Origin of the sequence: Nocardia sp. NPDC006982 (assembly GCF_042869435.1) — a bacterium.
Lineage (GTDB): Bacteria > Actinomycetota > Actinomycetes > Mycobacteriales > Mycobacteriaceae > Nocardia.
The window spans coordinates 1,604,182-1,661,852 of the sequence record NZ_JBIAFV010000001.1; the positions used below are offsets into that span (position 1 = coordinate 1,604,182).

General features: G+C 66.0%; 47 protein-coding genes and 3 pseudogenes (1 of these 50 running past the window's edge). 20 read left to right on the forward strand and 30 right to left on the reverse strand.

From position 1 onward, the window contains the following. The 4 genes from ACFYOW_RS07255 to ACFYOW_RS07270 all read right to left on the reverse strand — a co-directional run. Positions 1-738 carry the 5' portion of an enoyl-CoA hydratase gene (locus ACFYOW_RS07255; RefSeq protein WP_387285356.1) on the reverse strand. Its footprint begins 171 nt before the window's first position, so only the first 738 of its 909 coding nucleotides appear in the window; it begins with the start codon at positions 736-738; its stop codon lies beyond the left edge, outside the window. 71 nt (positions 739-809) lie between these two features. Next, positions 810-1,934, reverse strand: a complete 1,125-nt coding sequence (locus ACFYOW_RS07260; RefSeq protein WP_387285357.1) for a serine hydrolase domain-containing protein — start codon at positions 1,932-1,934, stop codon at positions 810-812. Between the two features lie 51 nt (positions 1,935-1,985). Then, entirely contained in the window at positions 1,986-3,191 is a 1,206-nt protein-coding gene (locus ACFYOW_RS07265) for an amidohydrolase family protein (RefSeq protein ID WP_387285359.1), read from the reverse strand. Between the two features lie 145 nt (positions 3,192-3,336). After that, positions 3,337-4,476 (reverse strand): acyl-CoA dehydrogenase family protein, encoded by a 1,140-nt coding sequence (locus ACFYOW_RS07270; protein ID WP_387285361.1) that lies wholly within the window; start codon positions 4,474-4,476, stop codon positions 3,337-3,339. Between the two features lie 807 nt (positions 4,477-5,283). Here ACFYOW_RS07270 and ACFYOW_RS07275 point away from each other — a divergent pair. Next, the gene (locus tag ACFYOW_RS07275; RefSeq protein WP_387285363.1) at positions 5,284-6,114 is read left to right on the forward strand and encodes an HpcH/HpaI aldolase/citrate lyase family protein; all 831 of its coding nucleotides are present in this window, start codon (positions 5,284-5,286) and stop codon (positions 6,112-6,114) included. Between the two features lie 110 nt (positions 6,115-6,224). On the opposite strand, the gene ACFYOW_RS07280 is transcribed toward ACFYOW_RS07275, so the two are convergent. Both ACFYOW_RS07280 and ACFYOW_RS07285 read right to left on the reverse strand, forming a co-directional pair. Further along, the gene (locus ACFYOW_RS07280; RefSeq protein WP_387285365.1) at positions 6,225-6,926 is read right to left on the reverse strand and encodes a hypothetical protein; all 702 of its coding nucleotides are present in this window, start codon (positions 6,924-6,926) and stop codon (positions 6,225-6,227) included. Continuing rightward, positions 6,923-8,266, reverse strand: coding sequence for a phenylacetate--CoA ligase family protein (locus tag ACFYOW_RS07285; protein WP_387285367.1), 1,344 nt, complete (start codon positions 8,264-8,266; stop codon positions 6,923-6,925). The genes ACFYOW_RS07280 and ACFYOW_RS07285 overlap by 4 nt, the downstream gene beginning before the upstream one ends. A 260-nt stretch (positions 8,267-8,526) precedes the next feature. Between ACFYOW_RS07285 and ACFYOW_RS07290 the strand changes: the two genes are divergently transcribed. Continuing rightward, positions 8,527-9,342, forward strand: coding sequence for an SDR family NAD(P)-dependent oxidoreductase (locus ACFYOW_RS07290; protein WP_387285369.1), 816 nt, complete (start codon positions 8,527-8,529; stop codon positions 9,340-9,342). Positions 9,343-9,399: 57 nt separating this feature from the next. Here the strand turns inward: ACFYOW_RS07290 and ACFYOW_RS07295 are convergent, their stop codons facing one another. Further along, positions 9,400-10,122: a FadR/GntR family transcriptional regulator gene (locus tag ACFYOW_RS07295; RefSeq protein ID WP_387285371.1), complete on the reverse strand. Its 723-nt coding sequence runs from the start codon at positions 10,120-10,122 to the stop codon at positions 9,400-9,402. A 297-nt stretch (positions 10,123-10,419) separates the two neighbouring features. On the opposite strand from ACFYOW_RS07295, the gene ACFYOW_RS07300 reads away from it, so the two are divergent. After that, positions 10,420-11,607, forward strand: a complete 1,188-nt coding sequence (locus tag ACFYOW_RS07300) for a CaiB/BaiF CoA transferase family protein (RefSeq protein WP_387285373.1) — start codon at positions 10,420-10,422, stop codon at positions 11,605-11,607. A 67-nt stretch (positions 11,608-11,674) separates the two neighbouring features. On the opposite strand, the gene ACFYOW_RS07305 is transcribed toward ACFYOW_RS07300, so the two are convergent. Together ACFYOW_RS07305 and ACFYOW_RS07310 are read right to left on the reverse strand one after the other, a co-directional pair. Continuing rightward, on the reverse strand, positions 11,675-12,787 hold the full coding sequence (locus ACFYOW_RS07305; RefSeq protein ID WP_387285375.1) for an acyl-CoA dehydrogenase family protein: 1,113 nt from the start codon (positions 12,785-12,787) through the stop codon (positions 11,675-11,677). 6 nt (positions 12,788-12,793) lie between these two features. Beyond that, positions 12,794-13,561 carry an enoyl-CoA hydratase/isomerase family protein gene (locus ACFYOW_RS07310; RefSeq protein ID WP_387285377.1) on the reverse strand — a complete coding sequence of 256 codons (768 nt, stop codon included), beginning with the start codon at positions 13,559-13,561 and terminating at the stop codon, positions 12,794-12,796. Between the two features lie 202 nt (positions 13,562-13,763). Between ACFYOW_RS07310 and ACFYOW_RS07315 the strand changes: the two genes are divergently transcribed. Beyond that, complete coding sequence (locus ACFYOW_RS07315; RefSeq protein ID WP_387285379.1) at positions 13,764-14,987, forward strand: CaiB/BaiF CoA transferase family protein; 1,224 nt, start codon at positions 13,764-13,766, stop codon at positions 14,985-14,987. 22 nt (positions 14,988-15,009) lie between these two features. Here ACFYOW_RS07315 and ACFYOW_RS07320 read toward each other — a convergent pair whose 3' ends face one another. The 3 genes from ACFYOW_RS07320 to ACFYOW_RS07330 are packed head-to-tail and all read right to left on the reverse strand — an operon-like array spanning position 15,010 to position 17,873. Then, on the reverse strand, positions 15,010-16,194 hold the full coding sequence (locus ACFYOW_RS07320) for an acyl-CoA dehydrogenase family protein (RefSeq protein ID WP_387285381.1): 1,185 nt from the start codon (positions 16,192-16,194) through the stop codon (positions 15,010-15,012). A gap of 34 nt (positions 16,195-16,228) precedes the next feature. Then, on the reverse strand, positions 16,229-17,404 hold the full coding sequence (locus tag ACFYOW_RS07325) for an acetyl-CoA C-acyltransferase (protein WP_387285383.1): 1,176 nt from the start codon (positions 17,402-17,404) through the stop codon (positions 16,229-16,231). A gap of 22 nt (positions 17,405-17,426) precedes the next feature. After that, positions 17,427-17,873, reverse strand: coding sequence for a MaoC family dehydratase (locus ACFYOW_RS07330; protein ID WP_387286057.1), 447 nt, complete (start codon positions 17,871-17,873; stop codon positions 17,427-17,429). Positions 17,874-18,078: 205 nt separating this feature from the next. Here ACFYOW_RS07330 and ACFYOW_RS07335 point away from each other — a divergent pair, with 205 nt between their 5' ends. The 7 genes from ACFYOW_RS07335 (at position 18,079) to ACFYOW_RS07365 (ending at position 24,927) form a co-directional block, all read left to right on the forward strand. Then, positions 18,079-18,894: an enoyl-CoA hydratase/isomerase family protein gene (locus ACFYOW_RS07335; RefSeq protein ID WP_387285385.1), complete on the forward strand. Its 816-nt coding sequence runs from the start codon at positions 18,079-18,081 to the stop codon at positions 18,892-18,894. A 1-nt stretch (position 18,895) separates the two neighbouring features. Next, complete coding sequence (locus ACFYOW_RS07340) at positions 18,896-19,636, forward strand: SDR family NAD(P)-dependent oxidoreductase (protein WP_387285387.1); 741 nt, start codon at positions 18,896-18,898, stop codon at positions 19,634-19,636. Further along, positions 19,633-20,427: an enoyl-CoA hydratase/isomerase family protein gene (locus ACFYOW_RS07345; RefSeq protein WP_387285389.1), complete on the forward strand. Its 795-nt coding sequence runs from the start codon at positions 19,633-19,635 to the stop codon at positions 20,425-20,427. The genes ACFYOW_RS07340 and ACFYOW_RS07345 overlap by 4 nt, the downstream gene beginning before the upstream one ends. Then, positions 20,424-21,644 (forward strand): acyl-CoA dehydrogenase family protein, encoded by a 1,221-nt coding sequence (locus tag ACFYOW_RS07350; RefSeq protein WP_387285391.1) that lies wholly within the window; start codon positions 20,424-20,426, stop codon positions 21,642-21,644. Before ACFYOW_RS07345 ends, ACFYOW_RS07350 begins: the two co-directional genes overlap by 4 nt. Positions 21,645-21,696: 52 nt before the next feature. Beyond that, entirely contained in the window at positions 21,697-22,539 is an 843-nt protein-coding gene (locus ACFYOW_RS07355; protein ID WP_387285393.1) for an enoyl-CoA hydratase-related protein, read from the forward strand. Positions 22,540-22,857: 318 nt separating this feature from the next. Further along, a complete protein-coding gene (locus ACFYOW_RS07360) occupies positions 22,858-23,754 on the forward strand; it encodes an oxidoreductase (protein ID WP_387285395.1) in 897 nt (298 codons plus the stop codon). 132 nt (positions 23,755-23,886) lie between these two features. Then, a complete protein-coding gene (locus tag ACFYOW_RS07365; protein WP_387285397.1) occupies positions 23,887-24,927 on the forward strand; it encodes a hypothetical protein in 1,041 nt (346 codons plus the stop codon). An 83-nt stretch (positions 24,928-25,010) separates the two neighbouring features. Here ACFYOW_RS07365 and ACFYOW_RS07370 read toward each other — a convergent pair whose 3' ends face one another. From ACFYOW_RS07370 to ACFYOW_RS07410, 9 genes are read right to left on the reverse strand one after another with little or no spacing between them, the layout of a single operon-like run. Continuing rightward, the gene (locus ACFYOW_RS07370) at positions 25,011-26,336 is read right to left on the reverse strand and encodes an MmgE/PrpD family protein (RefSeq protein ID WP_387285399.1); all 1,326 of its coding nucleotides are present in this window, start codon (positions 26,334-26,336) and stop codon (positions 25,011-25,013) included. Beyond that, positions 26,336-28,405, reverse strand: a complete 2,070-nt coding sequence (locus tag ACFYOW_RS07375; protein WP_387285401.1) for an acetate--CoA ligase family protein — start codon at positions 28,403-28,405, stop codon at positions 26,336-26,338. Before ACFYOW_RS07375 ends, ACFYOW_RS07370 begins: the two co-directional genes overlap by 1 nt. Positions 28,406-28,409: 4 nt before the next feature. Further along, positions 28,410-29,558 (reverse strand): acyl-CoA dehydrogenase family protein, encoded by a 1,149-nt coding sequence (locus ACFYOW_RS07380; protein WP_387285403.1) that lies wholly within the window; start codon positions 29,556-29,558, stop codon positions 28,410-28,412. After that, on the reverse strand, positions 29,555-30,382 hold the full coding sequence (locus ACFYOW_RS07385) for an N-acyl homoserine lactonase family protein (protein WP_387285405.1): 828 nt from the start codon (positions 30,380-30,382) through the stop codon (positions 29,555-29,557). The genes ACFYOW_RS07380 and ACFYOW_RS07385 overlap by 4 nt, the downstream gene beginning before the upstream one ends. Continuing rightward, positions 30,375-31,385, reverse strand: coding sequence for an NAD(P)-dependent oxidoreductase (locus ACFYOW_RS07390; RefSeq protein WP_387286059.1), 1,011 nt, complete (start codon positions 31,383-31,385; stop codon positions 30,375-30,377). The genes ACFYOW_RS07385 and ACFYOW_RS07390 overlap by 8 nt, the downstream gene beginning before the upstream one ends. Continuing rightward, entirely contained in the window at positions 31,342-32,820 is a 1,479-nt protein-coding gene (locus ACFYOW_RS07395; protein ID WP_387285407.1) for an aldehyde dehydrogenase family protein, read from the reverse strand. The genes ACFYOW_RS07390 and ACFYOW_RS07395 overlap by 44 nt, the downstream gene beginning before the upstream one ends. Position 32,821: 1 nt before the next feature. Continuing rightward, entirely contained in the window at positions 32,822-33,292 is a 471-nt protein-coding gene (locus tag ACFYOW_RS07400) for a PaaI family thioesterase (protein ID WP_387285409.1), read from the reverse strand. A gap of 29 nt (positions 33,293-33,321) precedes the next feature. Beyond that, entirely contained in the window at positions 33,322-34,299 is a 978-nt protein-coding gene (locus tag ACFYOW_RS07405; protein WP_387285411.1) for an NAD(P)H-dependent flavin oxidoreductase, read from the reverse strand. Positions 34,300-34,354: 55 nt separating this feature from the next. Continuing rightward, positions 34,355-35,263 (reverse strand): SDR family NAD(P)-dependent oxidoreductase, encoded by a 909-nt coding sequence (locus ACFYOW_RS07410; RefSeq protein WP_387285412.1) that lies wholly within the window; start codon positions 35,261-35,263, stop codon positions 34,355-34,357. A gap of 520 nt (positions 35,264-35,783) precedes the next feature. On the opposite strand from ACFYOW_RS07410, the gene car reads away from it, so the two are divergent. The 4 genes from car to ACFYOW_RS07430 are packed head-to-tail and all read left to right on the forward strand — an operon-like array spanning position 35,784 to position 42,130. After that, on the forward strand, positions 35,784-39,245 hold the full coding sequence (gene car / locus ACFYOW_RS07415) for a carboxylic acid reductase (RefSeq protein ID WP_387285414.1): 3,462 nt from the start codon (positions 35,784-35,786) through the stop codon (positions 39,243-39,245). Between the two features lie 37 nt (positions 39,246-39,282). Beyond that, positions 39,283-40,452 carry an acyl-CoA dehydrogenase family protein gene (locus ACFYOW_RS07420; RefSeq protein ID WP_387285416.1) on the forward strand — a complete coding sequence of 390 codons (1,170 nt, stop codon included), beginning with the start codon at positions 39,283-39,285 and terminating at the stop codon, positions 40,450-40,452. Further along, positions 40,449-41,231 (forward strand): SDR family NAD(P)-dependent oxidoreductase, encoded by a 783-nt coding sequence (locus ACFYOW_RS07425; protein ID WP_387285418.1) that lies wholly within the window; start codon positions 40,449-40,451, stop codon positions 41,229-41,231. The genes ACFYOW_RS07420 and ACFYOW_RS07425 overlap by 4 nt, the downstream gene beginning before the upstream one ends. Further along, positions 41,231-42,130 carry an LLM class flavin-dependent oxidoreductase gene (locus tag ACFYOW_RS07430; protein WP_387285420.1) on the forward strand — a complete coding sequence of 300 codons (900 nt, stop codon included), beginning with the start codon at positions 41,231-41,233 and terminating at the stop codon, positions 42,128-42,130. Before ACFYOW_RS07425 ends, ACFYOW_RS07430 begins: the two co-directional genes overlap by 1 nt. A gap of 184 nt (positions 42,131-42,314) precedes the next feature. Here ACFYOW_RS07430 and ACFYOW_RS07435 read toward each other — a convergent pair whose 3' ends face one another. From ACFYOW_RS07435 to ACFYOW_RS07450, 4 genes are all read right to left on the reverse strand, one after another. Then, positions 42,315-43,505, reverse strand: coding sequence for an acyl-CoA dehydrogenase family protein (locus tag ACFYOW_RS07435; RefSeq protein WP_387285422.1), 1,191 nt, complete (start codon positions 43,503-43,505; stop codon positions 42,315-42,317). Between the two features lie 49 nt (positions 43,506-43,554). Further along, a complete protein-coding gene (locus ACFYOW_RS07440; RefSeq protein WP_387285424.1) occupies positions 43,555-44,766 on the reverse strand; it encodes an acyl-CoA dehydrogenase family protein in 1,212 nt (403 codons plus the stop codon). Positions 44,767-44,849: 83 nt separating this feature from the next. Further along, the gene (locus tag ACFYOW_RS07445; RefSeq protein WP_387285426.1) at positions 44,850-46,070 is read right to left on the reverse strand and encodes a CoA transferase; all 1,221 of its coding nucleotides are present in this window, start codon (positions 46,068-46,070) and stop codon (positions 44,850-44,852) included. After that, positions 46,067-47,065 (reverse strand): MaoC family dehydratase, encoded by a 999-nt coding sequence (locus tag ACFYOW_RS07450; RefSeq protein WP_387286061.1) that lies wholly within the window; start codon positions 47,063-47,065, stop codon positions 46,067-46,069. The genes ACFYOW_RS07445 and ACFYOW_RS07450 overlap by 4 nt, the downstream gene beginning before the upstream one ends. A 201-nt stretch (positions 47,066-47,266) precedes the next feature. Here ACFYOW_RS07450 and ACFYOW_RS07455 point away from each other — a divergent pair, with 201 nt between their 5' ends. From ACFYOW_RS07455 to ACFYOW_RS07465, 3 genes are all read left to right on the forward strand, one after another. After that, a complete protein-coding gene (locus ACFYOW_RS07455) occupies positions 47,267-48,004 on the forward strand; it encodes a GntR family transcriptional regulator (RefSeq protein WP_387285427.1) in 738 nt (245 codons plus the stop codon). Between the two features lie 822 nt (positions 48,005-48,826). Continuing rightward, positions 48,827-49,765: an NmrA family NAD(P)-binding protein gene (locus tag ACFYOW_RS07460; RefSeq protein WP_387285429.1), complete on the forward strand. Its 939-nt coding sequence runs from the start codon at positions 48,827-48,829 to the stop codon at positions 49,763-49,765. 139 nt (positions 49,766-49,904) lie between these two features. Beyond that, positions 49,905-51,188: an MFS transporter gene (locus ACFYOW_RS07465; RefSeq protein WP_387285431.1), complete on the forward strand. Its 1,284-nt coding sequence runs from the start codon at positions 49,905-49,907 to the stop codon at positions 51,186-51,188. 706 nt (positions 51,189-51,894) lie between these two features. Here ACFYOW_RS07465 and ACFYOW_RS07470 read toward each other — a convergent pair. Then, positions 51,895-51,981, reverse strand: a pseudogene (locus ACFYOW_RS07470) (transposase); the annotation flags it as partial. 186 nt (positions 51,982-52,167) lie between these two features. Between ACFYOW_RS07470 and ACFYOW_RS07475 the strand changes: the two are divergent. After that, positions 52,168-52,293, forward strand: a pseudogene (locus tag ACFYOW_RS07475) (transposase family protein); the annotation flags it as partial. Between the two features lie 162 nt (positions 52,294-52,455). Here the strand turns inward: ACFYOW_RS07475 and ACFYOW_RS07480 are convergent. Then, positions 52,456-52,683: an NAD(P)-binding protein gene (locus ACFYOW_RS07480; RefSeq protein ID WP_387285433.1), complete on the reverse strand. Its 228-nt coding sequence runs from the start codon at positions 52,681-52,683 to the stop codon at positions 52,456-52,458. 151 nt (positions 52,684-52,834) lie between these two features. Next, positions 52,835-53,533, reverse strand: a complete 699-nt coding sequence (locus tag ACFYOW_RS07485; protein WP_387285435.1) for a ferritin-like domain-containing protein — start codon at positions 53,531-53,533, stop codon at positions 52,835-52,837. 25 nt (positions 53,534-53,558) lie between these two features. On the opposite strand from ACFYOW_RS07485, the gene ACFYOW_RS07490 reads away from it, so the two are divergent. Beyond that, complete coding sequence (locus ACFYOW_RS07490; RefSeq protein ID WP_387285437.1) at positions 53,559-53,702, forward strand: alpha/beta hydrolase fold domain-containing protein; 144 nt, start codon at positions 53,559-53,561, stop codon at positions 53,700-53,702. Positions 53,703-53,935: 233 nt separating this feature from the next. Here ACFYOW_RS07490 and ACFYOW_RS07495 read toward each other — a convergent pair. Next, positions 53,936-54,293 (reverse strand): annotated as a pseudogene (locus ACFYOW_RS07495) (protein kinase); the annotation flags it as partial. 72 nt (positions 54,294-54,365) lie between these two features. Next, entirely contained in the window at positions 54,366-56,687 is a 2,322-nt protein-coding gene (locus tag ACFYOW_RS07500; protein ID WP_387285439.1) for an FdhF/YdeP family oxidoreductase, read from the reverse strand. Positions 56,688-57,671: the final 984 nt, after the last annotated feature.

The following is a 57,671-nucleotide window of genomic DNA, read 5'->3' on the forward strand; positions in this document are numbered from 1 at the left end:
GTCGAGTGTCTGGTTCACCGAATCCTTGATCAGCAGCGCTGTCATCGTGGGACGCTCGGCGATCCGGCGGGCAAATTCGACGGTCCGGCGCTCGAGCTCCTCCAGCGGGAAGACCTTGCTGACCATACCCAGGCGATACGCGTCCTCGGCATCCAGCGCATCCCCGGTGAGCAGCAGTTCTTTCGTCTTGCGGGGACCGAACTCCCAGGGGTGTGCGAAATATTCCACGCCGCACATCCCCAACCGGGTTCCGACGACATCGGCGAAGATGGCGTCCTCGGCCGCGACGATGAGATCGCAGGCCCACATCAGCATCAGACCGGCAGAGAGGACGTTGCCCTGGACCTGCGCGATGGTGATCTTGCGAAGGTTTCGCCAGTTGCGCGTGTTGGCGAAGAAATGCTCCCACTCCTGCAACATCTGCTGTTCGACCGCACCTGTGCGGCTACCACCGTGGACGCGCGTGGAGGGGTGGGCTCCGGGCCCCGGTTCGGTCTCGCGCCGCTGTACCGCCGAACCCATATCGTGTCCTGCGGAGAAGGCCGTGCCCGCACCAGCGAGTATCACGACTCGGACGGTGTCGTCGGCCTCGGCGAGACCGAACGCCTCGTCCAACTCCACCAGCAGCCCCCGATTCTGCGCATTGCGGGCTTGCGGCCTGTTCAGCGTTATCCGGACGATCTGCCCCTCGTCGAGCGCCTCATAACGAACGAACTCGAACTTGTCCACGGCTGTCATAGCTGCGCGGCCATTCCTCTCGGTCGGCGCCGGCCACGTCCGACCGCGCGTCCTCGGACGGTCTGTTTCGGTCAGGTCAGATCCGCCGCGAGATTCGACCAGTTGATCAGCATGGACGAACCGCGTGGCGTCAGGTCGTATCCGGTCTGCGGATAGCCGTTGCTGAGCACGCAGAACGACACCCCGCTCTCCGGATCACAGAAACCGATCTGGTAGGCGGAGCCGGCGTGGCCGAATGTGGCGGGTGAGCCGGTCGCCGGCATCCAGCCATCCGGGTTGTCACCTCGGACGTTCACGAAGAGGCCCACCGAAGCCGGTTTCACCCCGCCCCCGTAGAGCTTGTCACCCGCCGGGACCGCGGTCACCTGCGGCCGGGTCGCCTCCGCGATGACTTCACGCGACCACAACCGTGAGTGGAGCAACGCCTGATAGTGCAGCGCGACATCGGCGGCGCCGGCGCAGACGGAATGCGCCGGCTCGCCGGCTGCCACCACGCGGCGGTCCCGGAAGAACCAGGGTCCCCACGGGTCGACGTCGGAGCCGTCGCCGTCCGTGCAGACCATCGGTGCGACGGTGGCGATCTGCTCCTCCTCGGTCAGTCCGAGGGCGAAGTCGAGACCGAGCGGCTCGGCGATCCCCCGGCGAAGGTAATCGGCCAGGCACAACCCGGACCGCCGTTCGACCACCTCCGCGATGATCCACGCGGTGGACGTCAAGTGATACTGCAGGACCTCGCCCGGCGTGCCGTCGAGGCGCCATTTGGCAAAGGCGGCCAGGCGCGCATCCCGGTCGGTCATTTTCGGAAACCCGAGCGGGGCGAAAGCCAGACCCGCGGTATGCGTCAGCATATGTGCGAGCGTGACGACTTCTTTTCCGTTGGAACCGAATTCGGGAATGATGTCCGCGACGTGTTCGGATACGTCGAGCTTGCCGTCACCGACGAGTTTCCAGATCGCGCTCGCCACGATGGTCCGGCCCACCGACTGCAAGAGGTAGCGGGGCGCTCCGGCACCCCATGTCTCGTTCGCAACCAGCCGACCGGCCCGGGCGACGGCCACCTGAGCGGATGGGAGCGCCCCGTGTTCCACCTCGAGTCGGATCCGGCGGAGCAGCACGTCGAGTCGATACGGATCGACACCGACTTCCTCGGCCGCGACGACCTCTCGACTCGATGGGACGACTTCACTGCCCGTCATGCGCGTTCGCGCCCTTTCCTCGGCCGGCCGGTTGCGTAGGAACCATGATCGTTACGAGGCGCCGAAAAGCGCGAGCCCGTTGTCACGCAGGAAGCGCTTGCGCGCCTCCTCACCGAGACCCTCCACCTTGGCGTAGAAGTCCGCGGGTTCGCGCAGGCCCTCGGCGTGCGGCCAGTCCGAACCCATGACGAGGGCATCGACGCCGCCCAGCCGAGCGGCGAGATCGACGGTGTCGTCCTCCGGGTAGGGCACGACGCGCACATGCCGCTTGAAAATGGCGCTCGGCCGCTCATCCAGCTGACCGCCCAGCCAGCGGCCGTTGCGGGCCATCCCGCGGCTCTTGTCCATGTGCCGGATGAAGTGCGGGACCCATTCCGCGCCGTACTCACTGACCAGAACCTTGATGTTCGGATAACGCCCGAAGAGGTTGTCGAAGATCAGGGCCGACAACGTGTCGGTGATCGGCCGCTCACCGTAGGTGTTCTGCCACTGCCACGCGGAGAACTGGAACGGCGGGACCAGGCCCCAACCCCAGTGTGACGCAACGTTTTCCTGATAGTGGTATTCGGTGATGTGGAAGGACACCACCGCCCGCGCCTCGTTGACCCGGGCCCAGAACGGGTCGAAGTAGGGGTCGCCGGGCGACCGGCCGTTGACCGGCCCGGGGGGAAGCATGATGAATCGGGCGCCGGCCGCCAACACCCGGTCGAGCTCTTCGCAGGCCCGGTCGAGGTTGTCCAGCGACAGCAGGGCCGGGGCGTAGATCCGGTTCTGGGTGTTGAAACCCCAGTCCTCGTCGATCCAGCGGTTGAAGGAGGTGAGGTTGTCGAACAGTACGTCACCCCGGAGGTAGGCCCACACGAACAGGCCCCAGCCGCCCGGGTACATGATGGACCGCTCGATCTGCTGCTCGGTCAACTGGACCAGGCGCGCGTCCTTGTCCCGGTATTCCTTCTGGATCGGCTCGTAGAACCGCTCGGCGTCGGTGGCGTTACCGGATGAGCGCGCTTTGAGCATCTCTACCAGCGAGCCGGGCACGTACGCCTGGTCGAGGTCGGCTTCGAGGGCGGTGACGATCCGGTCGTTCGCCAGCAGGAGCTTGCTCTTGCCGTCGGCCGACATGATCGGCCGCACCGCGGTGTCCAGCTTGTCCTTGGGCATGAACCGGGTGAAGCAGTCCTCCGCCTCGACAGAGTGCTGATCGAAATCCAGCAACTTGTAGGGGAGCACCCCTACCGAGTTGGTGATCAGTGCCATTCGTGAAGTCCCTTCGCACAGTCGGTCGCGTCGACGGCGACCCAGAAAGATAACTGAATTGTGAGAGATTCTATCATATTGATAGATCCAATCACAAGGCTTCGTTAGGGCCGAACCGAACAGGACCCCTTCCGGATACGGAGAATCAGTAGGTTCGCAGGCCCATACTCCGGGCGATCCCGTTGCGCTGAATCTGGCTCGTCCCCCCGGAGATGGTGGTCACGATGGATTCGCGATAGCGGAAACTCATCACGCTCTCCGTCGAGAACCCGTGACCGGCCATCACCTGCATGCCCAGGCGAGCGGCGTTGGCATACGTCTCCGAGCCCTTGAGCTTGGCCATCGCGCCCTCACGAGTACATGGCATCCCCTGCTTGAGCATCCATGCAGCTCGCCGCGTCAGCAGGCGTGCCGAGTCGATTTCCACCTGCAGGTCCGCCATCGCGTGAGCGAGCGCCTGGAATTCACCGATCGGGCGGCCGAACGCATGCCGGACCTTCGAATACTCGAGCATCTCGTCGAGCGTCGCCTGCGCGGCTCCGACGTAACCGCCGCTGAGCAGAACGCGTTCCAGCTCGAGATTCGAGAGCATCACCTTCCATGCCTCCCCCTCCGGCCCCACCAGACTTTCCTTGGGCACCTTGACGTTCGACAGCGTGATTTCGGTGGTGCCCAGGATGTGACGAGCCAATGTCGGGGTGCGGCGAATCTCCACCCCATCGGCGTTCGGATCGACCAGCAGCAGGGTCAAACCCTTGTGTTTGGGCTCCCGCGCGCCGGTCCGCACGTACATCGCGATCGTCGTGTTGGGCTGACTCCCGCCCGTGCACCACATCTTCTGACCGTTGACCACATAGTGGTCGCCGGTGTCGACGGCACTGGTCCGCAAAGAGGCGGCATCGGATCCGGCTTCCGGCTCGGACATCGCCACCGCGAGCCGATGTTTGCCCGTCATGATCTGTTCGCGCACCCAACGTTTCTGCTCCGGGTTCGCCCACCGGTTCACGGTCATGGCGGGAATCAGAACCCCGATGAAGCACATGGCCACATCGAAACTCGCGCGCCCGAGCTCCTCGGCGATCAGCGCGAGCTCCAGCGGGCCACCGCCTTCACCACCGTCCTGCTCGGAAAACGGCAGCGAGAACCAGCCGAGACCGGCGAAACCGTCCAAGAGTTCAGCTGGAAGCACCCCTTCCTCGTCCCACCGCTTCGCCGTCTCCGGCGGGCACACCTTCGTCACGAAATCCCGGGCGGTCTTCCGGAGCATCTCCTGCTCATCGGTCATCCCAAAATCCACGAGTGCATCCTTCCCACACTGAGCCGCGCGGGCATACATAACCCTGCATTATCTAACTTATTATACTATACGAGTGTTCGCGACTTCGCTGGCGAGCTCCATCACGATGCGCGCGCCACCGAAGGCCCGATCCGGTGCACCGTGCGCGATACGCGAGATAGCCGCGAACAACACCCATACGATCTCCCGAACGAGAGCCCGGCCCGGCCCGCGTCAGCCGATCGACGCGGGCCGGGCCGGGCCGGTACGCCTGCGCCGGAATCGATGCCGACGCCACACGAGTGATCAAACTGCACGGTGGCGCCGCAAACTTGGGCGCTGCCCACTACCGCGCAGAATGAAGCGGGCCGGGCGAGGCGCCATGTCGAGCCCTCATTACCCCAACGAACTCACGGGCTCGCCGCAGCTGGAAATATAGTTTGATAATATGCTTATTACTCCGGCCCTGGGCATCCGATCGGTGGCCCGATCGAAGCATCAGCCGCCTACCACACAGAGCATGAACACTGATCTGGATGTGACCGCTGTGCCATCGATTCCCCCTCTGCTCGATCCTCACCGTCGCCGCGTGTGCGTCACATTCCCGTCGATGGGGATCCGCCTCGACTATCAGTGCGATCTCGCCGCGGCGGAGGCGTTCGCGCGACGCATGCGGGGACATCCATACGCGCGCGTGGCGGTCGACTGCAATCTCCGGCCCGAACTGCCGCTACTACCCTGCATCCGGCTCTGGTCCGACCACCGTTCCCACCCGGTTCGACCGAACGGACATCCGTGCACGCTCGGTGATCCCTCATGATCGAAATATCGTCGTCCACATGGTTATTCGTGCCCGGCGACCGGCCCGACCGATTTTCGAAAGCAGCGGAAAGCGGCGCCGATGAGGTCATCATCGACCTCGAAGATGCCGTCGCCGACAACCACAAGGCACTCGCCCGCGCCGACGCCGCGAAGTGGCTAACGAACCGCGGCCAGGCATGGGTCAGGATCAACGCCGTGAGCACTCCCTGGGCCGACGCCGACATCGAGACGATCGCGACCTGTCCCAGGCTGCGCGGGGTTCTCGTACCGAAAGCGGAAAGAGCCGCGAACCTCTCGATGATCGGCGAGCGTCTCGGCAGCGACCGAGGGGTTGTCGCCTTGGTCGAAACCGCGCTCGGGATACACAATGCGCACGAACTCGCCGCCTGCCCCGCGGTCGGGCGGCTGGCCTTCGGCTCGGTCGATTTCGCACACGATATCGATGCGACCGAAGACGACCGCTCGCTGCTTCTGGCCCGGTCCACGCTGGTCCTGGCATCGAAAGTTGCCGATTTACCGTCGCCGATCGATGGCGTCAGTGTCCGGATTCGAGACAGCGAAGCCGTCGCCGAGGCGGCTAGGCAGGCTCGCGCGCTGGGGTTCGGTGGGAAACTCTGCATCCATCCGGCGCAAATCGCGGCTACGGCAGCGGAGTTCCGGCCCAGCGGGGAAGACATCGCGTGGGCTCAGCGCATTGTCGCATCGTTCACCGGACAAGCTGGAGCGGTTCATACGGACGGGGAGATGGTCGACAAGCCCGTTTTCGAACGAGCGCGGCGAATCCTTGCGCGATCTTCGATCGCACACCCCAGGACTGTGGACTGAAAGAGCGGGGCGCGGCGAACGCCGCGCCCCGCGAACGCTCGGACCGGCGCCGATGCGAAGTCCCTCGTGCACCGACTCCGCCATCGGTGGCCGACCGTTCCGTGTCCGCGCTATTCGGTGCGAATCCGGGGCCCGGGCAAACCGCAGGCACACGGCGCTTCATCGATCGTCCCGTTCATGTTCAATTCGATTTCCCGTCCCCGGTACCGGCGGTCCCCGGCTACCGTGAGGCGTGGCCGCGCCGCGACGGCGGTGACCTGCCACTCCTCCGGATCGAGATGCAGCCCGGTACCTTCCCGGCACGAAAGGCCGAGCGCGGGTCCCAGCATTGCCATCTCCGCGGGCCGCAGCCCGGCGGCGCGCAGCGGTTCGAGCGCATCGTGCCGCGCCCAGATCGCCGGCGCCTTGTCCACGATGCCCGCGGCCGCCCGGTCATCGGCAAGCAGCGGCGCGACCATCTCCCCCGGCAGCCCGATGATCGCTTTGACGGGCAGCAAACTCACTATGGTCGCGGCGCGCCGGGCGTCCCAGGCATAGGGTTCGGCATTGCTGAACACCACGCCCAACTCACGAATGGCGCGAACCACCGGGCCGAGCCACGGGCCTTCGGAATTGCGGCCGATCAGCAGCGCGTGCTGTCCTGGCTCCAGACCCCAGACCTCCAAGAGCCGCCTGGCCCAGGCGGTATCTCGGTCGTATTCCGGCCAACCGATCTCGAAAGCGCGGTTACCATCCGAACGGGAGAAATGCCCGATCCCCGCCAGCGACGGGTGCCGCCCGGCCATGGCTGCCGTCATAGATTCACGGCTCATGCCTTCACCACCCTCGCGAACTTGGCCACACTGGAGTTGCGGGCCACCAAATCGTCAACCGGAACTAGTTCTATCTCCGGTTCGACGCCCACCTGCGCGGTGATCACACGGTGCAGTTGGTGGCGCAGACCATCCAGCTCCAAGCCCTCGGCCGGCTGGTAGCCGACCCGCAGGCGCAGGCGGTCGACCTCCCGCGACTCACGAATGATCTGGAACATCCCGTCATGAGTCGCTTCCAGCGTTTCGATCGCTTGCCACAACTCGCTGATCACTACCGGCCGACCCTGGACGATCGTCTCGTCACCCAGGCGGCCGATGATCCACGCCCGTCGATGGGTACGGCCGCAACCGCAGGTTCCTGAATCGAGCCGAACGAGGTCGCCGCTGCGATACCGGATGAGCGGGGCTGCCCGATTGTCCAGATCAGTGGCGACAAGCTCGCCGACCTCGCCCACCGGAACAGCCCGAAGACTGTCGGTTTCCAGTGTTTCGGCGACGACCAGGTCCTCCCAGAGGTGGTAGCCGTTGTGCTCACGACACTCCCAGGCGGTTCCCGTATCACCGGCGCTGCCGTAGGTGAACAGCTCGAGACCCCACTCGTCCCGCACCTTGGCAGCCAAGGCCGCCCCGAGCGGCTGCCCGGCGAACGCGGCGCCCTTGAGCGAAGACAACGCTTCTCGCAGGTCGTAGGTATCCGCGACCCGTTCCAGATCGAGCAGCGTTGGCATCAGCAACTGCATATAGGTCGGCCGGAATCGCCGCAGGGCCGCGACCACCTCCGAAGCGTGGCCGATCCAGGAGTCGAGATAGATCGGGACGAGGCCCATCTGCTGGTAGAACGTGTCATAGAAGCCGCGCATCACGCCCGCTGGTACCAGCACACGATCCCCGGGCCGGACGCCGATCTCCCACAGGTCGCGGGCCGAGCAAGCCGGCAGCGGGGGCACGGTCTCCCACATCTCCGGTAGCAGTTCCGGCATCCCGGTCGTGCCCGATGTGGTCATGATCGAGGTCAGTCGGCTGGTCGGTACTTGCAGCAGGCCGCCGAAGGGATCACCGGTCCGGTCCCGGTAGGCACGCACGTCGTCCTTCGTGAAGGTCGGCACCAACTCGAAGAAGTCATCGAGCGAACGCACCTGAACCGGATCCACGCCGGCGGCCGACCAAAGCTCGCGGTAGAACGGTGAGTTCTCATATGCAACGGGCAGCAACTCGAGCACCCGTTCTTCTTGCAGAGCGCGCAGTTGCTCACGCGGCATCGTTTCGATGTCCGGCTGTAGGAACCGCCGGTTCGGATCGTCCACGCCCGATTCGAGCGTACTGGACCTGGTTGCGTCCACGTCGTCTTCCTTCATAGGTCATACATCAGCAAGCGATGTCGGTGACACCGTAGGACGAGATAGGCCCTGCGGCGGCGGGAACGCTGTTCCCTCCGAAACTCGTTCGAACGCGACATCACATAGTGAAATAATCTATATGATTATCGATCAAGTTCTGACAGGTTCAGCAACTATACGACCGGAACTCACGCGGGGACGCCTCTCTGTCGGGCAAAGACCTGAATGAGATACCTGTTGGATTTCGCAAGGAAGGAAGCCCCTTGGACACAGCGACCGTTCCCGAACCGGGCGGCTTTGCCGACGGCCGGGGCACCCGATTGGCCGGTCTGGCCGCGCTGGTTGCCGGCGCCGGAAGCTCGGGGGACTTCCTCGGCACCGGTGCTGCCAGCGCCTCGTTGTTCGCTGCGCAGGGCGCGGTGACCGGGGTGCTGGACGCGTCGCCCGGACGTGCCGCGGCCACCTGTGACCTGATCACACGCCAGGGTGGTGCGGCCATCGCATTGACCGCCGACATCACCGACGAGAATGCGGTACATAGGGCGGTGGAGCGGTTCACCGCGGAAACCGGTCGCATCGACGTGGTCATGAACAACACCGGCATTGCCGTCGGCGAGTGGGACCGAGTGTTCGCGGTAAACGCCAAGGGCACCGCGCTGGTCAGCGAGGCCGCACACCGTTATCTGGCGAAAAGCCCGATGGCCTCCGTCATCAACGTTTCCTCGATCGCGGCGCTGCGCGGATTCGGCGGGGGCGCATACGCGGCGAGCAAAGGCGCGGTGGTGTCGATGACCACCGACTACGCATACCGCTGGGGACCGGACGGCATCCGGGTCAACTGCCTGGTGCCCGGCCATCTCTACACACCCATGGGCAACCAGGGCAGTGACACCGGTGCACGGGATGTGCGCCGCAAAGCGAATCTGCTCGGCACCGAAGGGGACGCATGGGACCTCGCCTGGGCGGCACTGTTCCTGGCCAGCCCCGAATCCCGATGGATCACCGGCACAGTTCTGCCCGTCGATGCCGGCACCACCACCGCAACCGGCCTCGGCATGCTCAGCCGCCTCACCTCATAACAGCAGGCCGACCGGCGCAATCAGCACCGGCCGGCCATGGCGAGAATTTCGGCGGAATCAGCCCATCAGATCGAGCACCGTGGTTACGTCCGGACGCAAGAGGTAGTCGCGCGCTTCGGTCAGGTGTTTGCGCCACACCTCCTCGGCGCCGGACTCCACACCTGCTTCGATGAGATCGACTACCCGATGGTGGGCCTTGAGTCCCAGGCCGATACCCGTCTCTTCGGCCATCGCGACCTTCGCCTCCACCCAGTCGATATTGGCCCGGTCGATGATGTGCTGAACCATGCCGGTCAGGACCCGCAGAGTCTGGTTGCCGGTCAACTCAACCAACAGGGCGTGGAATGCGGTATGCGTCCTGATCGCCAGCAGAGGACTATCCGCTGCGGCGTCGTGTTCGGCGAGCGCGGCGCGCAACCGCTCGACATCCGCGGGGGTCCGGCGCGCCGCCAGCAGGCCGATGATGGGCGGTTCGATCAAAATCCGCGCCTCATATACATCAGCCAGCGTCGTTCCGCGGAACTCGAGGACGAAGCCAGCGTATCGAGCGGCCACGTCGATATTCGGCACCTGCACTCGGGCACCGCCATGGGCACCGCGACGCACAGTGATCAGCGATTCGGACTCGAGCACCCGGAAAGCTTCGCGCAGCGTCGGCCGGGATACATTGAACCGTTCCAGAAGTTCGGCCTCCGACGGCAGGGCCGCCCCCTCGGCGAGGTCGCCGCGGATGATCTGCCGACGAAGCTGATCGGCGATCAGTTCCGCAGTCTTAGGCAAGCGGGGCGGCTGAAGCCTTTCGACGGACACCGTATCGAGCTGAGTCACTGCCTTCCTCTCGGTTCTCTGTCGCAGTCGATTGTGCTTCGTCGCACGCTCATCTAGTTATTTAACTATACCGTATAGCGCACCGACGCCCCGCCTGACCGACGCCGGTGTGTCACGAACGACACGGCCACTGGGCCGTCACCGTCAATTTCACAGGGCCCCGAGGGAACACCCCAGGCTTGCCCAGCTGGCAATACCCTTGCAATAATAGGTTAATGATTTATCTATCAAATCCTCGGTTGGACCTCCATGACAGCTAATGACAGCGACCGCGGGGCCGCTGCCCGGCATGGGCCGCTCCGGGGAGTCAAGGTAATCGAGATCGCCGGTCTGGGCCCTGGCCCATATGCTGCGATGCTGCTCTCCGATATGGGAGCCGACGTGGTCCGGGTGGACCGCCCGGGACCGGTGTCGGGCCGGCCGGAGGTCTATGCCCTGGCCCGTGGACGACGCTCCGTGGCGATCGATATGAAACAGGACGAGGGTCTGGCAACGCTGCTGGATCTGGTCGGCGTCGCCGATGTCCTCATCGAGGGGTTCCGGCCCGGTGTCGCCGAGCGGCTCGGCTTCGGCCCCGACACCTGCCACAGTCACAACCCGCGACTCGTCTACGCCCGGATGACGGGCTGGGGGCAGGACGGACCGTTCAGCCGGATGGCCGGACACGACCTCAACTACCTCGGGCTCACCGGGGCCCTGACACTGCTGCAGCACTCGGCCGACTCTCCTCCCCCCTCACCCCCAGGGTTCATTGCCGATTTCGGCGGCGGCGGGCTCATGATGGCCTTCGGTATCGTCAGCGCACTGCACGAGGCACAGCGTTCCGGATCCGGCCAGGTCATCGACGCGGCCATGGTCGACGGCGTGGCTTCGCTAACGACGCTGATCTATTCGATGACGGCGCAGGGGCGCTGGAATCTGGATCAACCCGGCACAAACTTCTGTGACGGGGGCGCCCCCTACTACGCGATATACGAGGCCGCGGACGGGAAATACCTCGCGGTCGCTCCGATCGAACCGCAGTTCTACGCGACCATGGTCGATCTGCTGGGATTGTCGCTCGACGAACTGCCCGATCGTGAGGATCCGACCCACTGGGATGAGCTGAAGGAACTGTTCGCAGGAATCTTCCGCACGAAACCCCGCGAGCACTGGACAACATTGTTCGACGGGACCGACGCGTGCGTCACCCCGGTGCTCAACTTCGCCGAGGCGAGGCAACATCCGCACAACCTGGCCCGACACACCTTCGTCGAGGAATTCGGCGTAGTCCAGCCCGCGCCGGCACCACGGCTGGGCGCCACGCCTGCCACCATTGCCCGACCACCCGCGGTTCCCGGTGCCCACTCGCGGGAAGTACTGCTCGACTGGGGCATCGCCGCCGAGCGGGTCGGCACACTGATCGACTCGGGCGTGGTGGTCGAGTCACCCGCTTGAGAGCCACATTCGGCGCAAACGGTCGGGCCCGGTCGCGATGTGGCGACCGGGCCCGAGTCGTTTTCGCTCAGATGCCGAGTCGGTCGGCGAGCAACTGCCGGTGAAAATCGGAGCCGCCGAGCAGAGCCTGGGAGCTTTTCGCCCGCTTCAGATAGAGGTGCGCCGGATGTTCCCAGGTGAACCCGATCCCACCGTGGATTTGGATGTTGTCACCCGCCGCCTGCAGATAGGCGTCGACGCAGTGCGCCTTCACCATCGGGGCCACCACGGGCACATCCGGCTGCCCGGTAGCGGCGGCCCACAGCGCGTAATAGACCGCAGACCGCGACGACTCGAGTTCGACCAGCATCGAGGCACACATGTGCTTGATCGCTTGAAACGACCCGATCGGCCGGCCGAACTGCTCGCGCACCTTGGCGTACTCGACTGCCATATCGAGCACCCGCGTGGTACCACCGAGCGCGTCGGCGGCGAGCGCGATTGATGTCAGGTCGAGCATTCGGACGACCGCAGCTGCCGGATCAGCCCCGGCGAGCCGCTCAGCGGGAGTCTCGGAAAAGGTCAGCCGGGCCAGTTTGCGGGTTTGATCCATCGTGGGCAGCGGCGTCCGCTCGAGCCCGGGCGCGGTCGCTTCGACCGCGAAGACAGCCAGTTCGCCGCCTGCACGCGCAACCACCAGGACGAGGTCGGCACCGGCGCCGTCGACGACATAGGACTTGTGTCCGTCGAGCCGCCAACCGCCTTCCACGGGGCGAGCAGCCAGGTTTACCGAATCCGGCTGCCACGAGCCCTCATCCTCGGCGAGGGCCACAGTGGCCACGAGGTCCCCGCTTGCGATACCTGGCAGCCACTGAGCGCAGGCCGCCTCGTCGCCGAGTGCCAGCAGCAGTTGCGCGGCCATGACGCCGGAAGCCAGGAACGGGGACACCGTCAGCGCCCGGCCGAGTTCCTCGAGCGCGATCCCGAGTTCGACGAAGGTGAAGCCGGCGCCGCCGTACTCCTCGGGGATGGCAATACCTTGCAGCCCGATTTCCGCGCCCATCTGCTTCCACAATTGCCGGTCGAATCCGGCGGGCTCGGCCATCCGAGTTCGGACGGCTTGCTCACCAGCTCGTTCGGTCAGGAACTCCCGCACGACTTGCTGCAGCGTGGTCTGTTCGTCGTTGAGTGCGAACTCCACCGCGACTCACCCCTTCCGGGCGGAAAACTTGTCCGGGACCGAGCGGTACTCGGAGGTGTCGTGTGACTGGCTTTCAGCGGCCATGCCGTATCCCAGCATCGAGACCGAGGCTTGCCGCAGGTGCTGATTGAGGACCATTTTGGTGTCCTGGACCGCCTGCGGGGGCAGGTCCGCGAGCTGGCGGGCACTGGCCATCGCCTTCTCGAACAACTGGTCGGCGGGATCGGCGTAGGTCGCGAGTCCCAGGGAAACCGCCTCGGTAGCGGGAATGCGCTCGCCGGTCAGCAGGTAGCGCTTGGCCCGAAGCAGGCCGATGCTCAGCGGCATCGCGACCGCCCCACCGTCACCGGCTACCAAGGCCACCTGCACATGCGGATCGGCCATATACGTCGAATCGGCGATGTGCACGATGTCGCACGCGGCTGCCAGGGTGCAGCCCAATCCCACCGCGGGTCCGTTCACCGCGGCCACCACGGGTAGATGCACGTTGATGAGGTCTTCGAAGAGCTGCCGGCCCTCACGCAGCCGGGCCCGGCGAAGAGCGAGATCATCTGCCAGGACGGCGAAGTCCTCGATGTCGCCGCCCGCGCTGAACGCGCGGCCGGCCCCGGTCAGAACAATCGCGCGCGCGTCCGGGTCGGCGCACACCGCGCGCAGCGCCGCCAGGAGGGCCAGGTGCATATCCGAACTGAAGGCGTTGCGGGCGTCGGGACGGTTGAGGGTGATGACCCTGACGGGACCGTCCGTGGCGACGAGTACGGGCTCGTCTGTCATGTTCACACTCCTCGTGCGAGTTGGTTGCCGAATTCGGGTCTCCACGCCGCACAGCGGTGACGTTGACGAGCCGAACAGTAGAAAGATACAACTATTTATACCTAAACCCGTTCATGTTGTCACAATCGCCCGGCGATGTGCGAGCACGAGCACACCCCAGGGCCGGACCGACCGGCCGGCCAATCGGAAAGAGGTAGCGACGATGTCACCGAAGGCACTCGACGGCGTCAGAGTATTGGATCTGAGCAGGATTCTGGCCGCGCCGTTCGCGACGCAACAGCTGGCAGATCTGGGTGCCGACGTGATCAAGATCGAGCAACCCGGGCGTGGCGACGACGCCCGCGAGTACGGTCCGCCCTTCCTGGGCGAGGACGCGAACGCCGGTATGGCGGCCTTCTTCCTCAGCTGTAACCGCAACAAGCGGTCGGTGACGGTCGATTTCACCACCGCCCGCGGACAGGAAATCCTGCGCGAGCTGATGTCTTGCTCCGATGTGGTGGTGGAGAACTTCCGCCCCGGCGTACTCGACAAGTACGGCCTCGGCTGGCAGGACGTGCACACCCAGTTCCCGCATGTCGTGATGTGTTCGGTGACCGGATTCGGGCAGGACGGGCCATACCGCTCCCGGCCGGGCTACGACGGTATCTTCCAGGCGGTCAGCGGGATGATGAGCGTCTCCGGAGTGCCCGACGGGCAGCCGGGTGCCGGGCCGATGAAATCCGGGTTGTCGCTGGTGGACATCCTCACCGGGCTCTACACATCGTCGGCGATCCTGGCCGGTCTGCGCTACCGCGACCGTACCGGTGAGGGACAGCATCTCGACGTCTCGCTGCTCGACTGCGGTATCGCGAGCATGTCGCACTACGTCGAGAACTACCTCGTCTCGGGAACGGTTCCCGAACGCCGCGGCAACGGCGGGTTCGGTGGAATCCCTTCGCAGGCGTTCCGCTGTGCCGACGACCGGATGATCTTCCTGGTGGCCTCTTCCAATGCCCAGTTCGGTCGCGCGTGTGGCGCCCTCGGGCATCCGGAACTCGCGTCGGATCCCCGGTTCGACTCGATCGCCGCGCGGATCGGCCACCGGCTCGAGCTGCTGGAGATTTTGGAGAAGATCTTCCGGAGCAAGCCCGCCGCGCACTGGCTCGCCGAACTGGAAGCCGTCGATGTGCCGGTCGGCCCGGTCAACGATATCGCCGAGGCGCTGGCAGACCCCCACGTCCGCTTCCGCGAGCTGCAGATCACCATGCAGCATGCGCAGAAGGGAGCGATTCCGAGCCTGCGATATCCGATCAGGATGTCGGGCACTCCGGTCGCGGAATACACCGCGCCGCCCTTGCTGGGCGCGGACCGGGACGCGGTGCTGAGTGGTCTGCTCGGCTACGACGCCGAGAAGATCGCCGCCCTTGCCGCGGACGGGGTGATCTGACCGGTCCCGGTCCGTGCCCGGCTCACGCCGGGCGCGGCTCCCGCGGCAAGCCGAGGGTGCGTTCGGCAAGCACGTTCAGCTGGATCTGGGTGGTCCCACCGAAGATCGTCTCCGACCGACTGCCCAGGAACACCTGTTGTAACCGGTTGAGCTGGTACTCGTCACCGACGACTTCGGCGGCCATGTCGAGCGCACGCATGGCGGTCTCCCCCATGCGGATATGAGCGCTGCTCGCGAACACTTTGCTCAGGGATGCCTGCACAGTGGCGTCGATACCGCGGCCCTTGATGGCCGTCATGAGCCGCCGACCGTTCCATTCCATGATGCGTGCCTCGGTCCAGGCCCGGACCAGGTCGCGGCGCAGCGCGGCGCTCGGCGTGCGACCGTGCGACCGGGCCGCTTCGATCATCGCGTCGACCTCGTGCTGGATCCGCAAGTGGTCGCCGAGCAGCGTGGTGCCACGCTCGGTGCCGAGGGCACCCATCGCCACACCCCACCCCTGATTCACCTCGCCGACGACAAGGTCCTGGGAGGTGGTGGCCCCATTGAAGAACACCTCGCAGAAGTCGTCACCACCGAGCATGTTGCGGATCGGGCGGATTTCGACACCCGGCTGGTCGGCGGGTACGAGCAGCATGGAGATACCGCGGTGACGCGGGGCGTCCGGATCGGTGCGGCACAACACGTAGAGCCAGTCGGCGAATCCTCCGTGCGACGTCCAGACCTTCTGACCGTCGATGACCCATCGGTCACCGTCGCGCCGGGCCCGGGTGCGCAGACCGGCGAGATCGGATCCGTTGCCCGGCTCGCTGAACCCCTGCCCCCACAGTTCCTCGACCCGAGTGATCGGCGGCAGGAAGCGGGCCTTCTGCTCCCGGGTGCCGAACGCCAGCAAGGTCGGCCCGAAGAGGTCCTGCCCCTGCGTCGTGGCGCGGAACGGCGGATCGGCCCGCGCGTATTCGAGTTGGTAGATGAGCTGCTCGTCGACGGAGGCGTTACGGCCGCCGTACTCCTGCGGCCAGCCCATGCACAACCAGCCGCCGGCGGCGAGTTCTCGATCCCATGCCAGCCGCACGTCGAACGCTTCGGCGTCCCATGAGACCCCGACACCGCGATGCCGGGCGAACTCGCCGACGACGTGCTCGTCGAACCAGGTGCGCACCTCCTGCTGGAAGTCCGCGAGTTCCGGGGTGAGTGTCAAATCCACTGTGAGGGTCCTCCAGTCGGTGGGGTGAGCGGCCCTACAGTCGCTCGATGATCGTGCCGGTGCCCATGCCGCCGCCGACGCACATCGTGACCAGGGCGTAGCGCCCGCCGACGCGCTCGAGTTCGTTCAGCGCCTTGGTCAGCAGTACGCCACCGGTGGCTCCGAGCGGATGTCCGAGCGCGATGGCTCCGCCGTTGATATTGACGCGGCTCATATCGGCCTTGGTCTCGTGCGCCCACGCCAGGACGACCGACGCGAACGCCTCGTTGATCTCGACGACGTCCATATCCTCGAGAGTCAGTCCGGTGCGCTCCAGCAGTGCCTGAGTGGCGGGGATCGGCCCGGTCAGCATCATCACCGGGTCGTTGCCGATCAGAAGGGTGTCGACCACCCGGGCCCGCGGGCGCACGCCGAGTTCCCCGGCCCGCGCCTCGGTCATCAGCAACAACGCCGACGCCCCGTCGGAAATCTGGGACGACGTGCCTGCCGTGTGCTGGGCACCGGACCGGTCCGGCAGGTTGAGCCGCAGTCCGGCGAGGGTTTCCGCGGTGGTGGGCCGCGGGCCCTCGTCCACCGCGATGATCCGCGTTCCGGTGACCGCGCCGGTCTCGTCCACCACCGGTGCCGTCACGGGGACGATCTGCGAGGCGAAGCGCTGTTCGGCGATCGCACGAGCCGCTCGTTCCTGTGAGGTCACAGCGAACTGCTCGAGCTGGGAGCGAGACAGTCCCCACTTCTCGGCGATCCGCTCGGCCGCCTCGAACTGAGTGGTGATCTCGTAGTGCTGTTCATAGCGCTCGGTCTTCGAACGCCCCAGTTCGGGCAGCACCGACGCGGTCATCGGCACTTGGTTCATCGACTCCACACCACCGGCGATCGCGACATCGGTGACACCGCCGGCGACGAGCCCGTAGGCGAGCGTGAACGCCTGCTGCGACGAGCCGCACTGGGTGTGCACGGTGAACGCCGCGGTCCGCTCGTCGAGCCCCGCGGCCAGCCAGGCGCTGCGGGTCACGTTGCCGGACTGCTGGCCGACCTGGCTCACGCAGCCACCGGCCACCTGGCCGACAACGGCCGAATCGATCCCGGCCCGTTCCACGGTCGCCGCGAGAATATCGCTGAACAAATCCGGTGCTAGGTAGTGGGCGAGGCCACCGCGTTTCTTGCCGACCGCGGACCGGACGGCTTCGACGATCATCACGTCGGACATATGTCTCCTCATGAACTGGTGATCACAGGTAGTAGCGGCCGAGCGACTCGACGACCAGCGCCGGCTTGTCGCCACCGGCGATTTCGACCTCGGTCTGCACGGTGAGTTGCACAGCCGGACCGTGCTCGGTGACCTCGACGAGGGTCGAGGAAGCGCGAACTTCCGAGCCGACCTTCACCGGCGAGACGAAGCGCAGCCGGTTGGCGCCGTAGTTGATCGCCATCTTGGCCTGCACACGATAGATTTGGCTGGTCAACACGGGTAGCAAGGAAGCACTGAGCCAACCGTGCGCGATCGTCGCCCCGAACGGGCCCGTCGCGGCGCGCTCGGCGTCGACGTGAATCCACTGGTGGTCACCGGTGGCCTCGGCGAACTGGTCGATTCGTGACTGTTCGATCGTCAACCACGCACTGTGACCGAGGTGTTTGCCCACCGAATCCCGAATCTGTTCGAGATCGGTGAAGACCAAGGGCCCGCCCGCATCATCGGTGTTGTGCTCGGTCACGAAGTACTTCCTCTCGCCGGGGCCGGCACCCGGAGCAGGGGCAGGCGTCACTAACAGGCTTACTATTTCAATGATAGAACTATATAGTCCCAAGATAAGTGAACACCAGGGCGCTCGGGCGGTCGGATGCGACCGGCGAGGAGCCCCAGGTCGACCGAAGGAAGTTTCCATGGGCGAGCGATACGCCGATTTCCCCAGCCTCAGACTCGAACTCGGCAAGCACGGAGTGATGCACCTGATCCTGGACGGACCGGCGCTCAACTCGGTAAGCCCTCGGATGCACCGCGACCTCGCCGACGTCTGGCCGATTCTCGGACAGGATCCGGAAGTGCGTTCGGTCCTGATCTACGGCGCCGGAAAGGCCTTCTCCTCGGGTGGCAATTTCGACCACATCGAGCAGATGACCAACGACTACGACACCCGGCTGCAAACCATGCGCGAGGCGCGCGATCTCGTGCTGAACCTCGTCGCGTTCGACAAGCCGGTGGTCTCGGGCATCCGCGGCCCCGCCGTCGGCGCGGGCCTGGTGGTGGGCATGCTGGCCGACGTCTCGGTAGCGGGCAAGAAGGCCAAGATCATCGACGGTCACACCCGCCTCGGCGTCGCCGCCGGCGATCATGCCGCCATCTGCTGGCCGCTGATGATGGGCATGGCCAAGGCCAAGTACTACCTGCTCACCTGCGATCCGCTGAGCGGCGAGGAGGCCGAGCGCATCGGCCTGGTCTCACTCTGCGTCGATGACGACGAGGTGATCACCAAGGCCGAGGACATCGCGACCCGGCTGGCTCAGGGCGCGCCCACCGCGGTCCAGTGGACCAAACACAGCCTCAATCACTGGTACCGCTCGGCGATCCCAGCGTTCGAGGCCTCGCTCGGCATGGAGTTCATCGGATTCGGCGGTCCCGAGGTGCGCGAAGGCCTGGCCTCGCACCGCGAGAAGCGGGCACCGCAGTTCGTGACGGAGCCCGCACAGGAGATGAACTGATATGGGAACCATCAAAGTCGCGCTGGTGACCGGCGCGTGCGGCGGGATCGGCGGCGCCATCGCCCGCCACCTGGCCGAGGCCGGATACTCGATCGCCGCCTGCGATCTCGATAAGGCGGCGGCGGCCGAACTCGCGACCACGCTGCCCACACGCAGCATCGGGGTCGGGGTCGATATCACCGACAGTTCCGCTGTGGCGGCCGCGGTCGCGACAACGGAAGCCGATCTCGGCCCGATCGACGTCCTGGTGAACAACGCGGGCATCGACAAGATCGAACCGTTCGTCCAGTCCACCGAGGACACCTGGAAGAAGATCGTGTCGGTCAACTATCTGGGCACCGTCACCGTCACCCGCGCCGTACTCGACGGCATGATCGAGCGCCGGTCCGGGCGGATCATCAACATCTCCTCCGACGCCGGTCGGGTCGGATCGTCCGGTGAAGTCGTCTACTCGGGCACGAAGGGCGCGGTCATCTCCTTCGGCAAGGCCTTGGCCCGGGAAGTGGCGACCAAGGGCATCACCGTGAATACGGTGTGTCCCGGACCGACCGATACCGCACTGCTCCAACAGGTCGCCGACTACAGCGAGAAGATGTTCGAGGCGACGCGCCGGGCGGTTCCGATGAAGCGCATCGGGCAGCCCGACGATGTCGCCCCCGCCGTCGTCTTCTTCGCAAGCGAAGGCGCCGCCTACATCACCGGCCAGACGCTGTCCGTCAGCGGCGGCCTCACGATGGCATGAGCGCGGCCACCAGCGTCACGGTCGAGCGCGGCGGCAGCGTCGCGACCCTGACCCTCGACGGGGCCGCGCGGCTCAACCCGATCGGCACCTCGACCTGCATCGCGCTCGCCGCGGCCGTCCGCGAAGTGGAGGGCGATCCCCGGGTGCGGGCGGTCGTTGTGCACGGCGCCGGGCGCGCGTTCTCGGCCGGAGCCGATATCGACGAGATCGCCGGATTGGGCCACCGTGACCAGTTCGAGCAGTTCATCCACACGTTCACCGACGCCCTCGAGCTGATCGAAGCGAGCCCACTGCCCTTCGTCGCCGCGATCGACGGCGCCGCCATGGGTGGCGGACTCGAACTCGCGCTGGCTTGCGACCTGCGAGTGGTGTACGGATCCGGGAAGCTCGCGCTGCCCGAGGCCAAACTCGGTGTGTTGCCGGGCGCGGGCGGAACCCAGCGGCTGCCACGACTGCTCCCGCGCGGTATCGCCATGGAGATGATCATGCTCGGCCGGACGATCACCGGAACCCGCGCTTACGAACTCGGTCTCGCGAATCATCTCAGCGACTCGCCGGAGTCGGTGTTGTCCGACGCACGAGCGCTCGCCGACGAACTCGCGGCCGGGGCGGCCCTGGTCCCTCAGATGACCAAATCCCTGCTCCGCGAGACCGCGACCGGCACCGTCGCCGACGGTATCGTCCGGGAGCGGGCCGTGGCCACCGACCTGCACGACAGCGCGGACGGACGCGAGGGATTCCGCGCCTTCGTCGAGAAGCGGTCCCCCCGATTCACGGCGGAGCGCCGATGAATATCGACTACCCTCCCGAGGCCGAGACACTGCGCGCGGAAGTCCGCGAATTCCTCGCCCGCGAACTCCCGTCCGACTGGGCGGGCCTGGGCGCTCTCGACAGCGACGAATCCCGCCGGTTCACTGCCTGGTGGCGCGGCAAGCTCGCCGAGACCGGGTATATCGCACCCAGCTGGCCGACCGAATACGGCGGCGCGGGGTTGAGCAAACTCGGGCGAGTGATCCTGGCCGAGGAGTTCGCGAAGGCGGGTGTCCCGCCCTACGGTCTCAATGACAATTTTTCGATCAAGATGATCGGCAATCTGCTGCTGCGCTACGGCACCGACGAACAGAAGCAGCACTTCCTGCCGCGGATCGTGCGCGGCGAGGACACCTGGTGCCAGGGCTTCTCCGAGCCGGGCGCCGGATCGGATCTGGCGGGGCTGCGCACCCGGGCCCGCTTGGTCGACGGCGAATGGATTATCGACGGCCAGAAGATCTGGACCTCCGATGCGCGCAGCGCGAACTGGATCTTCCTGCTCGTGCGGACCGAGCCCGAAGCGCCCCGCCATCGGGGTATCACCATGCTGCTGGTTCCGATGGATCAGCCCGGCATCACGATTCGGCCGATCACCATGATGACCGGCGGGAGCAACTTCAACGAGGTGTTCTTCGACGGCGCCCGCACGGCCGAAGCGAATGTCGTGATCGGCCCGGAACAGGGGTGGACAGCCGCCATGGCGCTGCTGGGCCTCGAGCGCGGCGACGAGGCGGCCACCAACCCGATCTCCTTCCGCGCCGAGGTCGACCGGCTCATCGACCTGGCCCGCGAACGCGGTCTCACATCCGACGAGCTGGTCCGAGACCAGCTGGCCCGCGCCTACACGCGAGTCGAAATCATGCGCTATCTCGGACTGCGGACACTCACCGGCTGGCTCAAGGGCGAAGCACCGGGCCGCGATGCCTCGATCTCGAAGCTCTACTGGAGCGAGCATCACCGCGAGACCACCGATCTGGCGGTGAGTCTGCTCGGAGCGGACGCGCTCGCGCCGACGGGCCGCGCACCGATCCGGCACTATCGGGCCGACGATCCCGGCGCACCGAATTCCTCGGCGTCCTGGACCGAGACCTGGATGGCCGCGATCTCCGGCACCATCTACGCGGGCACCTCGCAGGTGCAGCGCAACATCCTCGCCGAGTCGGTGCTCGGCCTGCCCAAAGAACCCCGCCCGCAATGAATTCCGATCGGTGCGCCCCGTTCGATCGCACCGGATCCGCCAGGAGGCACTCATGACCGATTCCAGTACTTCGGACCAACCCATACTGCGCGAGGACACCGACGGCGTCGCGATCCTGAGCTTCAACCGCCCCGACCGCAACAACTCGTGGTCTGTGCCCATGGAGCTGGAGTACTACCGGCTGCTGCACGAATGCGAAAACGACCCCGAGGTCCGGGTCATCGTGGTCACCGGCGCGGGCCGCAGCTTCTGCCCGGGCATGGATACCGCGGCACTGGCCGCTCAGACCGCCGACCCGACCCTGACCACGGAGCCGCACAAACGGGCACCGATCACCACACCGCGTTCGATCCGCAAGCCCGTGATCGCGGCCATCAACGGCGCCTGCGCCGGTATCGGCCTGATCGCCGCGTTGAACTGCGATATCCGCTTTCTGTCGTCGAAAGCCAAGGTCACCTGCGCTTTCTCGCAGCGCGGAATCATGGCCGAGCACGGTCTGGCCTTCACGCTGCCCCGCGAGATCGGCACCTCCCGCGCCTTGGACCTCCTGTTCTCCTCGCGCATCGTGATGGGGCAGGAAGCCCTGGACCTCGGCCTGGTCGATCGGGTCTTCGAGCCCGAGGAGCTGATGCCCCGCACGCTCGAATACGCGCGTGGGCTCGCCGCCAACAGCTCCCCCGTGGCGATGGGTGTCATGAAGCAGCAGGTCTACGAAGCATGGGAAACCACCCACGAGGAAGCCCGCACCATGGCGATCCGCTGGTGGTATGACACGCTGCGGGGCCACAGCGACTTCAAGGAGGGCGTCACCTCCTACCTGGAGAAGCGCCCGCCCGCCTTCTCGCCGTGGGACCCGGCCACGCCGACGGTGCCGGCCCCGTTGCCGAAAGACTGAATCACAACACGTCGAAGGAATAGTCATGGGACAGATGGGGCCGTCCCAGGTTTTTCCACGGCGTCCCTGCGGATCGGCGCCAGCGGGGAACTGGTATCAACTCGACGTAGGGGCTCCCAGAATTGACCGCTGAATAGATAAATAATTCACCTTAAATAAAGCTGGAGTTGATCGCCTTTCCCAGGTTCTGTGAGGTGTCCGCTGCGAAGCGGAGATCGCCTGCGCGACGATTTCGCGTAGCGAACCATCGATCACAAATCGTTATCGTTCACGGGCGAGCAATTGCCGGCGATCGTGTAGCTCTATCAGGAGGAGCCGATGTCCGATCGCACCCGCCGCTGGCTGATCTCAGGGGTATCCTCCGGATTGGGACGCGCGTTACTCGAGAAGCTCGCTGCCGACGGCGAGCAGGTTATCGGAACAGTGCGCAAGACCGCTGACCGAGACCGGCTCGCGCAGTTCGGCTCCAATGTCATCCCTGTTCAAATTGATCTCACCGACAGTGCCGATAATGTCTCAGCAGTGGTACAGCAGGCAATCGAGCAGCTCGGCGGCCTGGATATCCTCGTCAATTGTGCAGGCTACGGACTAATCGGAGCCGTCGAGGAGACAACGGAGGACGAGGCGCGTCATCAGGTCGAAACCAATTTCTGGGGTCCGTGGAAACTGACGCGTGCGGCGCTTCCGTTCCTGCGCGCCTCCTCGGCTGCGCATATCGTCAACGTATCGTCGATCGCCGGTTTCAGCGGTGCGCCGGCCATGGGGTTATACGATGCGTCGAAGTTCGCGCTCGAGGGTATGAGTGAGGCATTACGGCTGGAACTCGAACCGCTCGGGGTACGAGTGACCATCGTCGAGCCGGGCGGGTTCCGGACGAATTGGGCAGGCCCCGGTCTCGTCATGTCCGAAAACGAAATTCCCGAATACGCGCCCTCGACCGAGTGGATCCGAAAGCGGCTGCCATCGCAGAGCGGATCGCAGCCGGGTGATCCGGAACGCGCTGCGGTGGCGATTGCCACGCTGATCGACTCCCCGAAACCGCCGCTGCGTTTACCGCTCGGCAGCGATGCGTCCAAGGCTCTTCGCGCAAAGAGCACCTCGATCCTCAGCGAACTGGACGAGTGGTCGGCTGTGTCGGCCAGTACAGATTTCCCTGTCGAAGAACAAGGTCCAACTCCGGATTCCGGCCGAATCGCGAGTAGACCGCGCCCATAGCGACCCCATGGTTCGACCCGCAGAATTCGGGCCTCGATGAGTGAATGACGCCGACTGCCGACTACTTCAGTCGGTTCGACGACCGCCGTCGAACCGCCGAAACCGTCCAGCATTCTATGTATAGGAGAGAATATGGTGACTTCGTCCGACTCGATTGAGGAGAACAAGGTTTTTCCACCGCGCGGGAACTTCGGCGGCCACGCCCTTGTCTCACCGTTCGAGCCCGACGCAGCCTCGATGGATTCCGACGAACCATTGTTCGGTATGCCACCCGAGGCGCTCTATCTATGGGGGACACTTCGCGACGAGGAGGGGGATCTCCACACCATTATGCGGCGGATCCCCCATACGCAGCCCGCGACCACCCGGCGAACCCTGGTAGTCCAGACCACTATGGGCGGCGCCTCCGCCCTGAAGATGCACCCGTGCGGACGTTCGGCAGCGCCGCACACAAACTTCGTACGAGAACTCGTCGGCGATAACGCTGTCGAATGGCGCAGTACACCCGATGCCGAGGGCGCCCCGTTCCGGGTGCAATGGCGACCCGATGGATGTACATGGATCGAAGAGGGCACCTTCGAACTCGAGGGAAAAATGATCCGGCCCGGGATGCAATGGTACGTTCCGGGACCCAATGCGAGCCTGGCCTATATCGCGACGATCTTCGAATTGGAAGGGACGATCTTCGGCCGAAAGTGTCGCGGCCTGATCGGCTTCGACCAAATCTATATGTACGAAGGTGGCGAAGTCTACAAGACGAAAGACCCCCTCATCGAAGAGGGCCTCGAAATGCTTTGGTACACCTGGGCGACCCGCTACAAAGACGGCAGCGTCGACGCCGGGCACTTCATGCTGGGCAACGACAAGTTCGGCTTCGCGATCTTGACCGACGAAAACGAAAACATCCGCATCACCTATGACACCGACGGCGAGATCACCTACGACGAGGACGGGTACTGGCAAACCGGCGCGCGGTTCTCGATGGCGGGAGAGGAGTTCGAGTTCCTCCCGGATCCTCGCGGCCGTATGCCCGACCTCGGCAATATCCCAAACCCGCAGGTGGACGGTCGATGGCGCCGAGTAGGGGATACTCGGGAACCGGATGTGTGGTTCGCCTGGGGAGAAGCGGTCCCATCGCACGGGGGTAAGCAGCAGAACAGGTACAGCTACTGACCAGACCTGACAACAGCGCCACCCGAGATTGTCTCGGGTGGCGCTGTTGTCAGGTGCGATCGGCAGTGAACGCTGTTTTTTCGTCAGCCGAGGTCGAGCGCCCCCACCGGCACGCTGGATTCCGTCTCCTCGAGCCGGGCGAGGAGACTCCACGCCCGCGCACTCCCGAGGCCGCTGGCCGTGACGAATTTGATCCCCAACTGTTCGTCGTCGAGAGGTTTCTCCGGACTTCCGGAGCGGTCCGGGACCTCGGCGCTGTAGCGGTCGCCGTTCACCGAGACGGTCACCCGCGCACCACGCCGGGACGGGAACCGTTCGTCGAACTCGCGATCCACCACTAGGCGGACACGCCGCGTCAGCGTGCGCAGCCCCGCGTCGGGTTCGACGCCCGGGTCGAAGGGTTGTGCCGGGTCGCGGGTGAGCGCGGCGGACACCAGGTGCGCGATACTGAACCGCCGCTCGGCCGGACTGACCGGTTCTGCGATACCCGCCACCGCGACCGCCGCGGAGTAGGTTTCGACCACGACCTCGTCCACCGTGTGCCCGCGGACGCGGCCGCGCAGCGACAGCGCCGCATCTATCGGCGCGAAGGCGTGGCCGCAGCACTGATAGGGCTTGACGGTGATGCGCGCAATGGCCGGCGCCTCGTCCCACGCCGCGCGTGAGATCTGCCAGTTCGTATCGGTCCCGGTCGCGACGGCCAGCCCGGCGGGGCCCTCCAGCACGTTGCGCGCGCCGCTCAGGCCGCCGGCCGCGGCGGCCGCGGCGACGACACCGGCCTGCGCGGCGGCGCCGGCGTGCATCGGTTTGCCCTCGGCGTCGCTGCGGAATGTCTGCTGCAGGCCACCGCACATCGTCGCTGCCAGCGACAGCGCGTTCACGAACGTGGGGATGTCCGCATCGTGCAGGTCTGCCACGGCGGCCGAGGAGCCGAGAGCTCCCGCCGTGCCGGTCGTATGCCAGTGCCCATAGTGGGTGGGCCCCAGATCGGCCGCGACACGGCACCCGACCTCGTAACCGATGGCGATCGCCCGCAACAGCCGTCCGATGCTCGTATCGATCCGGTCGGCTTCCGCCAGGGCGGCGGCCACTGTCGGGGCGCCCGGGTGATAAAGCCCGGGTGCGTAGATGTCGTCCAGTTCTTGGGTATGTGCCGCAGCGCCGTTCACCATCGCTGCCACCGAGGGGGCTACCCGTTCGGTGCTACCCATGATGCGGCTGGGTCCGGTGGCCGGCAGCAACCCTGCGAGCAAGGCTTGGGCCGGCAGACCGGCCGAGCCGCCCAGGCTCACCCCCAGCCAGTCCACGAACGCCCGGCGCGACCAGCGCTCGACGTCCGGTTCCGTCATCCGCTTGCGATGCTCGATTGCCTGCGCAGCCAGCGCCTCCACCACCGTGTCGACTGCCATCACAGCTCCTGCGAGTACACCGAGACCACCGCGTCGACCGCGACGACACCGTCGGCACGGACCAGGACGGGGTTGAGTTCGGCCTCGGCGACGACCGGATTGCGCAGTGCGAGCCGGGATACCGCGCTCACCGCGTGCGCCAGCGCGTCCAGGTCTCCGCGCGGCAGGTCGCGGTATCCGTCGGCGGCGCGAAACGCGGTCACCTCATCGATCAACGCGCGAGCCTCGGCCGGGTCGACGGGCGCCGGGCGCACGCTGCTGTCGCGATACAGCTCGGTCAGCACGCCACCGGCCGCGACCACCACCACCGGGCCCACGTCCGGGTCGCGCCGGAAACCGATCAGGGCTTCGACGACACCGTCCGTCATCTGCTGTACGAGCAGGCGGTCCACGGTCAGGCCTGGCCGGCGCTGTCCGACCGTATCGCGGATCCGCGCGGCCGCCGCGGCGAGTCCCGGACCGGTCGTGACGCCGAGCACCACCCCGCCGAGTTCGGATTTATGGGCCACCGAAGCGTCGAGAAGTTTGACCGCCACCGGGCCGCCTATCGGCAGTTCGGCGGGCAGATCGTCGAGGCGCACCACCGCGCGCGGCGCGACCCGCACCCCCATCTCCTCGAGAAGAGTGTAGGAATCGTTCTCGTCCAACGGTTTCGGCGCGACCCCTACGGGCGGTACGGCCACCTCCGTCCGGACCGGCGCGCGCCGCGCGAACACGGCCGCGATCGCATCCGCGCACGATTCGGGGGTGCGGAAGGCGCTGACGCCCTTGGCCCGCAGCATCGCGAGCGCTTCCGGGGCGGCGGGCACCACGAAGGCCGCCAGCGGAGTGCCGCGGTCGGCGCACTCGATGATCGGCGCCACGCTGACCTCGGGGGTGAACCGCGCCGAACTGCCGGGCACGGCAACGACGGCATCGAACTCCGGTGCGTCGACCAGGACCTCGAGGACGGCCTTGATCGTGGCGTACTTCGTCCCCGCCAGCGTGAGGTCGATCAGGGCGGCACCGTGGGTGTGCACTCCCAGATCCGCTAGGCGCGCTGCCGTTTCGGCAGACGGGCCGGTCAGAATCGCGCCGCGGTCGGCCAGGGCGTCGACGATCATCGCGCCGCCGCCGCCGGTGGTCGAGACGACGCCGACCCGTGGCCGCGACGGCGTCGCAGACAGCGGGATCCGGCGGGCCAGATGCTGGGATTCGAGCAGCGCCTCGAATGTCCGCACCCGGGCGATGCCGAGCGAGATGAGGAACGCTTCGGCGACCGCGTCGTCGCCGGCCAACGCGCCGGTGTGCGAAACCGACAGCCGGGCACCGGCATCCGAGCGCCCCAGCTTGTAGGCGACGACCGGCTTGCCCCGCTCGGCGGCCAGCCGGGCGAAATCGGCGAGATCCGTTGCGTGGGTGAGGTTTTCCAGAAACAGCGCGAAGCCGGCAACCTGTGGGTCGTCCACCGCGCCGCGGCAGATCTCCCCCAATGAAAGGTCCAATTCGTTCCCGGTCGAGACCATCGAGGCGAATCCGAGGCCCATTTCCGCACCCCGTGACAGCAGAGCGCCCAGCGCGCTGCCCGACTGCGAGGCCACGAAGATATCGCCACTGGGCAGGGTGTCATCGGCGAACGCCGCGTTACCTGTCAACGCCATTCGCCGAGGCAGGTTCGCGATACCGAGGCTGCTCGGCCCGAGCAGCCGCAGCGAGGAGCCGGCGACGATCTCGGTGAGTTCCGCGCGTCGGCGCCTGCCCTCGGCGTCGGTGGGCAGGAACCCGTCGGCGATCACGGTCGCGACCCGGACTCCGAGTGCCGCGCATTCGCGGACCGCCGCGACGGCGGCATCGGCTCCGGTGAGGATGAGCACGTGATCGGGGACGGTGGGCAGAGCGCTCAGCGAGGGCCAGGCCCGCTCACCCAGCACCATCTCCCAGGTGGGGTTCACCGGGTAGACCTCGCCGTCCCAGCCCTGCGCCCGGAGGTAGCCGAGCGGGCGGGCGGTGGTCTTTCCCGGCGTGTTCGAGGCACCGACGATGGCGACCGTTCGCGGGTCGGTCAACGCCCGGTAGAAGTCGGGTTCCATTTCGTCACCGCGCCCGCTGCGAGAACCGGCGACCGAAGACGTCCTCGGCGATGCGATTCTTCAGCACCTCCACCGAACCACCCGCGATCATCCAGCCGCGGGTGCGGCGGAAGCAGTACTCGACGAGGGTTTCCTCGCCGAATCCGGTCGCGCCCATCGCCTGCACCGCCACATCCGCGGCGAAGAATCCGGCCTGATTCGCGGCCAGCTTGGCCATCGCGGTCTCACCAGCGGTCGGCAGGCCGTTGCGGTCGCCGTTGCGCGCGGCGCGTTCCAGCAGCAACTGCGCGGACTCCAGTTTGACCGCGGCGTCGGCGAACATCCACTGCAACCCCTGGAATTCCGCCAGCGGCCGGCCGAACTGTTCCCGGGTCAGGACGTACTCCTTGGCTCGGTCGAAGGCGTAGCGGCCGACCGCGATCGAGCGGGCGCTGTTGCCGAGCCGTTCCACGTTGAATCCGCTGATCTGCTTTTTGAAACCGCCCTCCCCCAACAGAACCTGGGAGTCCGGGATGAAGCAGTCCTCGAAGTACAGCGGGCACCAGTGCTCGCCGTTCATGTACCGCGACGGAGGGCCGACGGTCAGACCAGGGGTGCCGCGGTCGATCAGCACGGATCCGATACCGCCGGTGCCCGGACCGAATCGCAGGTAGACGAGATAGACATCCGCGTCGGCGCTGTGGGTGGAGAAAACCTTGGTGCCGTTGACAACCCAGCCGCCCCCTTTGCGCGTCGCGCTGGTGGTCATCTCGGTAGCGGCCGAACCCGCTTCCGGTTCACTCATTCCCAGTGCGATCAGCAAGTCGCCGGAGAGAAGTCCGGGCAGGTACTTCGCCCGCTGGCCCTCGGAGGCGTACTGGGCGAACGTGCGGATCGGACCGAAGTTGCCCGCCTGCACCACATCCGCGCTGCGCGGGCAGCCGCTCGCCACGGCCTGGATAGCGGTGACCGCGGCGAGCAGACCGGCGCCCTGACCGCCCAGCTCTTCGGGAATGCTCAGTCCGAGCAGTCCCTGCTTGGCGAGCAGTCGCGCGGTATCGCGTTCGTAGTCCGGCGAGTGCGCACGGGCGAGGGCTCCGGGTGCGAGCTGATCGGCCGCGAATGCTTCGGTGGCCGTACGGAATTCGGCGAGCACCTCCGGGTCGTCGATCACTGGATATCCTCCTGGCTGGATACGAGCGGGGGCTCGTGCAGTACGGCGATGCGGCCGGCCGCATCGGGGTCGAGCAGCCGATACTGCTCGAAGAGCTTCGGGTCGTGGCCCGGGATCACGTGAGCCGGCGAGTCGGCCAGCCTGCTGATCGTTGCGAACCCGTCGAGCGTGCCCTCGACGTCGACCATGGCCGGAAAGGGATTCGAGTCGTACAGGTTCTCCGCGAAGTGGATGGCGTCGCCGGCCAGCACGACCCGCCCGCGGTCGGTGTCGACCGTGACGATCTGCGAACCCCGGGTGTGCCCGCCCACCAGCTCCACCTGAATGCCCGGCAGCACCTCATGGCGACCGTCGACCACATCGACGCGTCCGGCGAACAGCAGATGGACGAGTTCGGCGACATCGTCGGGTTCGTAGAAATGGCTGAGCCGGTGGTGCCGCATCGCGGAGCCGGTCACATACGCCATCTCAGCGCCTTGCACCACGATCCGCGCATCCGGAAAGTCGCCGAGATTACCTGCATGGTCGAAGTGCAGGTGGGTCAGCACAACCGCACGAACATCGCGGCGCCGGAACCCGAGCAGCTCGACCGCCTCCCCCGGGCCGAGGTCGAGTTCGCGACCGCGTCGCCGACCGGCCTCGAGGCTGAACCCGGTGTCGACGACCACCACGTCGTCGCCCCGGGCAGCGACCCAGACGATGAAGTCGATGTCGCTGTGGCCGCACCGGTCGCCCGGAACCAGGAAATTGTCGCGGGTCTGTCGTTCGCCCCGGCCCATCCGGATACCCCAGAGCCGCCAGCGTGCGGCGACCGGCTCAGGCATCGCCTTCGACCAGTTTGATCATCACCGGGTAGTAGTTCGCGCCGTACCCGGCATCGCGGGTGCGCTGCAACAGGTCCATGGTCTGGAGCCCGGCGGCGGCCGGAATATCGGATTCCTGCGCGAGTTTCAATGCGAGGGCAAGATCCTTGATCGCGTACTCGACGGGGAACGCTCGCTCCGGGAACTCGTCGACCAGCATGGTCGCCGACGCGGTCCGGCGCAGGGCGAAACTGTCGGCCGAGCCGAGCTTCAACGTGGAGAACAGCGTGTCCGGCCTGACACCGGCCGCCCGGCCGATCGCCAGCGCCTCGGCCAAGGCGTTCATATTGAGGAACAGCACCATGTTGTTCAGGATCTTCAGAACCTGGCCATTGCCGATCTTCCCGGCGTGCACGATATCGCTGCCCATACAGGACAGCAGTGGCCGCAGCTCCTGGAAGATCTCGTCGTCCGCCCCGACCGTGATCAGCAGCGTGCCGTCCTCCGCGGCCTGGCGTAGCCGGGCGACCGGCGCGTCGACCAGCGTGATTCCGTTCTCGGCGAGACGGGTGGCCAGTGCGCGGGTGCCCGCGACATCGCTCGTACTCATATCCACGACGACCCGCGGTTTCTGCGCCGCGGCGGCGAGTTCGGCACACACGGATTCGACCTGCACGATCGAAGGCAGCGACAGGAAAACGATGTCCGCAGCCTGGGCGACTTCATCGACGCTCGCGGCGGCCTGCGCGCCCAGTTCCGCGGCGTCGGCCACCGCCGCGGTTACCGGATCGTAGACGACGACCGGATGGTTGCTGCGCCTGATCAGGTTCGCGCACATCCGCGACCCCATGACGCCGAGCCCGATGAAGCCGAGCGTCGCCGCCTCCGGCCCTTGCCCGCTCATGCCTCCGCCTCGCTGGCGCTCGGCTCCAGCACGGGCGGGAGCCCGGCTGTGTCCATCGTCCGCTCGCTGCGCTCGCTCATGCGATGTCCATGATGACGCTCTTGACCTGGGTGTAGTGATGCACCGCCTCGGTCCCTTTCTCTCGTCCGAGCCCGCTGTTCTTGTAACCTCCGAACGGCACCTCGACGCCGGCGCCGATGTACCGGTTCACCTGAACCTGACCGGCCTCCAGGCGCTCGGCCACCTGATGCGCCGTCGCGAGGTCGCGGGTGAAAACCCCGGCAGAAAGCCCGTATTCGGTGTCGTTGGCGATCGCGATCGCCTGTTCGAGTGTCTCGAACTCGAGCACGGACTGAACCGGCCCGAAGATTTCCTCGCGGGCGATACGCATCTCGTTGGTGACGTCCTGGACGAGCGTCGGATTGATGAACCGGCCGCCGACCGACGGCTGGTCACCACCGATCACCACCTGGGCGCCCTCCACACGCGCCGAATCGATGAAGGACGCGACCCGCTGCAACTGCCGGTCCGAGATCAGCGGACCGACATCGGGATCGTCGAGCCCGTGCCCCACCGACAGTCCCGCCATCCGCTCGGCGAGCAGTTCCACGAACTGCGGCCGTACCGCGCGGTCCACGAGCAATCGAGTGGTCGCAAAGCAGGATTGGCCGGAATTGCGCACCACAGCCTGGGCGCCGGCCGCGGCCGCCGCCGCCAGATCCGCGTCGGCACAGACGATCGTCGGCGATTTACCCCCGAGTTCGAGGTTGACACCGATGATCCGGCGGGCGGCCACCTCGCCGACCGCACGCCCACCGGCGACCGAACCGGTGAACGTGATGTGCCGGACGAGTTCATGCTCGGTGAGCGCTTTCCCCGTCGGATCCGCAGCGCCCAGAACGACATTGCACAATCCGGGCGGGAGACCTGCCTCGACAAGTAGTCGAGCGAGATACACCGAAGTGAGCGGGGTCATCTCGGACGGCTTCACCACCACGGCGTTACCGGCGGCGAGGCACGGCGCAACGCCCCTGGCCAGTTGGGTAAGCGGCGCGTTCCACGGCGTGATGTGGGCGACGACGCCCAGCGGCTCACGGCGGGTGAACGCGAAGGTGCCCGAAGCCTGCGGCAATGTCTCGCCGTGGATTTTGTCGGCGAGCCCGGCGTAGTACTCGAAATAGCGGGCGCTGCCGGCGATATCGGCCCGTGCCTGTGACAGGGGCTTGCCCGAATCGATGCATTCGAGCCGGGCCAGCAGATCGGCGTCGCGACGGATGGCAGTGGCGGCACCGGCCAGCAACCTGCCGCGCTCGGCGGGCGATATCGCGCGCCACCGCCGGTAAGCCTCGTCCGCGTTGCGCACCGCGTCGTCGACGACCTCCGCCGAACTCGTTTCGAAGCCGGCCACCACCGCACCGGTGGCCGGGTCGTCGACGTCGACCCAGCCACCGCGTCCGAGCCCGGTGAACTCACCGCCGATATGTGCGGTGAGCACGTCGGTCAGTCGGGCTCGGCCGAGCACATCGGCAACCTCGGGCCGGAATGTCGTTGTCATCTCACGCACCCTCCCGATCCCCTACTCGCGGGCGTTCACCCGACGCGCTGACGGTCAGCACTGCCTCGGCGAGAACCTTGCCGTCCGGGGTCGACACCGAGGACCGCGAGAAGTTCAGCCGGCGCCCACGTTTGGTGCAGACGCCCTCCACGATCACCTCGGGCTCCCCGGGCGCGACACCGAGGTACTGCACCGTCATACTCACCGTGGTGAAACGGCTGCCGAGGTTGTAGTCGTGCCCCGCCGCGACTGCTCCCCCGCCGACGGCGTCGAGGACTGTCGCCAGTACACCGCCGTGAAAGATGCCGTCGTGCGCGGAAAGTCGTGGCTGATACTTCAGCCGGGCACGGACCACGCCCGGTTCCCAGTCGGTGATCTCCAGCCCGATATCCGTGTTGAACGGCACATGATGACTCCAGTGCTCCCGGAACCACGAATCGCGGGCGCTGATCTCTTCGGGAGTCAACGACATGGGAACTCCTTTCCACACAATGTCGTGAGTCAGACCGTGACGCTGACCATCGCGCCCGCACGAGCAATCAACTGCTCGGCTTCGGCAACCATCCTGGTGACGAGCTCGCGGACGGTCGGGATGTCTTTGATGAGCCCGACGACCTGGCCCGCCGTCCAGATCCCGGCCTCCACATCACCGGTCTCGTACACGGTGCGCCCACGCGCGCCGGCGACGAGTTCACGGACATCCTCGAACTGACCACCCTCCGCGAGGATCCGGACAACATCTCGGCTGACGCTGTTCTTCGCGACGCGGGCGGTGTTGTTCAGTGTGCGCAGAATCAGGTCAGTGTCGCGTTCGGTGGCATCCACCATGGCTTGCTTGACGTTCTCATGGATGGGTGCCTCGGCGGTGCACATGAACCTGGTGCCCATGTTGACTCCTTCGGCACCGAGCATGAGCGCCGCGGCGAGCCCGCGGCCGTCGCTGATGCCGCCGGAGGCGATGATCGGAATGTCGAGGGCGTCCCGGGCAGCCGGGAGCAGCACGAGGTTCGTCACATCGTCTTCACCCGGATGGCCCGCGCATTCGAAGCCGTCCACGCTCACCGCGGCGACACCTACCTGCTGGGCCTTCACCGCGTGGCGCACGCTCGTGCACTTGTGGATGACCTTGACGCCGGCTTCGTTGAACAGGTCCATGAAGGGCTCCGGATTGGAGCCGGCCGTCTCCACGACCTTGATCCCGCACTCTACGATCGTTTCCGCGTATTCGCGGTGGGGCATGGGGCGGATCGACGGCAGCACCGTGAGGTTCACGCCGAACGGCTTGTCGGTCATCTCGCGACACCGAGCGATCTCCTTGCGGAGGTCCTCCGGCGTCGGCTGGGTGAGGGCAGTGATCATGCCCAGCGCACCGGCTTCGGCAATGGGGGCGACGAGTTCCGCGCGGCCCACCCATTGCATACCGCCCTGCACGATGGGGTGATCGACACCGAACAGCTCGGTAATACGGTTCGAAATCATCGGTCTAACCTCTCCTGGCCTACCGGCCTGACTGCTCTGCTGGATCTCGTCGAATTCACGAACGGTGAAAGGCCCGTCCCCGCGGTGCCGCGCCGTAGATGCGCGGCACGGCGGTGACCAGTTCTTCCGGCACCAGCGCGCGGCCGTCGCTGCTGGAGTACTCGCCCTCGATCGCCCATCCGGTCAGCCGCTGGAACTTGTCGCCGTCCACACGCACCACCTGCCCGGTGAGCCATGCCGCTTCGTCGGACGCGAGGTAGGCGACGACACCCGAAGTGTTCGCGGGATCCCGCGGATCGAAGCCGTCCGCTCGCACATCGGCCTGCACCGAACCGACACCTTCGGTCATCCGGGTGGCGGCGATAGGTGATACGGCGTTGGCGGTCACTCCATAGCGAGCCATCTCCAGCGCGGTGATCGTGGTCAGCGAGACGATGCCGGCCTTGGCCGCACCGTAGTTTCCTTGACCGACGTTGCCGAACAAGCCGGTTCCGGAAGTGGTGTTGATAATCCGGCCGCTGACCGCCTTGCCGGCCTTGCTCGCCTCACGCCAATAGGCGCACGCGTGCCGGGTGAGGACGAAGGTGCCCTTGAGGTGCACATCGATGACTGCGTCGAAGTCCTCCTCCGACATGGAGAAGAGCATCCGGTCGCGCACGATCCCGGCATTGTTGACCACGATGTCGAGGTGGCCGAACTGCTCGACCGTCGAACGCACGAGATCTTCGACGCCGGCCCAGTCCGTCACCGAGGTCCCGTTGGCCGTGGCGCTGCCGCCGGCGGCGGTGATCTCTCGGACGACGTCGTCAGCCGGGCTTTCCTTGCCGGGTTCACCATGCAGCCCGGCACCGATGTCGTTGACGACGACGGTGGCGCCGACGGCCGCCAGGGCGAGGCAATGGGCGCGGCCGAGACCGCGCCCTCCACCGGTCACGATGGCGACCTTTCCTTCGAGCATGCCCATTGGTCGAGTACTCCTCAGCGAGTCGGAACAGTTCAGGGGCGGTCCCCGTTCAAGGGACCAAGGTATCAACTAAAGGACCCAAATAGCCATAATATCTATCTATATATTACCGCCCCCGCCGTGGCACTGTCGCCCCGAGGGTCGGCTCCCGCCTCAGCCCGTTGACATCGGCCATGCAAGTCGACCGGCATGCACCTTCGATGCGCGCCGTCCAGCACTCTCGCTAACAGGAAAAAGTATACAGTTAACTAATCAACCTGTTATCCTCGACTGCGGCGGAGCTAACACCGGTTGCTTCGCAAGGACAAAGACGTCGACAGCGAGCACAGCCGCGTCACAAGGGCCGCCATTTCGAACCGGCCCGACGGCAGCAAGCGGCACACTCCCCACCCGGGTGCGCCCAGAACGTATCCGCCGAGGCAGAGCCGCCCACCGGACTACACCCTCGTAGTGCTCCCGCGCCGGCTGGACGGACGCGCAGTCGACGTCGGTACAGAAATGCAGACGGGAGTTTGTGAGCATGAGTACTGGGCAACCTGAGGCGCGCCACGATCGTATGAACACCGATGGGGAGCGCCTGGGGAGTGAGGGCCGCCCGCTCCTCGGGCTAGCCCAGACCGTCGACGCGGTCATGACCCGATACGCGGATCGTCCCGCCCTAGCCCGTCGTGCCGCCGAGATCGTCGAGGACCCCACATCCGGTCGACGGTCCCGGCGTCTACTCCCGAAGTTCACCGCCCTGACCTACAGCGAACTCTGGGCACGAGCCCGGACGATCGCCACGGCGTGGTCCGCCCAGGGAGTGCGGCCCGGCGACCGCATCGTCACGATCGGGTTCGCCAGCATCGATTACGTCACGGTCCATCTGGCTACCACCGCTGTGGGTGCGGTTTTCGTCCCGCTGCAGGCCGGCGCTCTGGTCGAACAGTTGCGCACGATCGTCGCCGAGACCGAGCCCAAGGTCATCGCGGCGAGTGCGGAACATCTGGCGAAGGCCGCCGAACTGGCGTCGGCGGTCGACCCTCGACCGTCGGTGGTCGTCTTCGACTACCACCCCGACGTCGACGACGAACGCAAGTCGTTCGAAGCGACGAACCGGCAATTCGGCGATGTCACGATCGCCCCTCTAGGGGAGGTCGAATCGTTCGGCCGGACCTTGCCCATCGCACCGCTGTTCGTCCCCGACCCCGGTGCGGACCCGCTGGCGCTGCTGATATACACCTCGGGCAGCACCGGCGCACCCAAGGGCGCGATGTATCCCGAACACCTCCTACTGAATTACTGGACGGGCAAGGTTCCCCAGGTAGCTCGCGGCGAGGCGCCGGTCAACGTGGGTTATATGCCGATGGGTCATACGTTCGGCCTCGCGACTCTCTGGCGCACCTTCCAGCGCGGCGGCACTACTCATTTCACCGCATACTCGAACCTGTCGACCCTGTTCGAGGACATCGCACTGGCCAAGCCGACCGAGTTCTACGCGGTGCCACGAGTACTGGACATGATCTACCAGATCTATCAGAGCGAAAGGGCCGCCCGGCGAGGCGAATTCAGCGATCCGGACAGTTTGGACGCGGCTGTGAAAGCCCATATCCGCGACAACGTTCTGGGCGGGCGGATCCAGCAGGTGAGCGCCGGCAGCGCACCGATCTCCGCGGAAATCAAGGCATTCGTGCGGTCCTGTCTCGACGTGCCGATCCATGACTCCTACGGGGCAACGGAGGTCGGCAATGTGATGCACAACGGCAGGGTGTCGAGCCCACCGGTACTCGAGTACAAACTCACCGACGTGCCGGAACTCGGCTATCACCGCACCGACCGGCCGCATCCTCGGGGTGAGCTGCTGGTCAAGAGCGAGAACATCATTGCGGGCTACTATCGCCGGCCCGAACTGACCGCGTCGATGTTCGATGCCGACGGCTTCTATCGGACCGGCGACATCATGGCCGAAGTCGGCCCGGGCCAGCTGGTATATATCGACCGCCGCAACAATGTGCAGAAGCTGTCCCAGGGCGAATTCGTCACCATTTCGCAGGTCGAAGAGGTATTCACCGACGACCCGGCGATCCGGCAGATCTATGTGTACGGCAACAGCGCCCAGGCGTACCTGCTGGCGGTGATCGTGCCGACCGAGACGCTCCTGCAGACCAGCGGCGACACCGAGACCCTGCGAACCCGACTGACCGAGGCACTGCAGTCGAGCGCGAAACGGGCCGGTCTGGAATCGTACGAGATCCCGCGCGGCTTCCTCATCGAGGAGCAACCCTTCAGCACCGCCAATGGGCTGCTGTCGGAGGTCGGAAAACTGTTGCGGCCACGCCTGCGCGAACGGTATGGCGAACAGCTCGAGGAACTCTACGCCACGCTCGCGCGCGGCGAAGCCGACGAGCTCGAGGCACTGCGGACCGGCGGTCCCGATCAGCCGGTATACGAGACGGTTACCCGCGCCGCGCGGGCCTTGCTCGGCTGCGCGAACACCGATCTGCACACCGATGCGCACTTCTCCGATCTGGGCGGGGACTCGTTGTCTGCGCTGACGTTCTCGAACCTGCTGCAGGACATCTTCGGTGTCGAGGTACCCGTCTCAGTGGTCATCAGTCCGGCCGGCAGCCTGCAAACCCTCGCCGGCTACATAGAGACCAGGCGCACCGTGACCGACACACGACCCACCTTCGCCGCCGTACACGGTGCAGGAGCTACCGAGATCCGGGCGAGCGATCTACGGCTGGACCGATTCATCGATGCGGCCACCCTCGATGCGGCCGCCAAGCTGCCCGAACCGGTCGATGCCGAGCCGACAACGGTCCTGCTGTCCGGCGCGACCGGCTATCTCGGCCGGTTCCTGTGCCTGGACTGGCTCGAACGTCTTGCCGCACTCGGCGGAAGACTCATCTGCATCGTGCGCGCGGCCGACGAAGCAGCAGCGCGCCGGCGACTCGCCGATACCTTCGACACCGGCGACGAGTACCTGCTCCGGCATTACCGGGAACTGGCCGCGAACCACCTCGAAGTACTCGTCGCCGACCTCGGCGAATACCGCCTGGGACTCGACGACGACACCTGGCAGCGCCTGGTGGACCAGGTCGACGCCATCGTGCATCCCGGCGCCTTGGTCAACCACATGCTGCCCTACGACCAGCTGTTCGGCCCCAATGTCACTGGCACGGCCGAACTGATCCGGCTGGCGATCACCGGCCGTATCAAGCCGTTCACGAACCTGTCGACCATCGCCGTCTCACATCAGATCGAACCGGGCCGGTTCGACGAGGTCGCCGACATCCGAGAGGTGAGCCCGGTCCGCACGTGCCACGCCGGCTACGCCAACGGGTACGGGAACAGCAAATGGGCCGGTGAGGTTCTGTTGCGCGAGGCATACGACATCTGCGGCCTCCCGGTGACGGTATTCCGGTCCGACATGATTCTCACCCACAGTCGCTACACCGGACAGCTCAATGTGCCCGATATGTTCACCCGGCTGCTGTTCAGTATCGTCGCTACCGGCCTCGCGCCGGATTCGTTCTACCAGCGCACCGAGGCCGGCGGCCCGGCGCGAGCCCACTACGACGGGCTGCCCGCCGATTTCAGCACCGCCGCGGTCAACACCCTTGGCAGTGGCCACACCGAGGGCTACCGCACCTACCACCTGATCAACCCACACGACGACGGCATCTCCCTGGACACTTTTGTCGACTGGCTCATCGACGCCGGCCACAAGATCGAACGGTTGGACCACGGCGTCTGGTTGAAACGGGCCGAAGCCGCCATGCGCAACCTCCCCGAGCAGCAACGGCAACGCTCCCTCCTGCCCTTGCTGAAGGCCTACGAGCGCCCGCTGGCGCCGACCCTCGACACCGCCGCGCGGGCCCCACGACTGGAGGAGGCCTTGGCAGCCACACCGGTCGCCGGAAGCACAGAGATCCCGCATCTCACCCGTGAGCTGATCGTCAAATACGTCGCCGACCTGCGTGCGCTCGACCTCCTGTAAACGCAAGAAGATAGTGTAATAATATTACTATTCTTGTGTGAGGGAGCTGTTCATGAAGTTGCGGTTGGAGCAGGACCTGGAAGATCTGCGGACTGCCGTGGACGGTCAGGCCGCCCGGACCGTCGGCCCGCTCGCCGCGGAGGTCGACCGGGCACAGGGCTTTTCCCGAGAACTGTGGGACGCGGTGTGCGAGATCGGGTTGACCAGGCTGCCGTTCGCCGAGGAGTACGGCGGTGATGGCGGAACGGTCCGCGCCTACGTCGTCGCCACCAGGGAAATCGCCCGGCACTGCCCGGTCGCTGCGCTCTATCCCGGTACCTCGATCCAAGTGGCGATGACACTGCTGAAGCACGGAACGCCCGCACAGGTCGAGCGCTACGTACCCGGCCTCGTCGCCGGCAAATCCATGGCTTCGTGGGCATTCACCGAACCTGCAACGGGTTCCGATCCGCGCCAGATCACTACGCGGGCGGAACCCGACGGCACGGGATGGCGCTTGAGCGGCACCAAGCAGTTCATCTCCTTCGCCGGCCAGGCCGACGTCGCGCTGGTGTTCGCACGGACATCGGAAACCGCGCTGGGCGCATTCCTGGTCGACACCACCGATCCGGGCTGGCAGACCGGCCCGCCGAGCGAAGTGCTGTCGATGGGCGGCACCGAGGCGAGGCCGGTGACACTCGACGGCATCCGGCTCGCCGAGGATGCCCTGGTGGGCACGATCGACGGCGGTTTCGAAGTCATGATCGCCGGCGAAGCCTTCGGCAAGGTGCGGGCAGCCACCATCAGCGCCGGAATCGCCGCCCGAGCCCTCGAAGAAGCAAGTGCCTACGCGTTGACCCGCGAACACCGGGGCGCGCCGATCGGCCGGAAGTTCCCGACCATCCAAGCCGTGCTCGGCAGGGCCGCGGCGTCGACCCTGGCCGCGGAGTCGCTCGTCCTCACCTGCGCGGACCTGCTCGACCGTGGTCTTGCCGTGGCCGCGGAGGCCGCCTCCGCCCGGCTGGTCGCCGGGCGTGCCGCGCGCGAGTCCGCCGAGGCCGCCCTGCACGTCTGTGGCGCATATGGCCTCACCCGAGAGATGGTCGTCGAACGCCTCTACCGCGAGGCGGTGTTCTTCGATGTCTCCCAAGGTGTTTCAGAGATTCAGCAGATCATCGTCGGCCGCGAACTGCTGGCCGGCACGACTCGGCAAGGAGCGTCCTCGTGACCGGCTCCACTCATCCGCTCGACCTCACCGGGCACGTCGCCCTCGTCACCGGCGGTAACTCCGGAGTCGGCCTCGGCATGGCCGACGGCCTCGCCCGCGCCGGGGCCGACGTGTGTATCTGGGGCCGTAACGCCGCCAAGAACAAAGCAGCTGTCGACCAACTACTTGCGCACGGTCACCGTGCCGTGGCTTACGAGGTGGATATCGCCGACGAAGCCGCCGTCGTCGGCGGATTCAGCAGGCTCGTCGATGAATTCGGCCGCCTGGACTCCTGCTTCGCCAACGCCGCACTCGCCAACTCCATGACCAACCCGCCTTATCTGGATTCGACGCTCGACGAGTGGCGCAACCTCATGCGGGTGGACCTCGACGGCGCCTACCTCACCACCCGTGAGGCCGCCCGGCATATGAAAGCCCTCGGCAACGGCGGCAGCATCGTTCTCACCTCCAGCATCGCCGCGCTGTTCGGTTCACCACGGGAGGAGGCCTACGCGGCGGCCAAAGCCGGCCTGCTCGCACTGGCCCGCTCGCTCGCCGTGGAGTTCGGACGCCACCGCATCCGGGCCAACGCGGTACTCCCCGGATGGACCCGCTCCCCCGTCTTCGAGGGCTGGCTCGAAAACCCGGCCGTCAGCGAGAAGATCCTCTCGCGTATCCCGCTGCGCCGCTGGGGCACTCCGGAGGATTGGGCCGGCATCGCCATCTACTTGGCAAGCCCGGCATCGTCGTTCCACACCGGCGACACCTTCCGGCTCGACGGGGGGTTCGGAATCTTCTGATGCTCCCCGCAGTCGCGATGCTTTCCGTGCCGGGACGGCTCGCCGAGACCGTCGCGCTGGGCGCGGAGTTCGACGCCGCTGGGTTCCCCGGGCTGTACCTGCCATCGGCGGGTGATCCTGTTTCGCTGTGCCTGTCGCTGGCGCACGCCACCAAGTCCATTACGCTCGCCACCTCGGTGCTCCCGATCTATCGGCGGCACCCGAGTGATCTCGCCGCCGCCGCAAACCACGTCGCCGAGATCAGCGACGGCCGCTTCGTGCTCGGTCTCGGCATCAGCCACGCGCCGCAACGCGACCGGCTCGGCGTGCGACCGTCCTCGTTGCTCGGCGATCTGCGGGACTACCTCGACGAACTGACCGACGAGCTGTCGACGGCCGGCGGTACACCCCGGGTCGCGCTCGCGGCGCTCGGCCCGAAGATGGTGGATCTCGCGCTGACGCGAGCAGACGGGCTCATTCAGGCGAACGCGGCCCGCAGTCGGCTGCCCGAACTGATGGCCGAACTGCGTGACCGCGGTCGTCCGCCGGGATTCGAGGTCGCCGACATGATCCCGACCGTCGTCGGCGCGGACATCACGGCCGCACGAGAGCGCTGCCGCGACATCCTGCTCCCCTACGTGGCCCGTAGCCGGCCTCTCGCCTACTGGCGAGAGGCCGGCTACACCGAGGAGATGGACGTGGCCGACGCAGCGCGCCGTGACGGAGACAGCGCACGTTTGCGTGCCGCGATGACCGACCGGTGGATCGACGACATCTGCCTCTGCGGACCCGCGTCCCGCATCCGCGAAGGGCTGGCGGCTTGGTTCGAGACCGGAATCGACCTTCCGATCCTCGTGCCGTCATCGCTGCACGGTGGACACCGAACCGCCTTGCGGCAGCTCCTCGACATGTTCAGCTGATAGCTACCTAGGACCGCGTACTCCGAGCCCCATCGCTCGACCCGATCCGTTTCGCCTACGTTGCCCAAAGGGTGCGCTGGGGTGGGTGGCCGAGGAGGAGGCTGCGACTCGAGCAGCTCGTCGTCGCCGACTCCGCCCCGGTCCACCGACCACGGCCGGTCAACCGCGAGTACGCGATCTCCGGCTACGCGCGATAATCGCGCAGCAGCCCCTTGCTGATGATGGTCTTCTGGATCTCACTGGTGCCTTCACCGATGAGCAGGAACGGCGCCTCCCGCATCAGCCGTTCGATCTCGGCATCCTTCGAATAACCGAAACCGCCGTGGATACGGAACGATTCCTGGGTGACCTCGGCACAGAATTCGCTGGCGAGCATTTTCGCCATGCCCGCCGCGACATCGTTGCGCTCGCCGGAGTCCTTGAGGCGGGCGGCGTTGACCATCATGAGATGTGCGGCTTCGACTTTCGTCGCCATCTCGGCAAGCTTGAAGGAGATTGCCTGATGCTGGGCAATGGGTTTCCCGAAGGTCGACCGCTGCTGGGCGTAGGCGATTGCCAACTCGAAAGACCGGATCCCCACCCCGCAGGCACGTGCGGCGACATTGACCCGTCCCACCTCGACACCATCCATCATCTGAGCGAAACCGCGGCCGGGCTGCCCGCCGAGGATCGCATCGGCACCGATCCGGAAGCCGTCGAAATGCGCCTCGGTGGTGTCGACCCCCTTGTAGCCCATCTTGTCGATCTTGCCGGGAATGGTTAGCCCGGGTAGCACCTCTCCGTAACCGGTGGGCTTCTCGATCAGGAAAGTGGTGAGGTTGCGGTGTGGCTTGTCCTCGCCCAGATCTGTTTTGACCAGCACCGCAGTGAGATTGGAGGTGGAGCCGTTGGTGAGCCACATCTTGTTTCCGTCGATGACATAGTCGTCGGCGGACCGGGTGGCACGGGTCCTGATGGCGGCGACATCCGATCCGAGGTCGGGCTCGGACATCGAGAACGAGCCGCGGACCTCGCCGGTCGCCATTCGGGGAAGGTAGTACTCGCGCTGCGCGGGCGTACCGTGCCGAGCGATCATGTGCGCGACGATGAAATGGGTGTTGATGACACCGGACACGCTCATCCAGCCGCGGGCGATCTCCTCCACCACCAGGGCGTAGGTCAGCAGCGATTCGCCGAGCCCGCCGTATTCCTCGGGAATCGTGATGCCGAACAGGCCGATCTCCTTCATCCGCTCGACGATGTCGGCCGGATAAGTATCGGAATGTTCCAGTTCCTGAGCGTGCGGGATGATCTCACGGTCGACGAAGGTGCGGACGGTCGCCAGCATCTCGGATTGAACCTCGGTGAGTCCGGAGGTCCGGGCGAGGGTTGTCATGCGGTGATCCTTTCGAAGGGCTGGCCGGACTCGGTCGAAGACGCTCGCGTCACCGTGCTCCGCCGATCTGCCGTTTGGCTTGTTTCACCAGCTGACCGCCGATGATGAGGCGCTGGATCTCACTGGTGCCCTCGTAGAGCCGGAGCAGCCGCACGTCCCGGTACAGCCTTTCCACCGGAACATCGCGCATATAGCCGGTACCGCCGTGGATCTGCACGGCCAAGTCGGCGACCTTGCCCACCATCTCGGTGCAGAACAGCTTCACCGCCGACGGACCGACCCGCCGGTCCTCCCCGGAGACATAGCGGGCGGCTGCGTCCCGAACCATCGCCCGGCCCGCGAGAACTCCGGTGTACTGGTCGGCGATCATCGCCTGGACCAGCTGGAAGTCGCCGATCGCGGTACCGCCCTGGGTGGCGGTGGCGGCGTAGTTCACCGACTCGTCCAGACCGCGCTGTGCCGCACCGACGGCAAGCGCCGCGATATGTACCCGGCCGCGGGTCAGCGACACCATGGCCGCCTGATAACCGACGTCTTCGCTCCCGCCGACCAACGCGGCAGCGGGCACCCGGACATCGGCGAAGTGCACGTCTGCGGTCCACGCACCCTCTTGGCCCATCTTGCGGTCCTTGGCGCCGACCTGGACCCCGGGCGAATCCGCGGGCACCAGGAACACCGCGATTCCCGGGCCGTCGGCATCGGCCGGCCGGGTCCGCGCGAACACCACGAAAAGATTCGCCCACGGGGCGTTGGTGATGAAACGCTTCTCGCCGTTGATGATCCAGTCGTCACCGTCGCGGACGGCTGCGGTGCGCAGGCCCGCCGGGTTCGATCCCGCGCCGGGCTCGGTGAGTGCGAACGAGGCGACCACCTCACCGGAGGCGATGCCCTCCAGCCACCGCTGCTTCTGTTCCTCGGTGCCGTAGTTCACCAGCACCTGGCCGGCGATGCCGTTGTTGGTGCCGAACATCGACCGGAAAGCCAGGGTCGTGTATCCGAACTCCATGGCCAGTTCCACATCCTGCGTCAGGTCGAGCCCGAGGCCGCCCCATTCCTGCGGGATGGCGTATCCGAACAATCCCATCGCCGCGGCGTGGCGGCGGATATCGTCGGGAATCCGATCGGTCTCGGCGATCTCCTGTTCACGCGGTACCACTGTGTCGCGGACGAACGCCCGAGTCTGCGCCAGAATATCGGCGAAGTCCGCGGCCGACACCGATGCGGCCGTCTGCGCGTCGGCGCTGTTGCTCTCGCCGGTCATTGTGTGCTCCTGTTCCTGTACATAGCGGGGGCCTACCGAATCGGCGAACCCATTCACTGTGGCCACGGAGGCGAAAGGCTCGCTCAGCCTTGCGCCACTCCGAGGTGGCCACCGTCGATCAGCTGGTCGATCTCGTCTTCGGACGCGCCGAGTAATTCCCGCAGTACCGCCGCACCATCGGCACCCAGCAGCGGCGCGGCTCCGGCCGAGAGATGGCCGCCGTCGAACGCGGCGGGGAGCCCGGCCGCCAGATAGGTACCGATACGCGGTTGGTGTAGCACCGAGAACAATGGGTTGGTCTCGAGTTGGCCGCCGCCGACAAGTTCTTCGAAGCTGCGGTAGCGCTCGAACAACACCGAGCAGCCCGCCAGCGCCACCTCGACTTCGGCGGCGGTGTGCTCGGCGAACCAGGCGGCGAATAGCGCGTTGAGCAGATCACGATGGCGGTACCGGTCAGCGTCGGTCGAGAAGTCCACGCCCAGTGCTGTTTCCAATGCTTCGACCGCCGCGGTGCATCCGGTGACACGTACCAGGTCACGCATATGCCGGGGCGTCAGCGCCACCACCATGTACCGCACGGCATCCGCGGTGACGAAATCGTGGCCGTAGGTGCCGTACACCGCATTGCCGATAGCTGTGCGACCGGCACCGTTGACCTGGACCTCGGTGAGGTAGCCGAGGTACCCGGAGACCGCGAGGGCCACATCCGACAACGGGAGGTCGATCTCGGCACCGCGGCCGGTCTTTTCGCGGCGCCGCACCGCCGAGACGATCGCCAGCGCGGCGTACAGACCTGCCGCCACATCCCATGCGGGCAGGGCATGGTTCACCGGTCCGGCGTGGGATTCCGGTCCCGTGATCATGGGGAAACCGGACGCCGCGTTCACCGTGTAGTCGACGGCGGCACCTCCGTTCGGGGTGCCGGTGAGGCGCAGCGTGATCACATCGGACCGCACGGCGCTCAACGCCGCGTGGCTCAACCAATCCCTTCCACCGGCGTTGGTCACCAAAATCCCACCACCCGGAGCGGTGACGAGACGCTGTACCAGATGCTGCCCCTCCGGGCTGCGCATATCACAAGTTACAGAACGCTTTCCACGGTTGAGCCCGGTCCAATAAATACTTTCCCCGGATTCCGTGACCGGCCAGCGGTTCTTGTCCCCGGCCCCGCCGATCGGATCGACACGAATGACTTCCGCACCCAGTTGCGACAGGGTGAGGCCGCACAGCGGGGAAGCGACGAAACTCGATACCTCTACGATTCGCACACCGGCCAGCGGCCGCAGGTCGGGCAGGTCCGTCATGCCATCACTGCCGTGAATCGCCAGTCCAGAACAGGCCGGCTCGATGCGTTCCCGCTGTGCGCCTGCACGATCGAGCGCAGCCGCACCGCGGTACCCACCTCGAGCTGCTCCGCGCCTTCGACGTGCACCTCGCTGGTCAAGGTGTCGCCCTCACGTACCGGGCCGGTGTGCTCGCAGGACTCCCAGCCCAGCACGGTCACCAGGTTCGGTAGCGCACGCGTGGCCTGGCTCAGCGCCAGCCCGATGGTGTGCCCACCGTAGACCAGCCGTCCTCCCTCTCCGACCCGTTCATCGTGGTGCACCGCGGCGATATTGAGGGTCAAACGCGCCAGTTCCGGTGCGCTGGACACGACATCGCCGCTGCTGTGGAAGGTCGAGCCGACCAACTCGGGCTCGAAGTGCCGCCCGGCGGCACGCTGCCGGAAGAGTTCGAGATCCCAGCCGCCGACCGCGTCGGGCGCTGCGGACCTTCCGGTGCCGATCGTGGACAGGTCGTCCTCGTACCGCATCCGGCTCGTGGCGACGCCGGGGCTCAACGGCAACATCGCACAGCGGTAAAAGTCCAGTAATGTGCGGCCGTGCTGGTCGACAGAGATTATCCGCAGCGCAGCGAGCCCGGTCGGCGCCCGACCCGGCTTGTGTGAGTTCTCCCGCAGGGCCACAACTTCGGTTCGGGTGTAAAGGGTGTCACCGAGCAGCGGGAAACGATGGAATCGCAGACCACGGTAGAAAAGGTTCGCTTTGACGTGGTGGGTCGCGAGGGTGGACTGTCCGATTGCTATGTCCCACACCAGCGCCGGATGCGCGACCAGCTCGGAGGCGCCTGTCACCGCCTCCGACAGTCGACCGTCCAGCGGCAATCGGAGCCGGTCGCCGATGATCGCCTGGTGGGACGCGGCCAAACCGCTGGTCAGCGTGACCGCTGGGGCCGAATCGAAAACCGTGCCGCGCTCGAGCTCGTCGAAATACGGTCCACCTACCCATTGCTGGTCCACCGGCTGCTCTGTCGCCACGTGCGGATTACCTCGATCCGTTCTCGCTGGATACACCTCGGGCAGGCCTGCTTCGCCTGGAAGCACCGGCCTGACCTACAGGTGGATACTCGCAGGGCCGAGCGACAAATGTCAATACTAATACATCTATTTAACTACTTTTCTGGCACAATGGCCGTACAAATACCGAAGCAGGAGAACACGATGGCAGACCATGGGGAATCAGCACACCGGTTGGTGTCCCGGACACTGCGCGCCGGCATCGCCGCGGGCAACTACCGAGACGGCGGCAGGTTGCCGACCGAAGCCGAACTCGCCCAGCAGTATCGAGTGAGCCGCCAAACCGTGCGCCGCGCGTTCCAAGACCTCGTCGCCGACGGCACCGTCCACCGCATCCCCGGCCGCGGCACCTTCGTCCGCGAAACCGGTGGCCGCTACCTGCGCCACCACGGGTCCATCGAGGACCTGATGAGCCTGTCCTCCGATACCACCATGGAGGTCCTCACTCCGCTGCACCGCCGGGTCGATGTCGAAGCCGCCGGCCGGCTGCGCCTCGAAACGGATGTCGTATATACGATCACCTTCCGCCGCATACACGAGGGAGTTCCATTCGTGGTGACCACGGTGCACCTACCCGAGCACATCGCTCGGCACATCGCCGACCGCAGCGAGGTAGGCACGGGCGGGACGAGTCCGCATACCGTCATCGGCCTGCTCGAACCCCATCTCGAAAGCCCGATCGTCGAGGCCGCACAGTCGATTACCGTCTCGTGCGCCGACACCGCCATCGCGGCCGGACTCGATTGTGCGCCAAGCCATCCGATGCTCCGCGTCGACCGGTTGTATTTCGATGCCACCGGACAGATTGTCGACCTGTCGGTCAGCCACTTCCTGCCCGAGCGCTACACCTACCGGGTGACGCTGCGCCGCAGTACGCCTTGATGCGATGTTCGCCTGGCGCGCCTGGGACGCATCCCGGTCGACAGCCCGAGTCACGATTCAGGACGGTGGAACCTGAGTTCCGGCGGCGAGAGGGCGCCGCGAACCGGTCCAGCCGCACGGCAGACCGCAGCTCAAGTGCATTTCGGTTTCGATGCTTCCACCGCTGAACCAGCGCGTGACGACCGTAGCCGTAGCGGAGTAGCCGCAGTTCGGGCAATTCTCGAAGAAGTTCAGCACCTCACGAACGGAAGACCCGACACGGTATTCCGGACGCGCCGGCCAGCTCGGTGATGGACCGGCCGACACCTCTTGCGGTCGGCCCTCACGACCACCGGTGTAGCGCTCATCCCTGGCGGCGACACATCGGGCCCACGGTCGCGAACCTCGCGGTGACATCTCCATTATCTCCGACTCCTCCTCGATGCAGCATCCGCCAAACCTGCCCTAAATAGTAATATAATTAATCTACGCGAAGGGGTGTCCGACCGCCCCGGCCGCAACCATCCCGGCATGCGCATCGACTACCCCGAAGGCGCATTGCGCCGACACGGCCCCGCCGGCGCGTGATCGAGCGCTCCGAGCCGCTTGCGGTCGCCCATTCGCGAGTACATCGAATCCCTGAAAGCCTCCGGTCCGGTCGGGAGCGAAGGACGGCGGCGAACCCACTACTGCGGGCCGGTGCGGACAAGGTCGTATGGCACCTTTGAACGGTCGCTACGCTAAGGTATATTATCTCACTATAAATTCTTCACTGAGACGCGCGCGGGCCCGAAGCGGCGTCTTCTGATGCCGTCGCAGTTGTTCACTCGTAAAAGGATTTCAATGAGCGAGATCGTTTCGCTGCTCGTCACCGGCGCCACCGGCATGCAGGGCGGGGCCGTCGCCCGAGCGGCGCAGCAAGCCGGCATCGACGTCACCGCGCTGGTACGAAACCCGGACGCGGCGCCCGCCCGCGCACTCGCAGCAGACGGTATCCGGCTGGCAGTCGGCGATTTGGAGGACCCCGCGTCGCTACTCGCCGCATGCACCGGCCGTTCCACAGTGTTCTCCGTACAACTGCCTCCGACGCGGGACCCGGACTCGGAGCGGCGACAAGGAGCGAACCTGGTCGAAGCCGCGGCCAAGGCAGGCGTCCGACATTTCGTCCACACGTCGGTGTCCGGCACCGGATGGCGGGCCGACCACGCCCATATCGACCCGGGCGCGATGACGAACTATTGGCAGAGCAAGGAAGACGTGGAGGATGCGGTCCGGGCTGCCGGACTCACCTACACGATCGTCAAGCCGGCGTTCTTCCTCGAGAACTTCATCGATCCCAAAGCCCCGCATATGTTTCCACTGCTTTCCCGCGGTGAACTGGTGGTGGCGACCGCACCGGACACCCAGGTGGCGCTGATGGGCGCAGAGGAGTTCGGCACCATCGTGGTGACGATCGCTCGCGCCCCGGAGCGCTTTGCGGGAGCGGAGATCGAGCTGGGCAGCGACGCTGTGACCTTTTCGGAGATGGCCGACATCATCAGCGCGGTCACCGGGCGGCGCATCACAGCGTCGCACCTCCCGGCGACCGAGGTCGATCGGCGGCTCGGGAGAGCGTCCTGGACGGCCACTCAGGTCTGGCTCGACGAGGTCGGCTACCCGGCACGGCCGGAGCACGCCGCCGCGCACGGCCTTGCCGTCGCCACCACAGCCGGGCAGTGGGCGGAACGCCACCGCGGCGACCTGCTCGCTGCTACGGAACCCCAGGAACGATCTACCCGTTAGACGGAGCTCGAGTCGATGGCGCTGACGATGTCCATCGCGGCTCTGCACCACCAGGACACCGTCATCGATTGTCGGCGGTGGCGCTCCGGCAGCGCCGCCGCTGTGCCCGGCCGAGTGAGCAGAGGTTTCCGTGCACGACATGTCCAAGGCGCCTGCCGCTGGGCACCACGCCCCGCCTGCGCGAGATTCGCTCGCCGATACGGCGTTCCCGGCCGACCGCGCGCTCCGTCGGTTGTTCGCGACGGTCCCGTTCGCCTCCGCTTGCCCGCAGCTTGCCTACGGCATCATCGGATACTTCACCGCCTTGCAGGTGCAGTCGATGAACAATGCGGACAAGGTCCACAACCTGGCTCTGGTACACGCGGCAGCTGCCGCCGCCGGGCTCGTGGCGCAGCCGTTGGTCGGCCTGCTGTCCGACCGGACGCGCAGCCGATTCGGTGCCCGCACACCGTGGATGGTCGCCGGATTGGCCATCGGGTGCATGTCGTTGGTGGGCACGGGATTCGCCACGTCCATCGCTGTGCTCACCGTAACGGCGATGGCGGCGCATTTCGGATTCAATACCTTCGCGTGCCCCTTGACCGCGATCCAGCCGGACCGAGTACCTCCCCGGCGTCGAGGCCGCTATTCGACACTGGCGGGGCTCGGAGTGATCACGGCCGGGGTGCTCGCTCCGGTGCTCGGGGCGAGTTTCCTTCATCGCATCTCCACCGGCTATCTGGTTGCGGCCGCGACGATACTGATCGCCGCACTCGTGTTCCTGGTGCTGAATCCCGACCGCGACAACCGCGCTCAGTCTCGCCCGCCCTTCTCGCTCGCCGTCGTCATGGCCTCGCTGTGGATCGACCCGCGCCGAAATGCGGACTTCTACTGGGTTTTCCTCGGCCGGTTCCTCATCTGCGCCGGCTACTTCATGCTGCTGAATTATCAGCTCTACATCACCGAGGACTACATCGGACTCGGAGTTACGCAAGCCGCACGCGTGGTATCCCTGCTCAACCTCATCAGCTTGCCCGGCTTCATCCTGGCCACACTTGTCGCCGGCCCCCTCTCCGACCGCATCGGCAGGCGCAAACCTTTCGTTCTGGTTGGGGGGCTGCTTCTTACGCTCGCCACGCTCGTGCCGATCGCCATCCCGACGGTGCCGGGATTGGCCGCGTCCACGATCATTCTGACCGTCGGATTCGGCACCTTCGTGTCGGTCGACCAGGCCCTGGTCACTCAAGTGCTGCCGAATCCTGAAAGTGCCGCCAAAGACCTCGGTTTGATCAACATCGCCGCGACCCTACCGGCCGCGATCGCTCCAGTGGCCGCAGCCGCGATCGTCACCGCCTTTGGCGGATACGCCGCGCTCTACCCGGCGGTCGCCGGTCTTACCTGCCTCGGTGCACTCGCGGTTCTCCGGATCAGAACTGTCCGCTAGATACGACGGGGCCGCCGAGGCCACCTGCGCCGGGTGTTGGAATTTCGCGGTACCGCGACCAGATGAAGTGACGGTCACCGTCGTTGTGAGCGTGTCGCCAGGCCACACCTGCGCGACGAACCGTGCACCGAACGAAAGCAGGCGCTTCTCCCCGCCCAATCGGTCGGCAACAATGCGCAGCTGTTGCACGTATATCGCACGAAGACCAACAGAACTGAGAGAAACCGGCGCCGACCTGCACAAACAAAGTGGACCTGGCTGGGCGTTACGCGAAACGGGATGACCTGCGGAAACTCGAAAACCTCACGGCCGGAATCCAATCCGACACCACCGAATCGAAGCGGCGGCAGCGGAAATCAGCCACGCCGACGCAGGCCAAACCAGCCCGGAACATCCAACGCCGACTCCCCCGCCACACCATCGACGAACTTGTCCAGACCTACCGCGACGGCGCAACCACACTCGAACTCGCGGACCGATACGGCATCTCCAAAACGGCCGTCCTGAACCTACTCACCCGAGAAGGCGTCACCCGGCGCCACCAACCTCTCACCGACGCCGACATCGACCACCTCGAAAACCTCTACCTCGCCGGCCACTCCCTCGCGACCTGCAGCCAACTCACCGGCACGCCCGCCAGCACAATAAAAGACGCACTCCACAAGCGCGGCACTGGACCGTTCCCGGTTCGGTGGACACGGGGGGGTCCCAGGATGTCCTTCTCACCGTTGACCGTGACACCGATCGCGGCATAGATCGGACGGTTGGCGACCTGACCATCCCGAACCTTGGCTCTGGCGCACTCTCCGTGACGTTCAGTCCGGCGTGTCGCTGTTGGGGTCCTGGACGCGGCTGGTAGTTCTGGCGGGCGTGTTCGGGTGATCTTGTTCGGAAGTTGTTGCCGCACTTGGATGATTTGGTGATCGGTGAAGTTCGTGGTGATGGTGATGCGGTAGTTGTGGAAGCCGTTGTTGCCGCCGTGGCTGGTCGGTGTCCTGGATGCGGAACCGTTTCTGCGCGTGTGCATTCCCGCTATCAGCGTCGATTGGCCGATGCGGCGATCGCTGGACGAGTAATGGTTCTGTGTTTGGTTGTGCGGCGGTTCTTCTGTCCGAACACTGATTGCACGGCAAAAACTTTCGCCGAACAGGTCGACGGTCTGACCGCAAAATGGTCGCGCCGAACTGATCAATCAAGGTCGATGCTGATCGGGATCGGGTTGGCGCTTGCCGGTCGAGCTGGTGCGCGACTGGCAGGTCGTCTGGGGTTATCGGCCGACCGCGACCTCCGGGAGCAGCGGCAGATAGACGAAGTGGTCGCGTTGGTCGATGACCGTGATCCGGGCCCGGCCGCGCAGGCGGCGGAGCAGCCCGCGGGCCGCCGCGGGCCCGGCGAACCCGGCGCCGACCACCACCACATGCGGCTCCGCGGGCGCGGCGCGGGTCCGGGCGGCCCGCCGGGCACGAATTCGTGAAACCTGCTGAGCCAGAGCCATTGTGCGCTTTCTAGGTTCGGGTGTATCCGGCGGCGGGTGGGACCAGCCACGCTCTGCTTGACGCATACTCCGGGGAGCCGTCTGAAACCCGGTGTTCCCGCTCTTATCTCGCGACTCGGCCGGATCCGGCAAGGGGCTTGCGCCCGTGCGCTCACGCGCGCTGATCGAGTGGCACGTATTCGAACGTGGGGCCCGCGGTAGTGCGACCGTCACCGCTGGGCATCTTCATCAGCGCCTGGGCTTGGGATTTCAGTGCGTACATCGCCCCGAGGGCGTCTCGCATCTGAGCGGGGTTGCCGTTGAAGGTGTCCTCCAGCAGATACAGCAGCAGACAGTAGGTGTTGTTGAACTCCTCCTGCGCCAGCCGCACCGGACTGCCCTTCGGATAGTCGGTGGTACGCGGATTGGGCCGCATCGGAAGTACCCCATCGGGATCGGTCGCGATCGATTCGCCGGTGGGGCCGGACTGCGGAGTGTCACCGGCGCGGAACCGGCGGCCTTGCTGCAGTTCGACGAAACGGTAGTAGTGGGCGACCTGTTCGCGCTCGGGATGGAAGACGTCCTTGTCGCCGTCCCGCACCTCGGTTCGGGCCGCGCCTTCGCCCTGCTCGATGATCTCGGCCAGCGCGACCAACGCCGACTTCAGATCGTGCACCGGAATGACCTGTCCCCCACCGCTGCTGAAGTGCATCTCCTGCAACTGCCGGTTCGGGTCGCCGCAGAAGACCACGTCCTCGCCGAGCGTTTCGGTCAAGGTGCGCAACCCGGATTCGAGGGCGGCGTAGAGCTGCCCGATCGTGTGGTAGCTCTCCAATTCCGGTGGCGCGGCGGCCGAGGCTGGCCGCATCATCAAGCCCGTCGGTACCGAAAAGTCTTTGCCGACTGTCCTTGATATCCACGGCGGTGGTTGGATTCTCGGCGACGCGGGTACCCATCACCGGCTCGTCCGCGAGCTGGCCGTCGGCGCGGACGCCGCACCCACGCGGACGCCATTTGAATGTCCCGACCGTGGCACATGATCTCAGACCACTCGGTACGCTCCCCGAGAGGCAACTGCCGGCTATCGCGTTCGGTCATCGTCGTGTACCAGGCGCCGCCCTCGCGTCCATCGGCGCAGACGTTGATCGCCGCCAACTGAGTGCGACCTATCGTGAACCGCACAACTGCGAGGTATTCACGAACCCGCGAGTCCTCGTGCTGGTGCACCGGAGTCCACGCGGTCGCGATGTAGAACTTGCGAACCCGCGCCGCGAGGCCCGGCCGTCTGAATCTGTGCCAGCAGCGAGCCGCTCGCGTGGAACGGCATGACCAAGTAGGGGCGACCGGTCGCGGTCATCGGCCTGCAACACCTGAACGATGTGCGGGTGCCCGGAGAATCGGCCCAGTGCCCGCTGCTCGCGGAGGAAGCGGTCCCGCTGGTCAGGACTTCCTTCCGCACCGAGTACCTTCACTGCCACCGCGCGTTCGAGCGAATGCTCGACGCATCGATAGACGACGCCGAAACCGCCGCGACCGATTACCTCGGCATCGTCAAAACCCACCGCGGCCAACTCTGCCGCGACACTGATACTCAGGTCGCGCTGCGTCCCTTCGACATCGTGGTCCGGCACTGCCTCAACCGCGCCTCTCGACGGCCCCGGAGTTCGATAATAGGTCTGATCGGGCTCGGGACCTCTGATGTCTCAGCGGGAGCGTTCGATGGTGACCTTCACGTTCTTCATGATGGGCTGATCGCTCTGGGTGCTGTAGTCGCCGATCGCGCACAGCACGTTCAGTTCCGGCATGTATCCGGCGGCGCAGCCGCGGGGGATGTCGTACGGAATCGCCTGGTAGCGGTGGACCGAGCGGGTGCTGCCGTCGCGGGCGATGCTGGTGATGTCGACCTCGTCGAACAACGTCAGGTCGCGGTCGCGCATGTCGTCTTCATTCATGAAGACCAGGGTTCGAAGGTTTTTCACCCCGCGGTAGCGGTCGTTGTGGGAGTAGATCGTGGTGTTCCACTGGTCGTGCGAACGCATCGTCGCCAGGGTCAGGGTGCCCGGATCGTGGTTGAGATCGGGCAGATCGGCGGCGGAGAATTCCGCTCGGCCCGAAGGGGTGAGGAACACCAGTTCCCGTGCGGGCTGCTTGATCCGGAATCCCAGTGGCAGGCGGACACGGCGGTTGAAATCCTCGAAACCGTCGATGACCTCGGCCATGGTGTCGCGGATGCGGTCATAGTCTTCGACGTAATAGTCCCATCGCGTGTTGCTGTGCGGCAGTGCGGCTTTCGCGATGCCCGCGATGATGGCCGGCTCGGACAGCAGATGCGGCGACGCGGGCTTCTTCATGCCCTTGGACAGGTGCACCATCGCCATCGAATCCTCGACCGAGGTCTGTTGCAGGCCGCCGCGTTGCTCGTCGCGTTCGGTGCGGCCCAAGCACGGCAGGATCACCGCGCGGGTGCCGTGCACCAGATGGCTGCGGTTGAGTTTGGTGCTGACCTGCACCGTCAGCGCACACTGCCGCAACGCGTCGAACGTGTACGCGGTGTCGGGGGCCGCCAGCGCGAAATTGCCGCCCATGCCGACGAATACCGTGACGGTCCCGGCGTGCATGCCTTCGATGGTCGCGACGGTATCCAAGCCGTGTGCGCGCGGCGGATCGATCCCGCAGACCTGCGCCAAGCGGTCCAGGAACTCCGGCTTCGGCCGGTGATCGATTCCGCAGGTGCGGTTGCCTTGCACATTGCTGTGTCCGCGCACAGGCGAAGGCCCTGCACCTTCGCGGCCCAGATTGCCGCGCAGCAGTAGCAGATTCACGATCTCGCGGATCGTGTCGACGCCGTGCTCGTGCTGGGTGATACCGAGGCACCAGCTGATGATCGAGCGGTCGGCATCGCGGTAAATCTTTGCGGCGCGGCGCAATTCAGCCTCGGTCAGCGCGGATTTCTCCTCGATCTCGGCCCACGAGGTGGCCTCGACCTTCGTGCGGTACGCGTCGAATCCGGTGGTGTGGCGCTCGATGAACAGCTGGTCGAGGGCCTTGGCATCGGTCTGCGCTTGCTCGAGTACCGCTTTGGCGATGCCGCGGATGACCGCGAAGTCACCGCCGATCCGGGTCTGCAGATTCAGCGTGCCGGTGGGTGTGGTGTGGAAGGTCGCCATGTGCAGCATCTCGTGCGGGATGATCGTGCGCCGCGAACCCGCCTCGATCAACGGGTTGATGTGCACGATCTGCGCACCGCGCCGGTCGGCTTCGGCGAGCGCGGTCAGCATGCGGGGCGCGTTGGAGGCCGCGTTGACGCCCATGATGAACAGCGCGTCGGTGGTCTCCCAGTCCTCGAGGTCGCAGGTGCCCTTCCCGGTCCCCAGGGCGGCCTGCAACGCCCGCCCGCTCGCCTCGTGGCACATGTTCGAGCAGTCGGGCAGATTGTTGGTGCCCAGTTCCCGCGCCATGAGCTGGTAGAGGAAGGTGGCCTCGTTGCCGAGCCTGCCCGAGGTGTAGAACGCCGCCCGGTTCGGGTCGTCCAGCTCCCCCAGGGTCCGCCCGACGAGCTTGAAAGCCTCGTCCCAGCCGATCGGGACGTAGTGGTCGGTGTCCGGGTCGTACACCATGGGTTCGGTGAGCCGGCCCTGGTCCTCCAGGTCGTGATCACTCCAGCCGGTCAGTTCGGTCACGCTGTGGGCGGCGAAGAAATCCCGGCCCACCCGCTTGTGCGTCATCTCCCAGGTGACGTGCTTGATCCCGTTCTCACAAATGTCGAGGTGGATGCCTTTGATCGAATCAGGCCACGCGCAGCCGGGACAGTCGAACCCGTCGTTCTCATGGTTCATCTTCATGATCGCGCGAGCCCCGAGGATCGGCTCCTTCTCCTTGCCGATCATGAACTCCGTGACCGACTTGGCCGCACCCCAACCGGCCGCCGGGTGATCGTAGGGGTGGAAACTCGGTTGACCGTCCCTATCTCGCGGCTCACCGGACCCACTCCCCGGGGCAGGCCGGTTGGTGTAATCGACAGCCATGACAGATCCCTTCAACGGCGCGGGCAATTGTCGGACTGAGGTCCATTCGAAAGTTCCGCGCACGGACCGTTGTGTCCATTCGCGCGTCAGCTGCCAGTGTTCTCGCCATCGATGCCGTTGTCCAAGAAGTAACGCCGACAGGTTGATAGGTCCCTCCGATCACGCAGGTGCCCCGCAGCCGGCGTCGGCGCTCCCACTGCCATCCGGTCGCCATCGTGTGTTCTCATCGCTCGGCTGATCGGGGGCAGCCCGGCTATATGTCCGGGGTGATCTTCGCGCGGCGGGTGGCCAGGAAGTCCCGCACGTTCTCGTTCTTCGGCGACGCTACGCCCGGCTCAGCGCTGTGCCGTTGAAGATGGTGTGCCGAGCATCCTCACGACGCCGCATATCACGAGCATTATGAGAACAGTTCCGAGTGTTCGGCTATGTACCGCCCAACCGTGGATGGCGGCTGTCCCGTGATCTTCTCGACGTCGTCGGTGGCTCGGTCGTAGCGTCCGGCGCGGTGCAGCAGCGCCATGGTGGCCAGGTGCTGCTCGACGTGCGCGGGCAGACCCCGGGGCTCGAGGACCTCGGCGAATGGCTGTCCCGCTTCCGGGCCGCCCTGCTGGCCCTATCCCAGCAGCAACGCCAGCAATCCGTCCTCCCGCTTCTGGACGCCTACCGCACCCCGAAGAGCCCACCCGAGGCTCCGTCCTCCCCGCCGACCTCTTCCGCGCCGCCGTGCAGCAGGCCAAGCTCGGCCCCGACGCCGACATCCCCCACATTTCCCCGCCCTCATCCACAAGTACATCGACGACCTGCACCTGCTGACGCTCTTCTGATCCGAGCAGAGCAGGTTCTCGGTTCCGGCCTGGAATTCGATCGGGAGGGGCTGCAGGGCTGGTCCTCTCGTAGCCGATCCAGTCCTTTTCTCGCCCACATGATCGATGGCGGAATGGTTTCGCTCCGCCGCGGGTTAGTTTCCATGGAAACCAAATTGCC

Bases quoted from the DNA above. Each gene is read 5' to 3' on its own strand.
- ACFYOW_RS07405 (WP_387285411.1), bottom strand. From the start codon at position 34,299: ATGATTTCGAACCGTATTACCGAGCTGTTCGGTGTCGATCACCCCATC.
- ACFYOW_RS07315 (WP_387285379.1), top strand. From the start codon at position 13,764: ATGTCACCGAAGGCACTCGACGGCGTCAGAGTATTGGATCTGAGCAGG.
- ACFYOW_RS07355 (WP_387285393.1), top strand. From the start codon at position 21,697: ATGACCGATTCCAGTACTTCGGACCAACCCATACTGCGCGAGGACACC.
- ACFYOW_RS07395 (WP_387285407.1), bottom strand. From the start codon at position 32,820: ATGACAACGACATTCCGGCCCGAGGTTGCCGATGTGCTCGGCCGAGCC.
- ACFYOW_RS07265 (WP_387285359.1), bottom strand. From the start codon at position 3,191: ATGGCACTGATCACCAACTCGGTAGGGGTGCTCCCCTACAAGTTGCTG.
- ACFYOW_RS07375 (WP_387285401.1), bottom strand. From the start codon at position 28,405: ATGGAACCCGACTTCTACCGGGCGTTGACCGACCCGCGAACGGTCGCC.
- ACFYOW_RS07325 (WP_387285383.1), bottom strand. From the start codon at position 17,404: ATGTCCGACGTGATGATCGTCGAAGCCGTCCGGTCCGCGGTCGGCAAG.
- ACFYOW_RS07460 (WP_387285429.1), top strand. From the start codon at position 48,827: ATGAGCGAGATCGTTTCGCTGCTCGTCACCGGCGCCACCGGCATGCAG.
- ACFYOW_RS07410 (WP_387285412.1), bottom strand. From the start codon at position 35,263: ATGGGCATGCTCGAAGGAAAGGTCGCCATCGTGACCGGTGGAGGGCGC.
- ACFYOW_RS07500 (WP_387285439.1), bottom strand. From the start codon at position 56,687: ATGGCTGTCGATTACACCAACCGGCCTGCCCCGGGGAGTGGGTCCGGT.
- ACFYOW_RS07275 (WP_387285363.1), top strand. From the start codon at position 5,284: ATGATCGAAATATCGTCGTCCACATGGTTATTCGTGCCCGGCGACCGG.
- ACFYOW_RS07345 (WP_387285389.1), top strand. From the start codon at position 19,633: ATGAGCGCGGCCACCAGCGTCACGGTCGAGCGCGGCGGCAGCGTCGCG.
- ACFYOW_RS07335 (WP_387285385.1), top strand. From the start codon at position 18,079: ATGGGCGAGCGATACGCCGATTTCCCCAGCCTCAGACTCGAACTCGGC.
- ACFYOW_RS07480 (WP_387285433.1), bottom strand. From the start codon at position 52,683: ATGGCTCTGGCTCAGCAGGTTTCACGAATTCGTGCCCGGCGGGCCGCC.
- ACFYOW_RS07430 (WP_387285420.1), top strand. From the start codon at position 41,231: ATGCTCCCCGCAGTCGCGATGCTTTCCGTGCCGGGACGGCTCGCCGAG.
- ACFYOW_RS07310 (WP_387285377.1), bottom strand. From the start codon at position 13,561: ATGACAGACGAGCCCGTACTCGTCGCCACGGACGGTCCCGTCAGGGTC.
- ACFYOW_RS07260 (WP_387285357.1), bottom strand. From the start codon at position 1,934: ATGACGGGCAGTGAAGTCGTCCCATCGAGTCGAGAGGTCGTCGCGGCC.
- ACFYOW_RS07370 (WP_387285399.1), bottom strand. From the start codon at position 26,336: ATGGCAGTCGACACGGTGGTGGAGGCGCTGGCTGCGCAGGCAATCGAG.
- ACFYOW_RS07270 (WP_387285361.1), bottom strand. From the start codon at position 4,476: ATGACCGATGAGCAGGAGATGCTCCGGAAGACCGCCCGGGATTTCGTG.
- ACFYOW_RS07360 (WP_387285395.1), top strand. From the start codon at position 22,858: ATGTCCGATCGCACCCGCCGCTGGCTGATCTCAGGGGTATCCTCCGGA.
- ACFYOW_RS07435 (WP_387285422.1), bottom strand. From the start codon at position 43,505: ATGACAACCCTCGCCCGGACCTCCGGACTCACCGAGGTTCAATCCGAG.
- ACFYOW_RS07445 (WP_387285426.1), bottom strand. From the start codon at position 46,070: ATGACGGACCTGCCCGACCTGCGGCCGCTGGCCGGTGTGCGAATCGTA.
- ACFYOW_RS07440 (WP_387285424.1), bottom strand. From the start codon at position 44,766: ATGACCGGCGAGAGCAACAGCGCCGACGCGCAGACGGCCGCATCGGTG.
- car (WP_387285414.1), top strand. From the start codon at position 35,784: ATGAGTACTGGGCAACCTGAGGCGCGCCACGATCGTATGAACACCGAT.
- ACFYOW_RS07350 (WP_387285391.1), top strand. From the start codon at position 20,424: ATGAATATCGACTACCCTCCCGAGGCCGAGACACTGCGCGCGGAAGTC.
- ACFYOW_RS07280 (WP_387285365.1), bottom strand. From the start codon at position 6,926: ATGAGCCGTGAATCTATGACGGCAGCCATGGCCGGGCGGCACCCGTCG.
- ACFYOW_RS07385 (WP_387285405.1), bottom strand. From the start codon at position 30,382: ATGCCTGAGCCGGTCGCCGCACGCTGGCGGCTCTGGGGTATCCGGATG.
- ACFYOW_RS07365 (WP_387285397.1), top strand. From the start codon at position 23,887: ATGGTGACTTCGTCCGACTCGATTGAGGAGAACAAGGTTTTTCCACCG.
- ACFYOW_RS07400 (WP_387285409.1), bottom strand. From the start codon at position 33,292: ATGTCGTTGACTCCCGAAGAGATCAGCGCCCGCGATTCGTGGTTCCGG.
- ACFYOW_RS07300 (WP_387285373.1), top strand. From the start codon at position 10,420: ATGACAGCTAATGACAGCGACCGCGGGGCCGCTGCCCGGCATGGGCCG.
- ACFYOW_RS07340 (WP_387285387.1), top strand. From the start codon at position 18,896: ATGGGAACCATCAAAGTCGCGCTGGTGACCGGCGCGTGCGGCGGGATC.
- ACFYOW_RS07455 (WP_387285427.1), top strand. From the start codon at position 47,267: ATGGCAGACCATGGGGAATCAGCACACCGGTTGGTGTCCCGGACACTG.
- ACFYOW_RS07485 (WP_387285435.1), bottom strand. From the start codon at position 53,533: ATGATGCGGCCAGCCTCGGCCGCCGCGCCACCGGAATTGGAGAGCTAC.
- ACFYOW_RS07465 (WP_387285431.1), top strand. From the start codon at position 49,905: ATGTCCAAGGCGCCTGCCGCTGGGCACCACGCCCCGCCTGCGCGAGAT.